The organism is Rhodanobacter denitrificans (assembly GCF_003335105.1).
GTDB classification, from domain to species: Bacteria; Pseudomonadota; Gammaproteobacteria; order Xanthomonadales; family Rhodanobacteraceae; genus Rhodanobacter; species Rhodanobacter denitrificans_A.
The window spans coordinates 335,335-389,625 of the sequence record NZ_QFWQ01000005.1; the positions used below are offsets into that span (position 1 = coordinate 335,335).

Here is a 54,291-nt window from a genome sequence, read left to right on the forward strand (position 1 = left end):
GGTCGGCTACACCAACGCCGGCAAGTCGACCCTGTTCAATGCGCTGACCACCGGCGACGTCTACGCCGCCGACCAGTTGTTCGCCACACTCGATCCCACCGTGCGCAAGCTGGAGGACCTCAGCTGCGGCCCGGCGGTGCTGGCCGACACCGTCGGTTTCATCCGCGAGCTGCCGCACGACCTGGTCGCGGCGTTCCGCGCCACCCTGGCCGAGGCGCGCGACGCCGACCTGCTGCTGCACGTCAGCGACGCCGCCGACGAGGAGCGTGAGCGGTTGCACCACATCGTGGACAACGTACTGGAAGAGATCGACGCGGGCGACGTGCCGCAGCTGCACGTGATGAACAAGATCGACCTGGCCGGCGCCGAGCCGCGCATCGAGCGCGACGGTACCGGCAAGCCGGTGCGGGTCTGGCTGTCCGCCGCCAGCGGCGCCGGGCTGGGTCTGCTGCGGCAGGCTCTGGGCGAGCTGCTTGGCGGCGAACGGGTGCAGTCGGCGCTGCAGCTGCCGCTGTCGGCCGGCCGCCTGCATGCACGGCTGAAGGCCGCCGGCGCGATCCGCAACGAGACGGTGGACGAACACGGCTGGCAATTGCACATCGACGCGCCGCGCAGCGTGATCGCTCCGATCAGCGGTGGCGACGCGGACGAGAGCCGGCTGCTGCGCCAGCTGCTGGTCGTGGCGGAATGACGCCCCGGCGCGAGCCGGGCTCTGCTAGAATCCCCGCTGTTTGCGCGGCCGCGGAAGGCGGACTGCGCGGCATCCGACAGCTTTGGCTGGATCTTGTCTACAACCCGGTGCAACGCGTGTTCCGGCCGTGGTTGCCGGCCTCCCGACGGCCCCAAGGAGACTGACTCGTGGCGTGGAATGAACCCGGCAACAACGGGCAGCGCGATCCGTGGAACAGGAATCGCCAGGGCGGCAAGTCACCGCTGGACGATCTGCTCAACCAGGCGAAGAACCGGCTTGGCAAGCTGGGGCATGGCCCCGGAAGCCTCTTTACCGGCGTGCTGGTGCTGCTGGTGGTCGGCCTGCTGTTCAGCAGCTACACCATCATCGGCGCGCGCCAGACTGGCGTGGTGCTGCGCTTCGGCGAATTCTCGCGAACGCTGCCGCCGGGCTTCCACCTGAAGCTGCCGCAGCCGATCGAATCGGTCACCAAGGTCGAGGCCACGCGGATCCGCTCGGTCACCGACAAGGTGGCAATGCTGACCAAGGATGAAAACATCATCACGATCGACTTCACCGTGCAGTACCAGGTGGCCGATTCGCGCAAGTACCTGTTCTCGCTGAACGACCCGGACGGCACCATCGGCGCCGCCGCCGAGGCCGCCGTGCGTTCGGTGATCGGCGGCAGCGACATGGACCAGATCCTCTCCGCCGCCGGCGCCAACCTGGTCGTACAGGCGCAGGAAACCCTGCAGAAGACGCTGGACACCTACGATTCCGGCCTGCGCGTCACCGAGGTCAGCTTCCAGAACGTGGCGCCGCCGAACGAAGTGAAGGACGCCTTCGACGACGTCAACAATGCACGCGAGGACAAGCAGAGCATCGAGAACACCGCCCTGGCCTACGCCAGCAAGGTGGTGCCGGTGGCACGCGGCGATGCCGCGCGCATCGCCGCCGAGGCGGCCGGCTACAAGGCCGAGCGCGTCGCCCGGGCCACCGGTGACGCCGCCCGTTTCGAATTGCTGCTGAAACAGTACAAGGCCGCGCCGGAAGTGACCCGCAAGCGGCTGTGGCTGGAAACGATGGAACAGGTGATGGCGAAGAACCCCAAGGTGATCGACGGTTCCGGCGGCCGCAACATCATCAATCTGCCGGCGTCGCAGGGCGCCTCCGCGCCGGCGCAGGCCGAGGCGGGCACCACCGGCGCGGTGGTGTCGCAGCCGACCGGCGGCACGGCCCAGAAGGGGACGCAGCCATGATGAGGATCGGTTCCGTCATCGTCGCGCTCGTGATCGTCCTGCTCGGCCTGAACAGCATGTTCGTGGTCAGTGAGGGACACAGCGCACTGCTGCTGCAGTTCGGCCGCATCGTGCGTACGGACTACCAGCCGGGCCTGCATTTCAAGCTGCCGGTGATGCAGCAGGTGATGCACTTCGACAAGCGCATCCTGTCGCTGGACGCGCCGCCGGAGCGCTATTTCACCTCCGAGAAGAAGAGCGTCAACGTCGACTTCTACGTGAAGTGGCGGGTGGCCGACAACGCTGCCTACTACCGGGCCACCGGCGGCGACCAGTTGCAGGCGGCGCAGCGGCTCACCCCGATCGTGAAGGACGCGCTGCGCTTCGAGTTCAACGCGCGGACCTTGCCCGATCTGATCTCCGGCGGGCGCAAGGACATCACCGAACGTGTGCGCGCGCAGACCGACGCCTCGGCGCGCAAGAACCTCGGCATCGCCGTGGTCGACGTGCGCATCAAGCGCATCGACCTGCCGAACGAGGTCAGCGAGTCGGTGTACAAGCGCATGCGCGCCGAGCGCCTGCAGCTGGCCAACGAACTGCGTTTCACCGGCCAGGAAGCGGCCGAGAAGATCCAGGCCGATGCCGACCGTCAGGGCCAGGTGCTGCGCGCCGACGCCCAGCGCGACGCGGCCAAGGTGAAGGGCGAGGGCGACGCGGAAGCGGCGGCCATCTACGCGCAGGCATACACCCAGGATCCGGAATTCTTCACGTTCTACCGCAGCCTGGCCGCGTACCGTACCTCGTTCGAGGACGGCAAGGGCGTGCTGATCATGAAGCCCGACGATGAGTTCCTGCGCTATTTCGGGCAGCCTGCGCCGAAGCGCTGAGCCGATGGCGATGCACCGGCTGGTCGCCGCGTTTTGCCTGATGCTGGTGCTCGAGGGGCTGCTGCTGTTCGCGGCGCCCGAAGGCTGGCGGGCGATGGTGCGCGAGGCGCTGAAACTGCCGTCGCGTACGCTGCGGCTGTTCGGCGCGGGCACGATGGCAACTGGCCTGGTGCTGTTGCAGTTTTTTCATTGATACGTGCGGTCCCGTTGCGGAACGCCACCAACCTGATCGAGAACATCTCGGAGTAATGCAGCATGGGCAAGTCGGTAGTCATTCTGGGTGCGCAGTGGGGCGACGAGGGCAAGGGCAAGATCGTCGACCTGCTGACCGAACGGGTCAGCGCGGTGGCACGTTTCCAGGGCGGCCACAACGCCGGTCACACGCTGGTGATCAAGGGCAAGAAGACCGTGCTGCACCTGATCCCCTCGGGCATCCTGCGCGACGATGCGCTGTGCCTGATCGGCAACGGCGTGGTGCTGTCGCCGGCCGCGCTGATGACCGAGATCGCCGAGCTGGAAGCGAACGGCGTCGAGGTGCGTTCGCGCGTCAAGATCAGCCCGGCCACGCCGCTGATCATGCCGTACCACATCGCGGTGGACAAAGCGCGTGAGATCGCCGCCGGCGGCAAGGCCATCGGCACCACTGGCCGCGGCATCGGTCCGGCCTACGAGGACAAGGTCGCCCGCCGCTCCATCCGCGTCGCCGACCTGATGTACCCGCACGAGCTGCCGGCGTTGCTGAAGACCGCGGTGGACTATCACAACTTCATCCTCACCCAGTGGCTGAAGTGCGAGCCGGTCGATTACCAGCAGGTGCTGGACGATGCGCTGGCCTGGGGCGAGTACATCCGCCCGATGGTCGACGATGTCGCCACCATCCTGCACGACGTGCGCCGCGACGGCGGCAACATCCTGTACGAAGGTGCCCAGGGCGCGCTGCTCGACATCGACCATGGCACTTACCCGTACGTCACCTCGTCCAACACCACCATCGGCGGCGCGCTGGCCGGCACCGGCGTGGGCGCGGGCGACATCGACTACGTGCTGGGCATCTGCAAGGCTTACGCCACCCGCGTCGGCAGCGGTCCGTTTCCCACCGAGCTCCACGACGAGATGGGCGAGCTGCTGCGCAAGAAGGGCAACGAGTTCGGCGCCAGCACCGGCCGGCCGCGCCGCTGCGGCTGGATCGACCTGGTCGCGCTGAAGCGCGCCACCCAGATCAACGGCATCAACGGCCTGGCCATCACCAAGCTCGACGTGCTCGACGGCCTGGACACGGTCAAGGTCTGCATCGCTTACGAATACCGGGGCAAGCGCCGCGAACTGGCACCGCTCGACGCGGACGGCTGGGACGAGTGCAAGCCGGTCTACCTGGAATTCCCCGGCTGGCAGGAATCCACCGCCGGCATCCGCGACTGGAACCAGCTGCCGCCCGCTGCGCGCGCCTACCTGCGTGCGGTGGAGGAACTGTCCGGCTGCAAGCTGGCCCTGGTCGCCACCGGCGCCGACCGTGACGACACCATCAGCCTGGATGACCCGTTCGCGTAAGCGATGGTGGGGCCGGATGTTGGGGTTCGCTGGTGCTCACCCCAACCTACGGATTACGACGATTTTGTAGGTTGGGGTGAGCGCCAGCGAACCCCAACATCACCCCCGACGCTCACCGTCAACCGCGACCCGCTCTGGGTCACACGCCCAATCCGCCGCAATCATCCCCTCCCGGATATATCGGTGAATGGATGAATACGGCCAATCTGCTGCCCGGCTGGCATGCCCGTGCTTCACCGGGTTGATGTGCACGTAATCGACATGCCGTGCGAGATCGCTCTCATTGCGGATCTGATGTTCCCAGAAGCGGCGTTGCCAGATGCCGCGTTCACCCTTGCGTAGCCGGGAATCGCGAATGGCTTCGCCCCGTTCAATGGTGCGGGAAAAATTGGCCTTGATCAGCAGCCAGCGGGTGGAAAAATCCGTGTCGTCCGGCGGCAGCGCCCATACGGCGTGCATATGCTCAGGCAATACGACCCACGCGACGATCTCGAACGGATGACGCTGCTTTACCGCTCGTACCGCTTGACGAAGCGCGTCGATACGCTCGATCAGCAGGCAGCTGGAACGGTCGGCCAGATTGACGGTGAAAAAGTATGTTCCGCCGGTGGCACAGGCTCTTCGATAACGCATCGAGTCATCCTTGGCGATGTGGTTGTTGGGGTTCGCTGGCGCTTACCCCAACCTACGTCGTAGTCCTAGCTTCTATCTCGCTGCCTCCGCGCGCTCGCCCACCGGCAGGCTGAGCGTTTCCTTGATCTCTTCCATCACGATGTAGCTTTTCGAATCGCGTACGTTCGGCAGGGTCAGCAGGGTGTTGCCTAGCAGCTTGCGGTACGAGGCCATGCCCGAGATGCGTGCCTTGATCAGGTAATCGAACGCGCCCGAGACGAGGTGGCATTCCAGCACGTTGGGCAGGCGCAGCGCGGCGTTGCGGAATTCCTCGAAGATGTCGCCCGACTTGTAGGCCAGGCTGATCTCCACGAACACCAGCAGGCCGGCGCCGACCGTGTGCGGGTCGAGCCGTGCGTGGTAGCCGGTGATCACGCCGTCACGCTCCAGCCGCCGTACGCGCTCGGTGCACGGCGTGGTGGACAGGCCGACCCGCTCGCCCAGCTCGGTGAACGAGATGCGCCCCTCGTCCTGCAACACCCGGAGGATTTTCCGGTCGATTTTGTCGAATTCCCGCCGTTTGACCGCCATGCGCTCACCAGGGATTGCCAATCTTGCAGTGATTTTACCCGTGAACGTCGCAAAAGACAGAAAACAAGCCTGGCCGATCGTTCCTATACTCGCCGGCGATCATTTCCTGCGGCCCGGCCCGCGGGCCAACCGGCGGAAGGGGAGCGTGATGCGGGTATTGATTCTGGGCAGCGGCGTGATCGGAACGTGCAGCGCGTGGTACCTGGCGCGCGCCGGTTTCGAGGTGACCGTGGTGGATCGCGAAAGCGCGCCGGCACGCGAAACCAGTTTCGCCAACGCGGGCCAGATCTCGCCCGGCTACGCCTCGCCGTGGGCCGCCCCCGGAGTGCCGCTGAAGGCCTTGAAGTGGCTGTTCATGCGCCACGCGCCGCTGGCGATCCGGCCCGGCCTCGACCCGCAGCAATACCTGTGGCTGTTGCAGATGCTGCGCAACTGCACCGCCAGCCGTTATGCGGTCAACAAGGCGCGCATGGTGCGCCTGTCCGAATACAGCCGCGATTGCATGGACGAGTTGCGCGCCGAGACCGGACTGGATTACGAAGGCCGCCAGCTCGGCACCGTGCAGCTGTTCCGCACCCAGGCGCAACTGGACGACGCGGCCAAGGACATCGCCGTGCTCAGGCAGTACGGCGTGCCGTACGAACTGCTCGACCGCGCCGGCATCGTGCGGGTGGAACCGGCGCTGGCCGGGGTGGTCGACCAGCTCAGCGGCGCGCTGCGCCTGCCGAACGACCAGACCGGCGACTGCGAACTGTTCACCCGCCTGCTCGCCGCGCGGGCGCAGGCGGCCGGCGTCGAATTCCGCTTCGGCGCCACCGTGGAAAAGCTCGAACACGACGGCGGTCGCCTCACCGGCGTGCGCATCGACGGCAAGCTCGAACGTGCCGACCGCTACGTGCTGGCGCTGGGCAGCTATACGCCGCAGCTGCTGGCGCCGCTGGGTATCCGCCTGCCGGTGTATCCGCTGAAGGGTTACTCGCTGACCCTGCCGATCACCGATCCGGCGCTGGCGCCCACCTCGACCATCCTCGACGAAACCTACAAGGTCGCGGTGACCCGCTTCGACCAGCGCATCCGCGTCGGCGGCATGGCCGAGGTGTCCGGCTTCGACCTGTCGCTGTCGCCGCGGCGCCGCGCCACCCTGGAAAAAGTGGTCGGCGACCTGTATCCGCGCGGTGGCGACCTGAGCCGCTCCACCTTCTGGACCGGCCTGCGCCCAGCCACTCCCGACGGCACGCCGGTGGTCGGCGCCACCCGGCTGGACAACCTCTACCTCAATACCGGCCACGGCACGCTGGGCTGGACCATGGCCTGCGGTTCCGGCCGTTACCTGGCCGACCTGATCGCGGGGCGCAAGCCGCAGATCAGCAGCGAGGGCCTGGACATCTCGCGCTACAGTAGCCGCCCCTCCGCGGGAGTCCATGCCTGATGCGACCGGCACGTGCCCTGATCGACCTGGCCGCCTTGCGCCACAACTACCGCCTGGCGCGCGAGCTGGGTGGGCGCAAGGCGCTGGCCGTGGTCAAGGCCGACGCCTACGGTCATGGTGCCGTGCGCTGCGCACAGGTGCTGGAGGCTGAGGCCGACGGTTTCGGCGTGGCCTGCATCGAGGAGGCGCTGGAACTGCGCGAGGCCGGCATCCGTGCACCGATCCTGCTGTTGGAAGGCTTCTTCGAGGCCGACGAGCTGGCGCTGATCGACGCCCACGACCTGTGGTGCGTGGTGCAGGCCGAGTGGCAGATCGACGCGATCGAGCGCTCACGCCCGACCAAGCCGTTCACGATCTGGCTGAAGCTCGATTCGGGCATGCACCGGCTCGGCCTGGCCGCAGCGGACTACCGCGCCAGCCTGCAGCGTCTGCAGGCCATGCCGCAGGTGCGCGAAGTGGTGGCGATGACCCACTTCGCCCGCGCCGACGAGCTGGACTGTGAACGCACCACCGAGCAGCAGGCGCTGTTCCACCAGGTGTGCGACGAGTTGCACCTGCCCAGCAGCCTCGGCAATTCCCCCGCGCTGCTCGGCTGGCCCGAGACGCAGGGCGAGTGGGCGCGGCCAGGCCTGATGCTGTACGGCGCCACGCCATTCGCCGGCGCGCACCCCGTTGCCGATCGCCTGCGTCCGGTGATGACGCTGGAGTCGAAGGTGATCGGCGTGCGCGAGCTTGCCACCGGCGAACCGATCGGCTACGGCGCCCGCTTCGTCACCCAGCGCCCCAGCCGCATCGGCGTCGTCGCGATGGGCTACGCCGACGGCTACCCGCAATTTGCCCCCAACGGCAGCCCGGTCAGCATCGACGGCCAGCCCGGCGAACTGGTCGGCCGCGTGTCGATGGACATGCTCACCGTCGACCTCACCGACCACCCCGCCGCCGGCCTCGGCAGCCGTGTCGAGCTGTGGGGCAAACAGGTCCCGGTCAGCGAACTGGCGCTGCACAGCGAAAGCAGCGCGTACCAGCTGCTGTGCGGGCTGAAGCGCGTGCCGCGCAACTACGTCGACGCGTGAATGCTCCGCTCCTCTCCCTGCGTGCAGGGGTGTGAGGGGGTAAAGCTTCTACTCTTCAAGCCGCCCCCCGATCTCGCCCCTTGCGACCCATCGCTGCCACCATCGCGCGATGGAACCAGCCAGGGGGAACGCCATGACCGCACTCACCGAGCGCTTCAGCCGCGCCGTCGACTACTCCCGCGTCGCCCACGCCACGCAGGTGCGCAAGGGCTCGAGCATCCCGTACCTCTACCACCTGCTCGGCGTGGCCAGCCTGGTGATCGAGTTCGGCGGCAGCGAGGACTAGGCCATCGCCGGCCTGCTGCACGACACCATCGAGGATTGCGGCGCCGAGCATGAAACAACGATCCGCGCGCAGTTCGGCGACGCCGTCGCCAACATCGTCATGGACTGCACCGACGGCACCGCTGAAGGCAAGGCCAGCCGTACCGACCCCGAGGCCAAACGCCGCGACTGGATCGAACGCAAGCTCGGCTACCTCGCGCACCTGCGCCAGGCCCCGGACGCGACCCTGCTGGTTTCCGCCTGCGACCAACTGCACTACGCCCGCGCCATTGTGCAGGACCTCGAAGACCCCGAAACTGGCATCCACGTGTTCGAACGCTTCACCGGCGGCCGCGACGGCACGCTCGGCTACTACCAGGCGCTGGCGGAAATCTTCTCGGCACGCGGAGTCAAGGCGGCCAGGGTGCTCGACAGCACGGTGGACTGGATGCACGAGCTGGCTGGGGCAGGGGAGCGCAAGGCGCTCGCGGGGTGAGTCGCTGGCTTGAACCTGAGCCTCTGCAGCACGGCTGACGGGCTACGGGTTGCGCCGCATCAACGACGAATACGCGTGGTTGTGCAAGCCCGCCGCGGGCGCGTTACTGATCGCACAGTTGCGCTGTCACTATTGAGCGGCACGCATCTGTCGCGGCATACCAGCAGCGTCGATATGTTCCGTCGACTGGTCGGGGTCGTCCCGACGCCCTATGCTCTGACGTGTTCGAGTCGGGGGAGTCGCCAGAGTCATGCTTCATGGATAAGAAAAAACTGTCCGAAGCGGACATCTGCCTGAAGTTCATCACGCCCGACCTGGTCGCCAGCGGCTGGAACGTGGATGAGCAGGTGTTTCAGGAATTCACGCTCAAGGCCGGTCGCATGGTGGTGCGTGGCCATCGTGCCGCGCGCGACAATGCCAGCATCCGCCGCGCCGACTACATGCTGTGCCACCGTGCGGATCGCCCGCTGGCGGTGATCGAGGCCAAGGACAACACCCATTCGCTCAACGCCGGCATGCCACAGGCGATTGCGTACGCCGAACTGCTGGATGTGCCATTCGCGTTTTCCAGCAACGGCGACGGCTTTCTCTTCCGCGACCGCACGCTGGGTGACGGCGTGCTGGAACGCGAAATCACGCTCGACGAATTCCCCAGCCCCGACGAACTGTGGCAATGCTACTGCGCCTGGAAAGGCTGGTCGGCAGACGTGCGTCATGTGGCGGAATCGGCCTGGTTCCCCGGCAAGCCGCCGCGCTATTACCAGATCATCGCCGTCAACCGCATCGTCGAGGCGATCGCCGCGGGTCGCGACCGCGTGTTGCTGGTCATGGCCACCGGCACCGGCAAGACCTTCACCGCCTTCCAGATCATCTGGTGGCTGTGGAAGTCCGGTGCCAGGAAACGCATCCTGTATCTGGCCGACCGCAACATCCTGATCGACCAGACCATGGTCAACGACTTCAAGCCCTTCAAGGGCGCCATGGCCAAGCTCAGCCCGAACCAGAAAGGCGTGGAGCGGGTCGATGTCGAGACGGGACAGCGCTTCATCGACCAGCTCGACCTGGCCGTGCACAAGACCACCAAGCTCGTCGACAAGTCCTACGAGATCTATCTGTCGCTGTACCAGGCCGTATCCGGCCGCGAGGACGAGGACAACATCTACAAGCAGTTCTCGCCGGATTTCTTCGACCTGATCATCGTCGACGAGTGCCACCGCGGCAGCGCCGCCGAGGATTCCGCGTGGCGCGAGATCCTCACCTATTTCAGCAGTGCCGCGCAGATCGGCCTTACCGCCACGCCAACCGAATCTTGCAGCAACAAGTGTGCAACGGTACGTATTTCCGCTTCCGCCCGTCGCCGAACAACACCGCATCGTCACCCGCGTCGAACAACTGCGTTACCGCTGCTCCGATCTGCGCGAGCGCCTGCAGCAATCTCGCGCAACCCAGTCCCGTCTTGCCGATGCACTGGTGAGCGCAGCGACCCAACCATTTGCAGTCTGAGCAAAACGGGACTTACCAAGTTGATTTCCGACAGCTTCTTCGGTCTTTGATCTGAACCAACGCAAGGAATAGCCGTGAGCACGATCCGCAAGCGAGTCGCTGACATTCTTACCGACGCCATCAAGGCCAGCCCCAGCGGCATGCGCTGGGCGGAACTTCATCGCACCGCTGAGCGGGCCTTGCCAGCAGAGAACCAAAATTCCATCCACGGATCGATTCACTACTTCGCAAGCCATCTTCCCGACGAGATCAGCAAACCCGAAAGAGGTTTGTACGTTTATGGGGCAGAAACGCCGACGGAACTGAACTCACTTGGTGAACCCGCTGTAGCATCGATCAGCAGGCTCAAGGAACACGATTTCTATCAGCCGTTCGCAGATTGGCTGAAGGACGAGGTCGAGGAAGCCACGGTCGCGGTGCCACTTGGTGGGAACTGCCTTGGAACGAAATGGGGGACGCCGGATGTCATCGCTCTGTTCCAGCCCAGGCGCACCGATCCGATCAAGTTCTCTGAAGAGGTCATCGCGGCAGAGATCAAGACCGACACCAATCAGTTGATCGTGGCATTCGGCCAGGCTTGTGCGTACAAGCTCTTCGCACACCGCGTCTATCTGGTAGTGCCATGCACGGCCCCCAAGGCAGATCTTCAACGCCTTGATGCATTGGCCGGAGTCGTTGGTATCGGCCTGGTGAAGTTCAACCCTGACGATGCGGCAAACCCGGAGTTCGACGTGATGGCTCGCGCAGCCAAGCATGAGCCAGACTATTTCTATACGAACCAGGCGATCACCAAATGCGCTGAGGCGCTTAGGCTCTAAATCCGAGTCGATGAGTTTCAGTTAAAGGGATGATTGCTGACAATGACGGACGAGATCCTTCAACTTAAACCGAACTTTCACGGTGTAGGCGTTGACCTGAAGGCGCTGTGGAGGAGATGGAGAAAGCCACCACGTAGCCCCTTCGAGATTGCAGCAACTCGATTTGTCGAACTTTTTGAGCAGCATGGCGTCGCCATAACGCAGATCCCAAGATTGCTGCCCGAGATCAATCTGTCACAGCTGGCATCCCCAGCGAACATGCTTACCGCTCTCACCGACGAAGTGTTGGAAGCGGCTTCTGCCTTATTTGGTGTTCGTCGTGAGTGGTTGGAAGGCGCGAGCGAGCGAATCTATCCACTTCGCCATTGCTACAAGTCGCCGCACAGGTTCTTCGAGGAGCTTCGTTCCCTGGCACCTCCCGCCATGATTCTCCCGGTCCGTGCATTCACCACCGACAAACACCTCGACTACCGCAAATGGGGTAGCCAGCGTCTGGAACTGGTGCTTGTTGAACGCGCTGGTTGGCTGGGGGATGACGAAGAGATTGAGCGTTACCGGCCCTTTTCGGATGGATGGGAATGGGGCTATGAGAGGACAAGACTGGAATTGAAGGCGATCGTCGCGAACTACGGGCATCCGGTGCCGCTGTTTCAGGTATCTCGGAAAGCGATGGATGCACTCTATTCGGGCGAGATCTTCCCGAGGGCTTTGCTGCAGGGCCCCTTGTGTACCGACCCCTCGCTTGAGGACTACTGCATGCCGGTGAGTCAAAACCGTCAGGCTCGCGAAACCGAAGAGTTGGAAGAGGTGGCTGTGTATCGCAAGGCTATCGATGCGGAACCCCCCAGCTTATTGAGCCGCTCGCAACTCCAAAACGGAAAGCGGACGGAAGAAGTCAAGTCAGGCTGACTTCCCCGGCCTCCTTGATCCGAATGGCCCCATCCATAGGCCGTGCATCGTGGCGGTGCATGTCGATTCAGGATTCCGGCCCAGACACGGCGTATGCACTTTCTGCCGCCCCGCATCGCTTGTACCTGGAACACCGTTCGCGCAAGCAAGACTTTGCCAGCGCTTCCATGTACGGTTTGCAGACGGCGGCGATGGACGCGCCGTACCTCGCTGCCAGGGCAGGCGTGGTATTGGGGCCAACTTGGGAGCGAAGATGAAATCGTCACACTTGCGAGCGGCAGCGCTCGCGGTTTTGCTGGTGGTGTCCGCGGGGATTGTTGCCAATGCAGCGGCCTCACTGCCGGCCGAGTTTCCGCCGGACGCCTTCCCGTCCACCTACCAGCCGCTGCCTTCGCAGACCACGCTGATCCAGCACGCGACGATCTACACCGGCACCGGCGAGCGCATCGACGATGGGTCGGTGCTGCTGCGCGACGGCAAGGTTGCGGCGGTCGGCAAGAACATCGAGGCGCCCGCCGGCGCCGTCGTGATCGACGCCAGGGGCAAATATGTCATGCCCGGACTCATCGACGTGCATTCGCATCTGGGCGTGTATCCGTCGCCCGCGGTGGAGGCCACCGCCAACGGCAACGAGATGACCAATCCGACCACGCCGCAGGTGATGGCCGAGCATTCGGTCTGGCCGCAGGACCCGGGTTTCAACACCGCGCGCGCCGGTGGCGTGACCACGCTGGAGATCCTGCCCGGTTCCGGCAACCTGATCGGCGGTCGCAGCGTGGTCTTGAAGAACGTGCCGGCCACCACCGTGCAGGGGATGAAATTTCCGGATGCGCCGTACGGCTTGAAGATGGCCTGCGGCGAGAACCCGATGCGGGTCTACGGCAGCCGCCACCAGTTTCCGTCGACGCTGATGGGCGACGTCGCCGGCTATCGGCAGGCGTTCGCCGATGCGCAGGCCTACGACCGCGAGTGGAAAGCGTGGGAAGCCAAGGTCAAGGCCAAGGGCGCCGTCGATGCCGGCCCGCCGCCCAAGCGTGATCTTGGCAAGGAAACCCTGGCCGAAGTACTCGACGGCAAGATCCGCGTGCAGATGCATTGCTATCGCGCCGACGAGATGGCCGCCTTGCTCGACGTGGCGCACGAGTTCGGCTTCGGTATCGCCGCGTTCCACCACGCCGTCGAGGCGTACAAGATTCCGCACCTGCTGGCCAAGGCCGACACCTGCGCGGCGATGTGGGCCGACTGGTGGGGCTTCAAGATGGAAGCGTGGGACGGCATCCGCGCCAACATCGCGATGGTCGATGCCGGCGGCGCCTGCGCGATGATCCACTCGGACGACCAGAACGGCATCCAGCGCCTCAACCAGGAAGTGGCCAAGGCGCTGGCGGCAGGCCGGCGCGCCGGGCTCGACATCAGCAAGGAGCACGCGGTGATGTGGATGACGCTCAACCCGGCCAAGGCGCTGGGCCTCGCCGACCGCATCGGCTCGCTGGAACCGGGCAAGGATGCCGACGTGGTGATCTGGAGCGCCGACCCGTTCAGCGTCTACGCGCGTACCGAGAAGGTGTTTCTCGACGGCGCCGTGGTGTTCGACCGCGACGATCCGAAGCGACAATCCACCTCCGACTTCATGCTGGGCAGCTCGATCGACCCGCACGCCGCCGACGCCGCCGCCGCAGGGGAGGGCGCACGATGAAATACCTGACCATGATCCTGGCGATGCTCTGCGTCGCCTGCAGCCCCGCCGACCGTTCGGCGGACCGTACCGATACCGGCGCGTCGAGTGCGAACAAGCACGCCGCCGGCGACGGCAAGACCTACGCCATAACCGGCGGCACCGTATACACGCTGGGCGCCGCCGGCAAGATCGAGCACGGCACGGTGCTGGTCAAGGATGGCAAGATCGCCGCGGTCGGCGCCAACGTCGACATTCCCGCCGATGCCGAGCGCATCGACGCCAGCGGCAAGATCGTCACGCCCGGCATCTTCGATCCGCAAAGCCAGTTCGGCATCGTCGAAGTGGGTGCGGTCAAGGAAACCCGCGATGCCTCGGCCGGTGACTCGCGCTTCAGCGCCGCGTTCGACGTGGCTGACGCGATCAACCCGCGCTCGGTGCTGATCCCGGTCAACCGCATCGCCGGCGTGACCCGCGCGATGGTCTCGCCCACCAACGGCGACAAGCACATCATCGCCGGCCGCGGCGCCATCATCGACCTGGGTTCCACCGAAGGCTTCATCCATCGCGACGCGGCAGCGATGTTTGCCGCGCTGGGCGAGACTGGCGCCGCACAGGCCGGCGGCTCGCGCGCGGCCGCGATGCTGGCCCTGCGCGAGGCGTTGCAGGATGCGAAGGACTACGCCGACAACACCAGCGCCTACGCCAGCAACCAGCGCCGCAAGTACGCGCTGACGCGGCTGGACCTGGAGGCGCTCGGCCCGGTGCTGGCGGGCCAGGAGCCGCTGGTGCTCCACGTCGAGCGCGCCAGCGACATCGAGGCTGCGCTGCGATTGGCCCGCGACTTCAAGCTGAAGCTGATCGTCTCCGGCGGCGCCGAGGCCTGGATGGTCGCCGACGAACTCGCCGCCGCCCACGTGCCGGTGCTGCTCAATCCGCTGGAAGACCTGCCGGCGCACTTCGAGACACTGGGCTCGACGCTGGAGAACGCCGCGCGCCTGCAGAAAGCCGGCGTGCTGATCGCCTTCGCCACCGGCGACACCCACAACGCGCGCAACGTCACCCAGGCCGCCGGCAACGCGGTAGCCAACGGCCTGCCGTGGCTCGATGCCTTGAAGGCGCTGATGTTGAACCCGGCGCGGATCTACGGCATGGACAAGGACGTGGGCACGCTGGAGCAGGGCAAGCTGGCCGACGTGGTGATCTGGAGCGCCGACCCGCTGGAGCTGTCCAGCTTCGCCGACCAGGTATTCATCGCCGGCCGCAAGATTCCCATGGTCAGCCGCCAGACCATGCTGCGCGACCGCTACATGCAGGCGATGCGGGAAAAGCAGGCGTTGCCGCCGGGTTACATCACGCCGACCGCACAGTAGGACATGGTGGGGAACGGGCGAGGCCTGATTGAAGCATCAGGCCTCGCTGTCCCCGGCGGGATCCGGTGCCTTCGGCCGTTCTTGGCGCGATGAGGCACTGGATTCCCGGACAACCCCGGCGTGTTGTCCCGCAATTTCAATCTGGAAGGTTATCAGCGCGGCATCGCCACGCTGGATGCGTTGCGCCCGCGCTGGTGCGGCTGGGCAGGCTGCATCAGCGCAGCAACGACACCGAGATGGCGATCGGCAGCGACCTGATGACCAACGCGCTGGAGGGCTACGCGGTGTTCAAGGTGGCCGGCAAGGGGCAGGGGCTGGACGATGCGCGCAAGGCGCTGTCCGCCCGCTTTGCCCGCGGACCACGCACACCCGCGCAGCCGACTGGTCCTGCGCCGAGCGGGCCTCCGGCGGTGTGAGTCTGGATTCGCTGTATCTCTGGTGAGACCAAAGGGGCCCCGCACCATGCGGGGCCTCTCTTTTTGCCACGAAGAAGCCCCCGCAAGCGGGGGCTTCTGGTTCTACGCTGCCGTCAACTCAGTGCTGCGCATTCGCGCTGGCACTGGCGTTGCCGTCGGCCTGCGTCGAGGCGGACACGCCGTTGCGGGCCGAGCCGTGCGCGCGGGCGTGGCCGCTGGCGTTGGCCGAGCCGCTGCCGCCTGCGCTCGAGCCGGCGTTCGCATCACTGTTGCCATGGGCCGCGCCGGAGCCCGACGCATCGACCGATTTGTTCCCGATATTGTCCGCGGCACCCGATGCGTGCGACAGCAGGCCGGGCTTCGAGGCGGTTTCGTTGCCCGACTGGGTACCCGGGCCGGCCGAGCTTGCCTGCGATGCGCTGCCGGCGGCATCCGTGCCGAGCGAGCCGGCGGCGCGGGACGACTGCGCACCGTTGGCGGTCGCCTGCTCGGCCGTGTTCAGGCCGGTACCGGCTGGAGCCTCGGCGCTCGCGGGTGCGTTCTGCACGCGGCTCATTGCATTGCGGGTGCCGCGTTCGGCCGTCGAGACGGCTGAACGCGCGTGGCTGGCGGCCTGGCCTGCGGTGCCGGCCGCGGCATCGCGCGTGCCCGTGGTATCGACGGCGCCGGTGGCGGACGAGCCCAGTTCCCCGGCGCCATCCAGCGCGGCGTTGTTGCCATTGCCATTGCCGGCGTTGGCGGCAGCCGCGCCGGTGAGGCCGCCGGCGGCGCCGGCGACTGCCTGGCCGTTCACCTGACGGGCGGCTTGTGTGGCGGTGCCGGTGGCCGAGGCAGCGGTCGAGGCGGCACGCTGGCGCAGCCGCTCCGCGCGCCGCTCGGCCGCACGCTGGTTGATGTCCGGAGTACCGATATTGCCCATGCCGCGGGCGGAGCCGTCGAGCTGGCCGCCCACCTGGCCCATCGTGGCATTGACGGGACCGCGCAAGCCGCCGGTGATGCCGCCGCCGAGTGCGCCGCCCAGCACCTGGGCGTGCAGCGGGGCCATCGTGGCCAGGGCCAGGGCCAGGGCGCTGGCGAGCAGGGCGCTGTTGAGAGTCTTGTTGCTGAGAGTCGTGTTGCGCATGTGGGGACCTCCTGCCTGCGGCCGATCCGCGGCTTCCGAGGTCCTGTACGTTCGTGCCGGAAAGATCCTTCCCTGTCGGCGGGCTGCGGTTGGGTGCTGTTCAGATTCAGGGCGACAGCAGGCCGTAGCCGCAGCGCGGGTCGCGGCCTGCGGTGCCGGGCCGGCGGGCTTCGCCGATCAGGTGCTGCTGCACCTGCGCCGCGGCCCCCTCGCGGGGTGCGTCCAGCAGTTGCGCGGCTTTCCGCGCCACGATCGGCGCCGCGAACGAGGTGCCGCGCAATGCGTCGCGGCCGCTGCCGACCACGCCGGACGCGCAGAAGTCCACCTGGTCGCCGCTGCCGGATTCGGGCAGCACGCGGTCGTGCGCGTCGACGCCGCCGACGCCGATCACATCCGGGTACGCCGCGGGATACAGCGGGGGTGCCGCCGGCCCATCGTTGCCGACCGCGCTGACCAGCACGTGGCCGCGCGCGATCATCGCCTGCACCGCGCGCGCCAGCACCGGGTTGTCCGGCCCGACCAGGCTGATGTTGACCACTGCCACGCGCTCGCGCGCCATCCATGCCAGCGCGTCCACCAGGTTCGAGGTGGCGCCGCCGACCGCATCGCCGCACCACAGGTCGGCGGCGTATAGCGTGTCCGGGTCGCCGGCGACGAGGCGGGCGGCGACCGCGGTGCCGTGCTTCGACGGGTTCGCCGTCCTGCAACCGTGCTGCTCGATGCGCGCGTGCGCCAACGCGGGATCGGCCGGATCGACGCCGCCATCGATCAGCCCCACTCGTTGCGCCGGTGCGTTGGACGACGGGGCCGCCGAGGTCGCTGCACGGGCCGGCTCGCCGGTACCGGCGGGCAGGTAGAGATGCTGATAGGTGAAGGTCGCGGCCGGAGCAGCCTGTTGCAGGGCACGCATGGCGCTGGCCGTGCGGCGGCCGCGGGTGTCACTCAGCACCACGAAGTCCAGGCCCAGCGTCGCGTCCGCCGGTGTCTCGCGATCCACCGCGAAACCCAGCGCCTGCACCGCATCGCGCTGTGCTTCCGACAGGCCCATGGCGAGGAATTCGCCGCGCAGGATCGGCGCACCGCGGGGATCGACGTCGACGCGCCGGGATTCCCTGCGCAGCAGCAACTCGACCTGCAACTTGCGCGTGATGGCCAGTGGTCCGCGAAGCAGGTCGTCGACGTTGCGCAAAGGCTGGGCCGGAACGACGCCGGGCAGGTTCGTGCCGGGCACCTGCAGGTTGGGCAGGCCCTGCACCGGCCCGAGTACCTGCGCCCGTGCAGGCGTCGCGCCGAGCACCGCAAGCGCGATGGCCAGCAGCGGGGCGAGCATGGCGGACGGGCGGTGCAGCGGCATGGCCGGGGCCTCGGGAGCGACGGGGCCGGATGCTAGCATGGGCCCGCTTTACGCCCTCGAACTGCGCCGATGCGGGCGAGGGAAGGAATCCTCCTGTTCGGACGTAATGGAAGGTGATGCGTGAATGCGAGCGACGCCGTGCGCGAAGGGTTGATCCCGCTGTTGCCGCGCCTGCGCCGCCTGGCGCGGGCGCTGGCGGGCCAGGCCGCCGATGCCGACGATCTGGTGCAGATCGTGCTGGAGCGTGCGCTGGCCCGCGCCGCGCAATGGCGGCCGGACGCCGCGCTGGATCGGTGGGTGTTCGCGATCGCGCGCAACGCCTGGCGGGACGAGCTGCGCGCGCGTGGCAGGGCGCAACACCTGTTTGCGCCCGAGGAGGCCGGTGAGATGGCCGCCGACCGCGCCAGCGCCCAGCCCGCGCAGCAGCTGGAACTGGCGATGGCGTTGGCGGCATTGCCGCCGGACCATCGCGAAGTAGTAGCCCTGGTACTGGTCGAGGGCATGTCGTACGGCGAGGCCGCCGAGCTGCTGGAAGTGCCGGTGGGCACCGTCACCAGTCGCCTGGCTCGCGCCCGCGCCACCTTGCAGGCCCATCTTGGGAAAGAAGCATGAACCCGATCGACGACGACACCTTGCAGGCTTACGTGGATGGCGAACTCGATGCGCCCGCCACCGCGCGCGTCGATGCCGCGCTGGCGCACGACGATGTGCTCGCCCGCCGCGTGCGGCAGTTGCAAGCCCTGAACGCGCAGCTGCGCGCTGCGTTCGATCCAGTGCTCGACGAGCCGGCGCCGGAGCGGTTGTCCGCCTTGCTGCAGCCGCCGGCTGCGATACCGGTCACGCCATTTGTCGTGCCTGCGGGCGGGTATCGCATGGATACCGCTCGCCGCCGTGCGCCGCGTCGCTGGTTCGTGCCGGGTGCCGCGCTGGCCGCATCGGTGGCGCTGCTCGCAGTGGCCCTGTGGTGGTGGCGACCCGGCGGCGAGCTGGTGCGCATGCAAGGCAGCCAGTCGTTTGCCGCGGGTGCCCTGGAGCGCGCGCTCGATCATGCACTGGCGAGCGAGCCGGATGCGAAGGCCCTGGTGTCGATTGGCCTGAGCTTCCGCAGCAACGACGGGCGCATTTGCCGCACCTTCGTGCTGCGCCCCGCGCCGGCACGGGCCGGCCTTGCCTGCCATGGCGATGCAGGCTGGGAGCTGCCGGTGCTCGGCGCGGCGGCTCCGCGGGAAGGCGGCGAATTGCGCCAGGCGGCGAGCAGCATGCCGCCCGCGGTGCAGGCCGCGGTCGATGCCCGCCTGCGCGGTGAGGCCTTCGATGCGCAGCAGGAGCGCGCGGCACGGGCGGCGGGCTGGCGCTGAAGGCGTTGGGCCTCGCGGCGCGCTGGTGGTCTTGCGCGTGCAGCCGGCAACAGGAAGATGAGGCAGCGAGAGAGCGCGACTCAACGCTTGCTCACGAAACCGGCTGCGCGCATGCAGCGGTCGAGCGCGACGTTGCGGAGGCCGACGCCGGTGCTGTCCAGGGCATAGGCCGGGGAAACGGCGGCGCGTACCCTGCAGCCGCGCTCGGCGTGCAGGCGTTGCGCGTCGCGGTCGATGGGTTGCGAGGCGCAGGCGGCAAGGCATAGGCCGGCCAAGCCGGCAATCGTCAGCTTCAGCATGATGGGTTTTCCGAGGCGGTCGGTTTGGGGTTGTGCGGCCCGCGTGTGACGAGCCACACGCGGGATCACATGTTGCGGAACAGCACCATGAAAGGTTGGCTCACGGTGAGGGTTTCGGGGCGTTGCTTGAGGCGCACGGTGCCCTTGCCGCTGTCGTCGCGGACGATGGAGGCGATCGCTTTCAGGTTGACGATGGTGGAACGGTGGATCTGCTTGAACACGGCCGGGTCGAGCTGCTCCAGCAGTTCGCGGATCGGCTTGCGCAGCAATGCTTCGCCGTCGGCGGTCATTGCCACGGTGTACTTGTGGTCGGCGCGGAAGTAGGCGACGTCGTCCACCATAATGAGCCGCGTCTCGCGGCCGGTGCCGGCGGTGATCCAGGTGAGCGGCGGCGCAACTCCCGTTGGCGCGGCGCCTTTCGCCAGCTCGCGCAGCAGCAGGGCGAGGTCGCCGCGCGCAGCCTGGCCTGCGGTGGCGCGGCGTTGCAGCCGTTCGACGGTGGCGGCCAGGCGCTCGGTGGCGATGGGCTTGAGCAGGTAGTCGATCGCGCCGCGCTCGAAGGCGTCGATGGCGTACTGGTCGTAGGCGGTGGTGAATACCACCTGCGTGGCGGGGCTGGCTTCGGCAGCTGCCGCGGCCACTTCCAGGCCGCTCAGACCGGGCATGCGGATATCGAGGAAGGCCACGTCCGGTTGCTGCGTGGCGATGGCGTCGAGTGCGTCGGCGCCGTTCTCGCACTCGGCGATCACGTCCAGTTCCGGCCACGCCTCACTGAGCAGGCGGCTCAGCGTGGAGCGCAGCAGAGGCTCGTCCTCGGCGATCACGGCGCGGCTCATGGGCGCGGTTCCGCTGCGATCAGTGCGGTCTGTTGCGCCGGTACGGTGAGCGTGGCGGCCACGCCTTCCGGCACGTTGGCCACCACGGCCAGCGAGGCGCGCGGGCCGTACACGAGTTGCAGACGTTCGCGCACGTTCTTCAGGCCGATGCCGGTGCCGCCGCCGGCCGCGCCGAAGCCCTGGCCGTCGTCGGCCACGGTGATCGCCACGTTGTCGCCGTCGCGGCGGGCGAGGATCCACACGCTGCCGCCGCCGGGCTTGGGTTCCAGGCCGTGCTTGATCGCGTTCTCCACCAGGGTCTGCAGCATCATCGGCGGCAGCGTGACGGCGCGCAGCGCGTCGGGTACTTCGATCTTCATCTCCAGCCGCGCGCCCATGCGGATCTTCAGGATTTCCAGATAGGCGCGGGCGCGCTCCAGTTCCTCGCCGAGCGTGGAAAGCGTTTCCTCCGCGCTGGGCAGCGAGTGGCGCAGGTACTGGATGAGGTGGCCGAGCATGCGGTCGGCCTGCGCAGGTTCGCTGCGCGTGAGGTATTGCGCGCTCGCCAGCGTGTTGTAGAGGAAGTGCGGTTCCACCTGCGCGTGCAGCAGGTTGAGCTTGGCCTGCGCCAGTTCCCTGTCGGTGGCGGCCTGGGTGGCGGCCTGCTGTTCGCGGCGACGCCGCTCGGCCACGCGGCGGGCGAGGGCGCGGGAGACCGCCTCGGCGTTGACCAGGTTGGTGCCGTCATCCACGCGGAACCAGTCGGTCCACGCGCCGCTTTCCGGTTCGCATACCAGGGTGACGCTGCCGGTGCCTTCGCCCGGCGTCACCGTGGCGAAGATCTGGTTGCGTCGGCTACCCAGCCAGCTGAAGGGGTTGAGCCAGCCGAGCACGGTGCGGCCGTAGGGATTCGGGCGGTGTACCTTGGCGCGCACCTGCAGGCTGTCGCGGGCGCTCTCGATCTCCTCGGTGTAGGGCAGTTCGCGGATCGTCGCGTCCAGCATGTCGAACGCCTCGTCGGCCTCGAACGGCAGCTCGATCTGCCGGCGTTGGCGGTTGCCCAGCGTGTCGAGGTTCACGTGCCCGGCAATCAGCCGCACGCGCCGCAGGTGCGAGAACGCGCCGGTGATCACCAGCGCCAGCACCACGGCGACGATGATTTCCGGCAGCGGCTGCATGCTGCGGAACGGGCCGCTGTTGGCGATCAGGGTGATGACGAAGGTCAGCGCCAGCAGCCAGGCGACGACCAGTCGCGCTACGAAGAAAAAGCCCTTGATCACGTCGATGTCCCCGATGGCCGAGCGATGGGAGGCGAGCATAGCTGCCAATCCTGCGCCTTTTGTCGGCCGTGCGACAAAGACGGAAGCGGAAGGCATGGAATGGCGGAAACGCCGCATGGGGCGCAGGCAGCGCACCGGTTCGACCTGATGTGCGGCCATACCGGTCACGCCACTGGCCATGCTTGCAGGTGGCGCCGCATGGGCCTCGCGTGCGAACGGGTGCGCCGGCTGCGGATGCCCCGGCGGCGATCGGTCTGGGCCGCCGCGGCAGCGAAGGGTGCATCGTCGCGCCTTCGTGCTGCACCGCGAGCCGGCCTTGCCAGGTTGGGAGTCGCCCGTGTTTGGCGCGGCGGCTCCGCCGGAAGGCGGCGGTGAACCGCGCCAGGCGGCGGACAACGAGTCCTGAGCAGGATATTGACCCGCACTTCGCATTCGCGCCGCTACCGTCGGAGCGAACGGCTCGATACGCCGTGCTTGCATGCCGCCGGCAGCCGTCGAAGGGCCGCTACATCTCGCCAGGAGGAGCCATCCCATGTCCGATGAAAATGCGAAGACGCCGGCCGACTACATCGTCGATACGGTGGCGCAGCTCAAGGAGATGCGGCATTACTCGAAGAACAATGTGGAAACGCTGACGGCGGCGTGGCTGCTGTTCGACGGCGAATTGTCCAAGCTCAAGCAGGCGGACAAGCTCGCCGACCTGATGGACCGCCAGGGGCAACTGCACGAGGCGCTGGAAGCGGTGATCGTCGATCTGGAAGAGGCGCTGGCAAAAATGCAGCCGAAGCCGGAGGAGTAATTCCCGATGCAGCAGTGGTGTCGAAGGGCTGCCTGCCATCCATCATTCTGCCGATGCCATCGAAGCTTGGGTTTAGGCGCTTTGGGATCGCGCTCCTTCAGCGTATCTGGCGTCTTCGCTCCGGCGGCCACGTCGACGGCGCAATGCTCATAGGAGCAGGCGTTGTCTTCGGGATGCTGGCACGGGCGAGGTGACGCAGCCATTGATGACACTGCCTGCTGTGAACGACAGACCCTGCGTGGCGGGACCTGTCGTGGCACAGGGCGGCTACGGCGGGTGCGCGTACGGGGACTGGCGGAACTCCATGGCGGCGAGCCGGAATGGCTCGGGTGTCACCTCGAAATACCGGTGGCCGGCGAGGCTGGGCGATTGCCGGGCGGTATCGGACGACCAGCTGTCGAAGGCGGTCAGCGCGGCGGCGTAATGCTCGTCGATCTGCTTCAACGCCCTGCTCATGTTGTCGTCGACCAGCATCACGTCGCGGTCGCGCGGCGCAAAGGCGATCATCTTGGCCGAACGGTTGACGCACTGGCCCATCGCCGTGGGCGTCTGGAACTGTTGCGGCCCCATGTTGGTCGATACCACCGGGCCCAACGCGATGGTAATGCGCAGCTTCACCGCCTCGGCGACGTCTGCCGCCAGACCTTGCCAGCGCTGGGTCTTGAAGGCCTTGAACTCGCCGAACAGATCGGCGGCGGCGCAGATCGCCCGCAAGGCCGGATTGCTCATCGGCGCATGGCCGTCGAAGCCGGCGTAATGAAAGCGGATCAGCGTGCCGTCGCCATTGAACTTTTCCATGATGCCGGAAAATGGACCAATTCGCCGGTAGATATTCTGGCTGAAGCGGTTGATCAGGCGTGCTGCATCAGTCAGCGGCAGCTCATCGAACAATGCCGACGATTGGGTCAGGTCGACATACATGATCACCGCGTTCTCGAGGTTCAGTTCGTCCTGCAGGCCGAGCACGCGCATGGCGTCGGGGCTGGACCGGAAGTAATGCAGCGTGCCCGCCATGCCGGCGTCGCTGGTTTCCTGCAGGGCTTCGAGCAGCTGCCTGCGGTCGTCGCTCTGGAAGCCATGCTCGTCGAGGTCGTAGGCGCTGCCCGGCAGGGTCTTGTTGAAGACCTGCACGACGCCGATCTGCCGCCCCTGCCAGCGTACCGGCGACACCAGCGTATGCAGCGGCACGAAACCGGACTGCTTGTCGTACGAGGCGACGTGGCGGACGTTGGCCTGTAGGTTGTTGTTGCCGATCAGGGTGGCCCTGCCCCAGCACTCGCCGACGACGGTCCAGCTCTCGACCAGTTTCATCTTGAGGATGGCCGCGGTGGCGCCAGGGTCGATGTTCCAGGCGGCGACAAAGGCGAAGCTGCGCGGTGACGCGGTCATTTCATCGCTGGCGTTGAACACCGGGATATAGAGCGACGCGGCCTGCGCGCGCAGGGTGCCGGCCAGGCGCTCGATCATTTCGGTGAGTTGCGCGCGCAGCCGGATCAGGTCTCGGTGGGCGGGGGCGCTGTCCTCCTCGGCGGTCTTCACGCGCGACTGCGCCTTCAGCAGATCAGCCTGCAGGCGGGTGATTTCGGCGTCCTTGATCTTCAGCTCGGTGTCTTTGCCGGTCACGACCCTGTCGTGATAGAGCTTGGCCAGCGTGGCGATGCCACAGGCGCCGACGAAGGCGCCTGCGATCTTGGCATATTCGATCCATTCGATCACGGTGCCTCCCGCGAAATCTTCCAGCGGCTCGCAACGGCCCCTGGGGTGCGGCCGCGCGTGCCACGGAATATAGCGCGATTGCCTGCCGTCGACCGTCAGCTGCCCACCCGGCCCGGATGCGCCATCCCGGCATGACTTCCGGCCGTGTCCGAAGGGTGGCCCGGGGCGTCGCTATCGCGTGGTGCGAGGGAGGGCCGATGGCCACCCGGCCACATCATGCTGTACCGCCGGCGTCAGCGTCGCGAACATCAAGTGTCGCATGATGATCCGCAGCGACCGGTGGCCGGCGATCGGCACCTGGCTGGCAAAAACGGCGCTTGAGCCGGCGCAGCGAGCCGCATGAATGAAAGGCCCCGCCTGGCGGGGCCTTTTCGTTGCCGGGCGGCCGGTATTGAGCGAGATGGCGGGCCTCGTGCGTCGATGCCTTGATATATTTGATCTTGCTGTCCGCCTGCGCCACGCAGGCCAGAATATTCCCGGGGATCGGCGAGATGGTGGATATCGAGAACAGGGTGGAGTCCGACGGCGCCGTCTACAAGACGCTGCTGGAATCGACCAGGGCGATCCCGTGGAAGATCGACTGGGACAGCAAGCAGTTCGCCTATATCGGGCCGCAGATCGAGGCGCTGCTGGGCTGGGCGCCGTCGAGCTGGGTGGGCGTGGCCGACTGGGCCAGCCGCATGCATCCCGAGGATCGCGATTGGGTGGTGGATTTCTGCGTCGCGCAGTCGCAGGCAGGGGTGGACCACGAGGCCGACTACCGCGCGCTGACCCGCGACGGCCATTACGTGTGGATCCGCGACGTGGTGCACGTGGTGCGCCGGCCCGACGGCTCGGTCGATGCGCTGATCGGCTTCATGTTCGACATCAGCGAGCGCAAGCGCACCGAGCAGCAGCTGATCAGCCTGCAGAAGGAGATGGAAGAGCTTTCCTTCCGCGATGGCCTGACCGGCGTCGCCAACCGCCGGCGCTTCGACGCGATCATCGAACTCGAATGGAGCAACGCGCGGCGCAACCGGCAGCCGCTGTCGCTGCTGATGATCGATATCGATTATTTCAAGCAGTACAACGATCGCTACGGCCACCTGGAAGGCGATGCCTGCCTCAAGCATGTGGCGCGGGTGCTGAATTCGGCGGCCACTCGCGCGCGCGACCTGCTGGCCCGCTTCGGCGGCGAGGAATTCGTGCTGGTGCTGCCGGAAACTGACGAAGCCGCCGCCGGCAAGCTGGCCGAACGCTGCCGCGAGCTGCTCCTGGCCGAGCAGATCCCGCACGAGTCGTCGCCGATCGGTCCCGTGCTGACGATCAGCCTCGGCGTGGGCAGCACGATTCCGGGCCACGACGACGAACTGCGGTCGTTCATCGACGCGGTGGACAAGCGGCTGTACCAGGCCAAGCAGCAGGGCCGCGACCGCATCGTGGCGGAATGAAACAAAAGGCCCCGCGAGCGGGGCCTTTTGCCGTGGTGCACGAATCGGCGAAGCGGCTTACGCCTCGGCTTCTTCCTTGTACGCATCCACCGGAATGCAGGCGCACATGATGTTCTTGTCGCCGTAGACGTTGTCGACGCGGGCCACCGGCGGCCAGTACTTCTGCAGTTTCAGGCTGGCCAGCGGGAAGGCGGCCAGTTCGCGCGGGTAGGCGTGGGTCCACTCGCTGCCGCTGACCATGGTGGCGGTATGCGGCGCGTTCTTCAGCGGGTTGTCCTCGCGGTCCAGCTTGCCTTCCTCGACCGCGCGGATCTCGTCGCGGATCTGGATCATCGCGTCGATGAAGCGATCCAGTTCGTAGCGCGATTCGCTCTCGGTCGGTTCCACCATCAGGGTGCCGGACACCGGGAAGCTCAGCGTCGGTGCGTGGAAACCGAAGTCGATCAGCCGCTTCGCCACGTCCTCGGCACCGATGCCGGTGGCGTCCTTGATCGGGCGCAGGTCCAGGATGCACTCGTGCGCCACCAGCCCGTTGCGGCCGGTGTAGAGGGTGGGGTAGTGCGCCGCCAGCCGCTTCGCGATGTAGTTGGCGTTGAGCAACGCGACTTGCGTAGCTTTCCTCAGGCCCTGCTGGCCCATCATGGTGATGTACATCCACGAGATCGGCAGGATCGAGGCGCTGCCGAAGCTGGCAGCCGACACCATACCTACGGAGCGGCTGTTGTGAGGAGTGCGGCCATGGATGGCCGCTTCTTGATCCTCGCCGACAGGGATGTCGGCATAAGTGCGCGGCAGGAACGGTGCCAGGTGCGACTTCACCGCGCACGGGCCCACGCCCGGGCCGCCGCCACCATGCGGAATGCAGAACGTCTTGTGCAGGTTGAGGTGCGACACGTCCGAGCCCCACTTGCCGGGCTTGGCCACGCCGACCAGTGCGTTCATGTTGGCGCCGTCGGTATACACCTGGCCGCCGTGCTGGTGGACGATGTCGCAGATCGCCACGATGTCTTCCTCGAACACGCCGTGGGTGGACGGGTAGGTGATCATCAGCGCGGCGAGGCGGTCGGAATATTTCTCCGCAGCGCGGCGGATGTCCTCGACGTCGACGTTGCCGTTGGCGTCGCACTTGGTCACGACAACGGTCATGCCGCACAGGTGGGCGGAAGCCGGGTTGGTGCCATGGGCGGACTCGGGGATCAGGCAGATGTCGCGCTGCGACTGGCCATTGGCGCGAAGGTAGGCGCGGATCGCCAGCAGGCCGGCGTATTCGCCCTGCGCGCCGGAGTTCGGCTGCAGGCTCACCGCATCGTAGCCGGTGCATTCGACCAGCATCGCTTCCAGGCCGTCGATCAGCTCCTTGTAGCCCTGCGCCTGTGCGGCCGGGGCCAGCGGGTGCATGTTGGCGAATTCCGGCCAGGTGATCGGGATCATCTCGGCGGTGGCGTTGAGCTTCATGGTGCACGAGCCCAGCGGGATCATCGTGCGATCCATCGCCAGGTCCTTGTCGGCCAGCGCGCGCATGTAGCGCAGCAGCTCGTGCTCGCTGTGGTGCGTATTGAACACCGGGTGGGTGAGGAACGCGCTCTTGCGCACCAGGGCAGGAGGCAGGGCGTCGGCGGTGGCGGCGTCGAGCGCATCGATGTCTGCGATGTTGCCGCCGAACAGGGCCGCCAGCGCGATCACATCGGTGCGCGTGGTGCTCTCGTCGAGGCTGATGCCGACGCTCCCGCCGTCGATGCGGCGCAGGTTGATGCGCGCCCCGGCGGCCTTGGCGTGCAGCGCGGCGGCATCCACGCCGGTGACGTGCAGGGTGTCGAAGAAATCCTTGCCCACGGCGACGCCGGCCTGGCGCAGCGCGGCGGCGAGGATCGCGGCCAGACGATGCGTGCGGCGCGCGATGCGGACGAGTCCCTTGGGGCCGTGGTAGACCGCGTACATCGAGGCCATCACCGCCAGCAGCACCTGCGCGGTGCAGATGTTGGAGGTGGCCTTCTCGCGGCGGATGTGCTGCTCGCGCGTCTGCAGGGTGAGGCGATAGGCGGCCTTGCCTTCGGTGTCGATCGACACGCCGATCAGCCGGCCCGGCATCGAGCGCTTGTACGCATCGCGGCAGGCCATGAACGCGGCGTGCGGGCCGCCGAAGCCGAACGGCACGCCGAAGCGCTGCGAGTTGCCTACCACGATGTCGGCGCCCCATTCGCCGGGAGCGGCGATCAGGGTCAGCGCGAGCAGGTCGGTGGCGACCGCGACCAGGCCGCCGCGGGCGTGCACGGCGTCGGCGATGGCCCGGTAGTCATGGATGCCGCCGAAGGTGTCCGGGTACTGCAGCAGCACGCCGAACGCTTCGGTGCCGGCGGCGTCGGCATCCGCGCCGACCACCAGCTCGATGCCCAGCGGTTCGGCGCGCGTGCGCACCACTTCCAGCGTCTGCGGGTGCACGCCGTTCGACACGAAGAACACGTTCGACTTCGACTTGCACGAGCGCTTGGCCAGGGTCATCGCCTCGGCCGCGGCGGTGGCTTCGTCCAGCAGCGAGGCGTTGGCGATCTCCATGCCGGTGAGGTCGGCGCACATCGTCTGGAAGTTGATCAGCGCCTCCATGCGGCCCTGCGAGATCTCCGCCTGATACGGCGTATAGGCGGTGTACCAGGCTGGATTCTCCAGGATGTTGCGCAGGATGACGTTCGGCGTGAGGGTGCCGTAGTAGCCTTGGCCGATGAAGCTGCGGAAGACCTGGTTGCGATCGGCGATCGCGCGGATCTTGGCCAGCGCTTCCTCTTCGGTGACCGCCTGCGGCAACGCTAGCGGGGCGGCGGACTTGATCGAGCCGGGAACGATCGCGTCGGTCATCGACTCCAGCGAATCGTGGCCGATCACGTGAAGCATCTGTGCGATCTCGGCGTCGTCCGGACCGATGTGGCGCTCGATGAAGGCGCCGTGGTGTTCGAGGTCGCGCAGGGAAGGGGAGGAGTTGTGGCTCATGGGTGGGCATCCGAAGACTCGCGTGCCGTGCCGCACGCGGGGCGCCCCTCTGTCCTTTTGCCTGAGAGTTTGGAAACGCGATGGCTGCGCTTCGTGCCCCTTCGGCGCCGGATTCAACCGGTCTCTCCAGAGTGTTTGCGCGTGGTGGTATGGGAGCCTGAGCGATTACGGGCGTTGCGTCTTCGGCAGCGGCACGTGCCCGGTCTTCGGGCCGCCCGCTTCTCCCACCATGCGTTTACCGCGCCGATTATACAGGCGGATCCGGGGCGTGTTGCAGCCCGTGGCCGCGGTTCAGGGAACCCGGTGGCCGGCCCGCGCTATGCTCGGACACTCCGTTCCCGACCCGCCCGAGCCCCATGATCCGTATCGGCGAAATCGACCACGTGGTGTTGCGCGCCATCGACCCTGCGGCCATGCAACGCTTCTACTGCGAGGTGCTCGGCTGTCGCGAGGAACGCCGGCAGGACGAGATCGGCCTGGTGCAGCTGCGCGCCGGTGCCTCGCTGATCGACCTGGTAGCCATCGACGGCAAGCTCGGCCGCCACGGTGGCGCCGCACCGGGCAGGGAAGGCCACAACATGGATCACCTGTGCCTGCGCGTGGAGGACTACGACGAAACGGCGATCCTGGCGCAGCTGAAGGCACATGGCGTGCGGATAGGCGAGCTGGGTTCGCGTTACGGCGCGCGCGGCGAAGGCCCGTCGATCTACCTGTACGACCCGCAGGGCAACATGATCGAGCTGAAGGGGCCGGCAGCTGCCTGAAAAAGCCGGCGGGAGGCTGCCTTGAAAGGCAGCCTCCCGCCTTCGATCAAACCCCTGAAAAGACGAAAGCCCGCATTTCTGCGGGCTTCGTTTACAATTGGTGCCCAGGAGAGGACTCGAACCTCCACGGAGTTGCCCCCGCTAGCACCTGAAGCTAGTGCGTCTACCAATTCCGCCACCTGGGCAGGTGTCACGTCGCTCGGTGAGCTGCGTGAGCCGCGTAATTTAGGCATCTGCCGACGGCTTGTCAACACTTTTTCACATCCGTTCATGGCGACGTGGCATTCTCCGCGGCGCAAACATCACAAGGATCCTGAGTGACCAGAAAAACTCCCCCCCGTTCCGGGAATCCCGGCGGCACGCCTTCCACGAAGAAGCCCGCCAAGCGGGCACCGCGAGCCGCCGCTGCACCGGACAAGCGCAACAAGGCCGCCGCCGCAGGCGCCGTGCGCGACCCGAATGCCGATCGCGAGGCGCAGCGTTACGCGCGCCCGATTCCCAGCCGCGAGGCGATCCTCGCCCTGCTGGAGGAACGCGGCGAACTGCTGACCGAGGCGCGCATCGCCGAAGCGCTGGATCTCCACGACGAACCCGACCTCGAGGCGCTGCGCAAGCGGCTTGCCGCGATGGTGCGCGACGGCCAGCTGCTGCTGGGCCGGCGCGGCGGCTATGCGCCGACGCAGAAACTGGACCTGATCGCCGGCGTGGTGCTGGCCAATGCCGAGGGCTATGGCTTCCTGCGCCCGGACGAGGGCGGCGACGACCTGTACCTGTCGCCGCAGCAGATGCGTGCGGTGATGCACGGCGACCGCGTGCTGGCCAGCGTGGTCGGCATCGACCGCCGCGGCCGCCGGCAGGGCGCGATCGCCGAAGTGCTGCAGCGCCGCTCGCCGCGGCTGGTCGGCCGGGTGGTGATCGACAACGGCGTGACCCTGGTGACGCCGGACGACCGCCGCCTCGTCCAGGACGTGATGATCAAGCCGGGCAAGGAGCAGGACGCCCGCTCCGGCCAGATCGTGGTGGCCGAGATCACCGACCCGCCGACGCCGCAACGCGGACCGATCGGCGAGATCCGCGCGGTGCTGGGCGAACGCCTGCAGCCGTCGCTGGTGGTGGAGATGGCGATCGCCAGCCACGACCTGCCGCACGAATGGCCGGCCGCGGTGCTGCGCGACGCGGCGCAGGTGGAGTCGGCGGTGACCGCCGCCGAGCGCGAGGGCCGCACCGACCTGCGCCAGCTGCCGCTGGTGACGATCGACGGCGCCGACGCGCGCGATTTCGACGACGCGGTATACGCCGAACCCAAACGTGGCGGCGGCTGGCGGCTGATCGTGGCGATCGCCGACGTCTCGCACTATGTGCAGGTCGGCAGCGCGCTGGACAAGGAAGCGTTCGAGCGCAGCACCTCCACCTACTTCCCCGGCTTCGTGGTGCCGATGCTGCCGGAGACGCTGTCCAACGGCATCTGCTCGCTGAACCCGAAGGTCGAACGGCTGTGCATGGTCTGCGACATGCTGGTCGACGCCGAGGGCAACGTGACCAGATCGAAGTTCTACGACGCGGTGATGCTGTCGCACGCGCGGCTTACCTACGACAAGGTGTGGCAGGCGGTGGGCTTGCGCGAGCAGGACGCGCGCCACGAGGTGGCCGACGTGCTGCCGCAGCTGGAGAACCTGCATGCGCTGTACAAGGCGATGGCGGGCCAGCGCAAGCGCCGCGGTGCGATCGACTTCGAGACGCCCGAGGTGAAGTTCCGCCTCGACCAGACCGGCGGCGTCGAATCGATGGGCGCCACCGAGCGCAACGACGCGCACAAGCTGATCGAGGAATGCATGATCGCCGCCAACGTGCAGGCGGCGCTGTTCCTGGAAAAGAAGAGGGTCCCCGCATTGTTCCGCGCGCACGAGCCGCCGCCGGCGGAGAAGTACGAGGACCTGCAGCAGTTCCTGCGCGAGTTCAAGCTGCGCATGCCGCCGGTGGACGAGGTGACGCCGGCGGATTTCGCCGAGATCCTGCGCATGGTGCAGGATCGCCCCGAGCGCGAACTGATCCAGAGCGTGCTGCTGCGCGCGCAGAGCATGGCGGCCTATCAGCCGGACAACCGCGGCCACTTCGGCCTGGCGCTGCAGGCCTATGCGCACTTCACCTCGCCGATCCGCCGCTATCCCGACCTGCTGGTGCATCGTGCGATCCGCTATGCGCTGACCGGCGGCAAGCCGGGCGACTACACCTATACGCCTGCCGGGATGGCGGCGATGGCGATCCACTGCTCGCAGCGCGAGCGCCGCGCCGAGGAGGCCGAGCGCGATGTGGACGAGCGCTTCAAGTGCGCATGGATGGAGAAACACATCGGCAGCGAGTTCGACGGCGTGGTCACCGGCGTCACCTCGTTCGGCCTGTTCGTGGAGCTGGACGAGTCGAAGGTATCCGGCCTGGTGCACATCAGCCAGCTGATGAACGACTACTACCACTTCGACGCCACCCGCAAGCTGCTCAAGGGCGAGCGCACCGGGGCGCAGTTCCGCCTGGGCGACCACGTGCGCGTCAAGGTGCTGCGCGCCAGCCTGGAGGATCGCAAGATCGACTTCCGCCTGGTCTCGCCGCGCACGCCGGCCGCGCCGCCGCCCGCAGGGGGCAAGGCCTACGACTACGCGGCCGCGGGCGAGCGTTATTCGCTGCCGAAGAAGGCTGCGGCCAAGGCGCCGGGCATGTTCGGCCGCGCCGCGAAGGCGATCGGCCGCGCATTCGGCCGCAAGGAGGCCGTGGCCGAAGCGCCCGCGCCGCGCAGGGCCGCGTCGGGAGATAATCCGCCACCGTCCCATGCCGGCACCCGCCAGCAGACCGATGCGCAGCGTCCGCGCAAGGCCGCTACCACCCGTGGGCGGGGAATGGCGCCCGCTGCACCGGAGCCCAGGAAGCACGGCGGCCGCAAACCGAAAGGCAAGTCATGAGCGAGAGCTGGATCGTCGGCATCAATCCCGTCGAGGGCGCATTGAGCAACGATGCCGAGCGCGTGCGTGAGGTACTGGTCGAGAACGGCCAGCGCAATGCGCGCGTGCTGGAGCTGGCCGAGCGCGCGAAGAAACTGGACATCCCGGTGCGGCACCGCCCGCGCGACGAACTGGACAGACTGGCCGGCGAAGCGCGCCACCAGGGCGTGGCGGCGCGTTACGAGGCGGCGCCGGCGGCGCACGAGAGCGACCTGGCCCGCCTGCTCGAGCGCGACGGCGGCGACTCGCTGGTGCTGGTGCTCGACGGCGTCACCGACCCGCACAACCTCGGGGCCTGCCTGCGCAGCGCCGCGGCGGCGAAGGTCACCGCGGTGATCGTGCCGAAGGACCGTGCGGTCGGCCTCACCCCGGTGGCTCGCCGCGCCTCGGCCGGCGGCGCCGACCGGGTGCCGCTGATCGCAGTGACCAATCTGGCACGCACGCTGCGCGAGCTGAAGGACGCCGGCGTGTGGATCACCGGCCTGGCCGGCGACACCGACACCACCATCTACGGCATCGATTTCAAGGGGCCGGTGGCACTCGTGCTGGGCAGCGAAGGCGAAGGCATCCGCCGGCTCACCCGCGAGTTGTGCGATTTCGTGGCGAAGATCCCGATGCCGGGTGCGATGGAAAGCCTCAACGTTTCCGTCGCCACCGGCGTCGTGCTGTTCGAGGCACTGCGCCAGCGGAGCGCGAAACTATGAACCTGATGTGGCATGACTGGGCCGGTTACATCGGCGTGGTGCTGGTCCTGCTGGCGTTCCTGCTGCTGCAGGCGCACAAGCTGCACGGCAACGGCCTGACCTACCAGGTGATGAACATCGTCGGCGCGCTGGGCGTGTTGCTGTCGCTGCTGTTCGGCAGCTTCAACCTGTCCGCGTTCGTGATGGAAGTGGCCTGGGCCGCGATCGGCATCTTCGGCGTGTTGCGTGGCCTGCGCCTGCGTCGCGGGAAGGATTCGCGGTTGCCTTGAATCCGGGGCGCGTCCTGCGCCGCCGACTCACTCGCCGAGCTTGGTGATTTCCGGGTTCGAGGTGAGGTCGCGCTTGCTGCGCTGCTTGTCCAGCGGCTCTCCGGTGACCTGGAACCAGATGTTCTCGGCGATGTTGGTGGCGTGGTCGCCGACGCGCTCGATGTTCTTGGCCATGAACAGCAGATGCGTGCAAGGGGTGATGTTGCGCGGATCTTCCATCATGTAGGTGAGCAGCTGGCGGAAGTAGCCGGTGTAGGCCTCATCCAGCACGGCGTCGTCCTTCCACACCTGGTAGGCGCGTTCGGCGTCGCGGTCGCGATAGGCCAGCAGCACCTCGCGCACCTCCTCTGCGGCCAGTTCGGCCAGATGGCGCAGCCCGCCGACCGGCGCCACCGGCGCCACCATCGACAGCGGGATCGAGCGCTTGGCGACGTTGGCGGCGTAGTCGCCGATGCGTTCGATGTCGGAAGCGATGCGCAGGGCGGCGTACACGTTGCGCAGGTCGCCGGCCATCGGCGCGCGCAGCGCCAGCAGGCGCACCACGTCGTGGCCGATCTCCTGCTCCATCTGGTCGATCGCGTCGTCGTTGCCGACCACGCGCTGCGCGGCGCGCTCGTCGCGCCGTTCGAGCACGTCGATGGCCGCTTCCAGCTGGGTCACCGCCAGTTCGCCCATGCGCACGATCTCGCCGGTGAGCCTGGCCAGCTCGCTGTCGTAACTCTTGATGATGTGGTCTGTGCCGGTATTCATGATGGGGTCCTGTGTGATCAGCCGAAGCGCCCGGTGATGTAATCCTCGGTCTGCTTCTTGCCCGGCTTGGTGAAGATCCTTTCGGTCCGGTCGAACTCGATCAGCTCGCCCAGGTACATGAAGGCGGTGAGGTCGGAGACGCGCGCCGCCTGCTGCATGTTGTGGGTGACAATGACGATGGTGAACTGGCTTTTCAACTCCTCCACCAATTGCTCGATGCGGCCGGTGGCGATCGGGTCGAGCGCCGAGGTCGGCTCGTCCAGCAGCAGCACCTCGGGCTTCAGCGCGATCGCGCGGGCGATGCACAGGCGCTGCTGTTGGCCGCCGGAGAGCCCGAGCGCGTTCTGTTTCAGCTTGTCCTTCACCTCGTCCCATAGCGCGGCGCTGCGCAGCGCCTGTTCCACCCGCTTCTCCATGTCCGCCTTCGACAGCTTCTCGTGGTGGCGGATGCCGTAGGCGACGTTCTCGAAGATCGTCATCGGGAACGGTACCGGCTTCTGGAACACCATGCCGACCTTGCTGCGCAGACGATTCAGCGAGTAGCCGGGGCCGAGGATGTCCTCGTCATCGAGCAGGATCCGGCCCTTCGCCTCCAGTTTCGGATAGATCGCGTAGATGCGGTTGAAGACGCGCAGCAGGGTCGACTTGCCGCAACCGGACGGACCGATGATCGCGGTGACCTGCTTTTCCGGGATATCCATGTTGATGCCTTTCAGCGCCTGGAATCCGTCGTAGTAGAAATGCAGGTCGCGTACGGCGAGCTTCGGGGCCACCGTCGCTGCAGCGGTCTCCGGCGCCGAGCTCATGGCGAGAGCGGAATCAGTCATGGGACACCTTGGTGCGGAAGAGGATCAGGCGGGAAGCCAGGCTGAGCAGCAGCACGAACATGGTGACCACGAACGCGCCGGCCCAGGCCAGCGCATGCATCGCCTCGCCCGGGTCGTTGGCGTACTGGTAGATGATCTGCGGCAGGCTGGACATCTTGTCGATCGGGTTGAGCGCCATGTAGTTGTTGCCGAATGCCGTGAACAGCAGCGGCGCGGTCTCGCCGCTGATCCTCGCCAGCGCCAGCAGCACGCCGGTGATGATGCCCGAGCGCGCGGCGCGGATCAGGATCTGCAGGGTCAGCTTCCACTGCGGCACGCCCAGCGACAGCGCCGCCTCGCGCAGGGTGGATGGCACCAGCCGCAGCATCTCGTCGGTAGTGCGCACGATCACCGGCAGCGCGATCAGCGCCAGCGCCACGCCGCCGGCGAAGCCGGAGAAGGTGGTGCTGCCGTGGGTGAGGGCAGTACTCGGCAGTACGATGATGGTGTAGACGAACAGGCCCATCACGATCGACGGCGCCGACAGCAGGATGTCGTTGAGGAAGCGGATCGATTCGCCCAGCCGGGTGCGGTCGGCGTATTCGGCCAGCCAGGTGCCGGCCAGCACGCCGATCGGGGTGGCGATGGCGATGCCGATGAAGTTGATGATCAGGCTGCCGACCATCGAGTTCAGCAGGCCGCCGTCCTCGCCGTAGGCAGTGACCTTGGTGAACAGTTTCAGGTCCAGTGCGCCGATGCCCTGGCGCAGCGTTTCCCACAGGATCCAGGCCAGGAAGGCCAGGCCGACCAGGGTGGCCAGCATGCTCAGCGTCATCGCGGCCGCGTTGGTGATGCGGCGGCGCAGGTACAGCGCGCTCATCAGCGACCCTCCTTGCTGGCCAGCCGGCGCAGCATCAGCCGGGCGATCAGCAGCACGACGAAGGTGACCACGAACAGCAGGAAGGCCAGCGCCATCAGCGCGGACTTCTGCAGGCCCGCCGCCTCGCTGAACTGGTTGGCGATGGTCGAGGCGATCGAGGCGCCGGGGTCGAGCAGCGAGGCCGACAGGTGCATGGCGTTGCCCAGCACGAAGGTCACCGCCATGGTCTCGCCCAGCGCACGGCCGAGGCCGAGGAAGATGCCGCCGATCACCGCCGAGCGGGTATACGGCAGCACGATGTCCCAGGACACCTCCCAGGTGCTGGAGCCGAGCGCGTAGGCCGATTCCTTCAGCCGGGTCGGCACGGTCTGGAACACCTCGCGCATCACCGAGGAGATGAACGGGATGATCATGATCGCCAGTACGATGCCGGCGACCAGGATGCTGGCGCCGAACGGATAGTCGCTGCCGAACAGCTTGCCGACGAACGGCACATGCCCGGCGACCCACGACAGCTTGCCGTCGTCGGGCTTGTTGCCGAGGTTGCTGGTCAGCCACGGTTTGACATGGTCGGCGAAGAACGGGGCGAAGATGAACAGGCCCCACATGCCGTAGATGATCGAGGGGATGCCCGCTAGCAGCTCGATGGCCGAGGCGACCGGGGTGCGCATCCAGGCGGGCGCGACCTCGGAGAGGTAGACGGCGATGCCGAAGCTGATCGGCACCGCGATCAGCAGCGCAATGAACGAGGTGGCGATGGTGCCGTAGACCGGCACCAGCGCGCCATAGACATCGTTGCCCGGATCCCATTCCGAACTGACCAGGAAGTGCCAGCCGAAGGTGCCGAACGCATCACGGCCGCCCCACAGCGTGGCGCCGGCGGCACCAAGCAGCGAGGCCAGCACGATCAGTGCGCAACCCTTCAGCAGCCAGCGGAACAGCCGTTCGTTGCGGGCATCGCGGCGACTGCGCTGTTCCAGGATGTCGGTGGACATGATGGATGCTTCGATGGCTGGCATGGTGATCCAGTAGGAGGGTTGAAAAATCCGACGCCCCCGACGGCAGGGCCGGCGGGGGCGTCGGCTTTCTTGCTTTACGTTATCAGTGCTTGAACTCGGACGCCCAGTACGCCTCGATCTGGCTGACCAGGGTCGCCGGCAGCGGCACATAGTCCAGCGCGCTCGCGGCCGCCTGGCCGTGCTCCAGGGCGGACTTGAAGAAGTCGAAGGCGACCTTGCTGTTGGCGGCGTTCTTCGGCGACTTGTACATGATCACCCAGGTGGTGGCGGTGATCGGCCAGGCCTGTTTGCCCGGGGCGTTGGTCATGATCAGGTTGAAATCCTTCGCATGGGCCCAGTCGGCGGTGGCAGCCGCGGCGGCGAAGCTTTCGGCGTTCGGCGAGAGCACCTTGCCGGCGGCGTTCTTCATGTTGACCCAGCTGATCTTGTTCTTCACCGCGTAGGCGTACTCGACGTAGCCGATCGAGCCCTTGATCTGGCGCACGTACTGCGACACGCCCTCGTTGCCCTTGCCGCCCACGCCGGTCGGCCATTCCACGGCCGTGCCGAACTTCACCTTCTCGGCCCATTCCGGACTGACCTTGGACAGGTAGTTGGTGAAGTTGAAGGTGGTGCCCGAACCATCCGAGCGATGCACCACGGTGATCTTGCCGGCCGGCAGGCTCAGGCCGGCGTTCAGCGCGGCGATCTTCGGGTCGTTCCAGTTGTTGATCTTGCCCTGGAAGATGTCAGCCAGGGTGGCGCCGTCGAGCTTGATCTGGCCGGCCTGCACGCCGGCGATGTTGACCACCGGCACGATGCCGCCGACCACGACCGGGAACTGGCCCAGGCCGAACTTCTTCAGGTCCTCGGCTTTCAGCGGCGCGTCGGAGGCGCCGAAGTCGATGGTGCCTTCCTTGATCTGCGCGATGCCGGCGCCGGAGCCGACCGACTGGTAATTGAGGTGGTTGCCGGTCTTCTCGGCATACGCAGCCGACCACTTGGACATGACCGGGTAGACGAAGCTGGAACCGGCACCGGTGATGTCGGTGGCGTTTGCAGCGGCGCCGAACGTCGAAGCCACCGCCAGTGCGGCAACGGCAGCGAAGCGAAGCGGGGATTTATGGTTGATCGACACGGTGGCTCCTTGGGTGAGGTCGGATGCGACCCGGCCATTTCAGGCTCTGCGTGTTGCCATTGAATGAAATGAATGTTGCAGTCAAATGACAAACTGTCATCTTTCCGGTCGCCCGGCCGTGTTCAGGCCGCGTCGAGGCCGGCGTGGAGCTGCTCGATCGATTCCAGCTGGCGCCAGCGGTTGACCACGCTGCAGAACAGGTCGGCAGTGCGCTCGGCGTCGTAGACCGCCGAATGCGCCTCGCTGCTGTCGAAGGCATGGCCTGCGGCCAGCACGGCCTTGCTCAATACGGTCTGGCCGTACGCAAGGCCGCCGAAGCTGACCGTGTCGAAGCAGCTGAACGGGTGGAACGGGTTGCGCTTGTGCCCGGTACGGCGCACTGCCTGGTTCAGGAAGCCAAGGTCGAACGCGGCGTTGTGGCCGACCAGGATCGCCCGCTGGCAGCCGGCTTCGCGCACCGCCTCGCGTACCACCTTGAAGATCAGGTCCAGCGCCAACTGTTCGGCCAGGGCGCCGCGCAGCGGGTTGTCCGGGTCGATGCCGGTGATCTCCAGCGAGCGCGGATCCAGATTCGCCCCCGGAAACGGCTCCACATGGGTGGACACGGTGGGTTGCCGGTGCAGGTAGCCGCCGGCATCCATGGCCAGCGGCACTGCGGCGATCTCGAGCAGGGCATCGTGCTCGGCGTCGAAACCGCCGGTTTCCACGTCGACCACCACCGGCAGGAAACCGCGAAACCGGTCGGCCATGCGCGGGATGTTGTTGTTTTCGGGCGTTTCCATCCATGAAGCATATCAGCCGGTGCACGGGGCGTAAGCCGCATGCCTGCCGGGGATATCGAGGTGTTGTCTTGAATCTGTCATCAAAGCAGCATCCAACCGTAAAGAAGCCTAGGCAAACTTTTAACGAATCGCTGGCCAACCGTCAGGTCGAAGGGGCGATCGAGATGTTTTCCACCAAACTTGCGGAGAATGACATGCGTTCCAAACTGATTGCGGTAGCGATTGCCGCCGGCCTCGGCGTCACCAGCTTCACCGTCGCCGCGGCGCCGGCACAGAAGTCGCACAAGTCGCACACCACCACGGCCCCGGCTGCCAGCAATGCCGAAGTCGAGGCGCTGAAGGCGCAGCTCGCCGCGCTGCAGTCCAAGGTAGATGAGCTGGAACAGCGCACCGATGCGCAGTCCGACATCAACGTCAGCACCGGCCAGGCAGTGGAGAAGGCCTCCAACGTGACCGCGTCCAGCGACAAGAAGCTGGCCGCGCTGGAGAAGGCGATCAACAACACCTCCATCTCGGGCAAGATGTTCTTCGACTTCACCAACATCAGCGACAAGAACAGCGACAAGGGCAAGACCGACAAGTCGGGCACCGGCATCGACGTCAAGCGCTTCTACTTCGGCGTCACCCACAAGTTCAACGACGTGTGGTCGGCCAACCTGACCACCGATTTCAACTACGCCAGCGCCATCGGCCAGACCAGCCTATTCGTCAAGAAGGCCTACGTGCAGGGCAAGTTTGACGACGCCGCCGTGCTGCGCATCGGTTCGGCCGACATGCCGTGGATTCCGTTCGCCGAGAACTACTACGGCTTCCGCTACGTCGAGAACACCCTGGTGGACCGCCTGAAGTACGGCGCCTCGGCCGACTGGGGCCTGCACATGGGCGGCGACGTGGGCGCCAGCAAGTCGCTCAACTACGCAGTGTCCGTGGTGAACGGCGCAGGCTACAAGAATCCGGGCCGCAGCAAGGGCGTGGACGTCGAAGGCCGTGTCGGCTTCGTGCCGTTCGACAACATGATCGTGGCAGTGGGCGGCTACAGCGGCCACCTGGGCAAGGAAACGCAGAACATCAGCGCGGCGCATACCGCCCAGCGCGGCGACTTCATGGTGGCCTACGCCGACAAGTCGTTCCGCCTCGGCGCCGAGTACTTCACCGCCAAGAACTGGAACAACGTGCTGAGCCCCCTGGCGGACAAGGCCAATGGCTACTCGGTGTGGGGCAGCGTGCTGGTCGCCGACGGCCTGACCCTGTTCACCCGCTACGACAACGCCAAGCTCAGCAAGGACCTGGACCGCAACGCCAAGGACGTCTACTACAACCTCGGCCTGGAGTACCAGGTGACCAAGGGCTTCAAGCTGGCCGGCGTGTGGAAGCACGAGAAGGCCGACAAGTCGGTCACCACCCCGGTGCCGCCGCACGTGCAGAACGTGAAGACCAACGAGATCGGCGTGTTCGGCGAGGTTTCGTTCTAAAACTGTCACATTGCCGCGGCATACTGCCTCCAGCCGGACGGCAGCCGGCTACGGTTATCGCAACGGAGTTCTACCCATGGACGGAAAACGGCGGGCATTGCCCGCCGTTTGCTTTTCCGTGGTTCGAACCGTCTGCTGTCAGCGCTGATCCAGCGTCGCCCCGGTCAACAGGCCGCGCGCCAGCATGCTGCACTGGCGCCGGTGCAGCAGCAGTTGCCACTGGCGTCCGCCGACCTGCCGCCACAGCACCGCCGAGCGCACCGCCGCCAGCAGGCTGGTGCGCACCTTTTCCACCACGGCGGGCTGCTGCAGCTGCAGCGGGTTGCCGCTGACCATGACGCGCGGCTTGAGGATCGACAGGGTGGATGCGTACACCTCGGCCAGTCGGCTGCAGACCTGGCCGGAATCCACGCCGAAATGGTCGACCTGGCGCTGCGCGGCGAGAATGCCTTGCTGGAGCTTGTCGCGCAGGTCCGCCCGGGCTGACAGGCTGCGTTCCAGCCGCATCACGGTCACCGCCATGCGGGTTATTGCCATGTCGCGGTCGCTTTCGTCGAGCTGGGCGATCAGGCTGCGCAGGCCGAGCCGGACGTTGGAGATGCTGCCATATACGCCGACCACCGAAGGTGCGTCGATGCGGAACACGCTGGCCACACTGGCCTCCATCGCGCCTTCGTCGCAACGGCCGTCATTGGCCAGCTGCTGCGCCAGCGCGCAGGCCTGGAACAGGCCGGCCAGGGCGAGCACGCGTTCTTCGGTCATGGAAAAGGTTTCAAACACGGGGCGATGATTCTCTTGCAGGATGCGTGGGGGAAGGGATGAATGCCGGCAGCGGGCCGCCGTAGGGCGCGTCGGTGGCGGCGATCACCGCGCCGCCCAGGCAGACCTCGCCATCGTAGAGCACCACCGACTGCCCCGGCGTCACCGCGCGCTGCGGTTCGTCGAAGCGGATCTCGAGGCCGCAGGGTTGCACGTCGACCGTGCAGGCCTGGTCGGACTGGCGGTAGCGGGTGCGGGCGGTGCAGCGGAAATGGGCGGATGGCGCCGCGCCATCGATCCAGCTCGGCGTCTCCGAATGCAGCCGCTGCGAATACAGCCAGCGGTTCTCGCCGCCCTGGGCCACGTACAGCACGTTCGCCGCCACGTCCTTGCCCACCACGTACCACGCCTCGCCGCCGGCGCCGTGACGGCCGCCGATGCCCAGCCCGTTGCGCTGGCCCAGGGTGTAGTACATCGCGCCCTGGTGTTCGCCGACCAGTTCGCCGCCGGGGGTACGCATCTCGCCGGGACGGGCCGGGATGTAATGGGAGAGGAAGTCGCGGAAATCGCGCTCGCCGATGAAGCAGATGCCGGTGGAGTCCTTCTTCGCGTGGGTCGGCAGGGCTGCCGCGCGGGCCAGTTCGCGCACGCGCGATTTCTCGAGGCCGCCCAGCGGGAACAAGGTGGCGGCCAGCTGCCGCTGGCCCAGCGCGTGCAGGAAATAGCTCTGGTCCTTCGCCGCGTCCACCGCGCGCAGCAGGCGGTAGCGGCCGTCCACGCAGTCGACGCGGGCGTAATGGCCGGTGGCGATCCTGTCGGCACCAAGTGCGTGGGCCTCGTCGAGGAAGGTCTTGAACTTGATCTCGCGGTTGCACAGCACGTCGGGGTTCGGCGTACGGCCGGCGCGGTACTCGGCGAGGAAGTGTTCGAACACGCCGTCCCAGTACTCGGCGGCGAAGTTGCGCGCGTGGAACGGGATGCCGAGCCGCCCGCACACCGCCACGGCGTCCTTGCGGTCGGCATCGGTGGTGCAGGGACCGGAGCGGTCGTCCTCCTCCCAGTTCTGCATGAACAGGCCTTCCACCTCGTAACCGGCCCGCTGCAGCAGCAGCCCGGCTACCGAAGAATCGACGCCGCCGGAGATGCCGAGCATCACCTTCACGATGCGCCGCCTTCGGGAAGGTGCCCCAGTACGTCCAGCGGCAGCCGCCGACCGGCCAGCCACTGATCGATGCTCTGCAGGATCATCGGGCTGCGCAGGCGGTCGCCCAGGGCAGCGATCTCGGTTCGTGTGAGCCAGCTGGCACGGCAAATATCGGCATCCAGCGGGCGCGCCGGGTCGTGACCGATCGGGCGGGCGGCGAAGCTGAAGCGGATCACCGCATCCCCGTGCTCGGTGCTGCGCCACTGGTGCACGCCGATCAGATGCTGCAGCTGCACGGTCCAGCCGGTTTCCTCCAGCGTTTCGCGCAAGGCGGCCGCCAGCAGCGTTTCGCCATCTTCCAGGTGGCCGGCCGGCTGATTCCAGGCGAGCCGGCCGTTGACCCGCTCCTCGACCATCAGGTAGCGGTCGCCGTCGGCCACCACGCAGGCGACGGTGACGTGCGGTCGCCAGATCTCGGCGGGGGCAGGGAAGTCGGCCATGTAGGGAAACGCCGGGGCTGGAAAAAGTGTCATTGTGCCATCACCTTCCATGCCGCACCGTCGCGGGTGGATCCGGCGCCGCGGCGTATACTTTCAACCCAGAGCTCATACCACGACCCACGATGGCCCACGAACCCGAACATGAGCACGACAGCGGCCGCGGCCTGGTGCTGGAAACCGCGAAACCGGAGGTGGCGCGGCCGCCGCTGTTCCAGGTGCTGCTGCTGAACGACGATTTCACCCCGATGGATTTCGTAGTCGACGTGCTGCGCACCTTCTTCAACCTGGACCAGGAGCAGGCGGTGCAGGTGATGCTGCACGTGCATACCCGCGGGCGGGGCGTGTGCGGCGTATTCACCCGCGAGGTGGCGGAGACCAAGGTAACCCACGTCAACGAATATTCACGTTCCCATCAGCACCCGTTGCTGTGCACTATGGAAAAGCTCTGAGCACCCCCATTTTGTGCTGATCGCGGCGCCGCAGGCCGCTCAACCATTGCAAGCGGAGACGATCCGAATGTTCAGCAAGGATCTGGAAGTCACCATCGGCCAGTGCTACAAGCAGGCCCGCGAACAGCGCCATGAATTCATGACGGTGGAGCACCTGCTGCTGGCGTTGACCGAGAACCAGTCGGCGCTCGGCGCCCTGCGCGCCTGTGGCGTGGACCTGCCACGGCTGTCGGCCGACCTGGTGCGCATCATCAACGAAACCGTGCCGGTGCTGCCGTCCGGCGACGAGCGCGATACGCAGCCCACGCTGGGCTTCCAGCGCGTGTTGCAGCGCGCCGTCTATCACGTGCAATCCTCCGGTCGCAAGGAAGTCACCGGTGCCAACGTGCTGGTGGCGATCTTCGGCGAAAAGGATTCGCACGCGGTGTATTTCATGCACCAGCAGGAGATCACCCGGCTCGACGTGGTCAACTACATCTCGCACGGCATCGCCAAGATCGGCGACGAGCCGGCCGCCGGGGTCTCCGGCGGCGAGCGCGAGGGCGAGGAGGGCGGCGAGCCGAAGGGCAACCCGCTGCACGAGTTCGCCAGCAACCTCAACGAACTGGCGCTGGAAGGCAAGATCGACCCGCTGATCGGCCGCGCCGACGAGATCGAGCGCACCATCCAGGTGCTGTGCCGCCGGCGCAAAAACAACCCGCTGTACGTGGGCGAGGCCGGCGTGGGCAAGACCGCGCTGGCCGAAGGCCTGGCCAAGCGCATCGTCGACGGCGAGGTGCCCGAGGTGCTGGAAAGCGCCACGATCTGGTCGCTCGACCTGGGCGCGCTGGTGGCCGGCACCAAGTACCGCGGCGACTTCGAGAAGCGCCTGAAGAGCGTGATCGCGCAACTGAAGAAGCAGCCGGGCGCGATCCTGTTCATCGACGAGATCCATACCATCATCGGCGCCGGCTCGGCGTCGGGCGGCACCATGGACGCGTCGAACCTGATCAAGCCGATGCTGGCTTCCGGCGAACTGCGCTGCATCGGCTCGACCACGTTCCAGGAATACCGCGGCGTGTTCGAGAAGGACCGCGCGCTGGCCCGCCGCTTCCAGAAGATCGACGTGGTCGAGCCGACCGTGGCCGACAGCATCGAGATCCTCAAGGGCCTGCGCTCGCGCTTCGAGGAGCACCACCACGTGGCGTATACCAACGAGGCGCTGAAGGCGGCGGTGGACCTGTCGGTGAAGCACATCCCCGACCGGCTGCTGCCGGACAAGGCGATCGACGTGATCGACGAGGCCGGCGCGCGCCAGCGGCTGCTGCCTGAAGAGCAGCGCACCGGCCGGGTCGACGTCGGCGAGGTCGAGTACATCGTGGCCAAGATGGCGCGGATTCCGGCCAAGCAGGTGTCCGCCTCGGATCGCGACGTGCTGAAGAACCTCGAGCGCAACCTCAAGATGGTGGTGTTCGGCCAGGATCCGGCGATCGAGGCACTGGCCGCCTCGATCAAGATGGCCCGTTCCGGCCTGGCCGATCCGTCCAAGCCGATCGGCTGCTTCCTGCTCGCCGGCCCGACCGGTGTGGGCAAGACCGAGGTCACCCGGCAACTCGCCATGCAGCTGGGCATCGAGATGATCCGCTTCGACATGTCCGAGTACATGGAGGCGCATTCGGTGTCGCGGCTGGTCGGTGCACCCCCGGGCTACGTCGGCTTCGACCAGGGCGGCCTGCTGACCGAGGCGATCACCAAGCACCCGCACGCCGTGCTGCTGCTGGACGAGATCGAGAAGGCGCACCCGGACGTGTTCAACATCCTGCTGCAGGTGATGGACCGCGGCGTGCTGACCGACACCAACGGCCGCGAGGCGAACTTCAAGAACGTGGTGGTGGTGATGACCACCAACGCCGGCGCGGCCATTGCCGCACGGCGCAGCATGGGCTTCATCGAGCAGAAGCACGAGTCGGACGCGATGGAAGTGATCCGCCGGATCTTCACGCCGGAGTTCCGCAACCGGCTGGACGCGATCATCCAGTTCGGCGCGCTCGACTTCGAGCACATCCTGCGCGTCGTCGACAAGTTCCTGATCGAGCTGGAGAGCCAGCTCGGCGAGAAGCGCGTGAGCCTGGACGTGGACGCCGACGCCCGCCGCTGGCTGGCCGAGCACGGCTTCGACCCACAGATGGGTGCGCGGCCGATGGCGCGGGTGATCCAGGAAAAGGTGAAGCGTGCGCTGGCCGACGAACTGCTGTTCGGCAAGCTGGTCGATGGCGGCGTGGTGCACCTGAGCGTGGCCGACGGCGAGCTGAAGGTCGATTGCAAGGCGGCCGGGAAGCTTCCGGCGGTGGTCTAATAGCCGCCGCGGGAAAAATGACGAGGCAAAGCAAAGGCGGCGCATTGCGCCGCCTTTGCTTGTCCGACACCGCCGCCCCGTTGCCGCATCGCCGCGCGCAGGCGCGGCCGAGCTACTTCATGCGGTAGGTGATGCGTCCCTTGCTCAGGTCGTACGGGGTCATCTCGATCTTGACCTTGTCGCCGGTAAGGATGCGGATGTAGTGCTTGCGCATGCGGCCGGAGATGTGGGCGATGATGACGTGCCCGTTCTCCAGCTGTACACGAAACATGGTGTTGGGCAGGGTCTCCTGGACCGTGCCTTCCATTTCGATGACGTCGTCTTTGGCCATGTGTTCCGGGGTTCACGCGCAGCCGTCATGGCCGCGTAAGCCGTCGATTATGCCACGGATGTACGCCTGGTCAAAGAATCGTCAGCACGGATCGCCGGATCGAGCCGGATCGGCGTCAGGCGAAATGCTCATCCAGCTTGCGCCGGATTTCCTGCTCGATGGTGTTCTTCAGCGGCGCCAGCAGCAGGCCCAGCTCGGCCCTGACCTGGATCGCGTCGCTGCCGACGGCGATCGAGCCGCTGACGCCGGGACGGGAAAACAGCAGGGTATCGCCCTGCCAGCGATCGTCCGTGCCGAACTTTTCGCGCATGCGTGCGGCCACCCGGTCGACCACGGCGCGGGCCTCGGCAACCGGTAATTGGTGCGGGTGGTGGATATCGATCCTGGGCATGACGGACTCCGCGGGAAACGACGCATCTTAATGCCTGGAGCGCGACGGACCGCATGCTAGAGTTTCGCTGTCCATCGACCGGCTCATCCATGCGTATCGAATTTCCCAATGCGGCCCGTGAGGATTTCCATTGGGCGCAGGCGCAGCTGCGCATCGGCAGCGCGCCCGACAACGACCTGGTGCTGGCGGCCGGCCAGGCGGCGCCGCAACACCTGCGGATCCAGCAGGATCGCCGCGGCTGGGTGCTGCAGGTGCTGCCGTCGGCCGATCGCATCTACGTCAACGCCCGACCGGTGCGCGAGCGCGCCCTGCTGCGCGCCGGCGACGTGGTCAGCGTCGGCGATTGCCGCATGCTGCTGCGTGCCGACGAGGACCCGGCCCGGCGACCACCGCTGAGCGTGCCCGAACAGGGGCACTGCACGGTGGCGCTGCGCGCCGTGGCCGGCCCGCTGTCCGGACGGGTGCTGCCGCTGCGGGACAGCCTGGAGTTCGGTTCCCACGGCGATTGCCCGCTCGAGTTGCCGCAGGGCGATGCCATTGCCTTGCGCATTTCCTGGCACGAGGGCCAGTTGCTGCTCGAAGTCACCCAGCCGTCCGCGCACCACTTGCTGCGGGTCAACGGCGTCGCCGTGCAGCAACTGCCCCTGCAGCCCGGCGACCAGCTTGGCGTGGCGATGCACCGCTTCGTGGTGGATGGACCGGGCATGGAACCCGAGCCGGAAATCACGCTGCCCGAACCGCCGCCGCAACACCTGCCCGAAGAGGCCGCCGGGCCCAGCGGCGAGGTATGGTGGCTGATCGTCACCGCCGCCGTGCTGGCACTGGGCATCGCCCTGGTCCTGCTGATCCGCTTCTGAGAGCCTGCGCCAAGGGTTGACCTTGCCATGCTGCGCCGCGCCATAATGCGCGAACACCCTCGACAGGACGCAGGCGCACGTGAGCAGAGTCTGGAATTTCAGCGCCGGCCCGGCGGCGCTGCCGCTGGCGGTACTCGAACGCGCCCAGCGCGACATGCTGGACTGGAACGGCAGCGGTGCCTCGGTGATGGAGCAGTCCCACCGCGGCAAGCGCTTCATCGCGATGGCCGCGCAGGCCGAGGCCGACCTGCGCGAGTTGATGCAGATACCGGCCGACTACGCCGTGCTGTTCCTGCAGGGCGGCGCCACCCAGCACTTCGCGCAGATCCCGATGAACCTGGCCGGCGAGGGCGACAGCGCCGATTACGTCGTCAGCGGGCACTGGAGCGCAAAGGCGGTCAGCGAAGCCAGACCCTACGTGCGAGTGAACGTGGCGGCCAGCAACGAGCCGCACGACTTCCTGCAGCTGCCGCCGCGCGACAGCTGGCGGCTCGACCCGGGTGCCGCCTACGTGCACTACACGCCGAACGAGACCATCCACGGCGTCGAGTTCCACGACATCCCCGACGTCGGCGGCACGGTGCCGCTGGTGGCGGACCTGTCCTCGAACATCCTGTCCGAGCCGCTGGAGGTGAGCCGCTTCGGGCTGATCTACGCCGGCGCGCAGAAGAACATCGGCCCGTCCGGGCTGGTGCTGATGATCATCCGCCGCGACCTGCTGCAGCGGGCTGGCCGGCCGATGGCGCGGATCTTCCGCTATGCCGAGCACGCCGCCGCCGATTCGATGCTCAACACGCCGAACACCTGGGGCTGGTATGTGGCCGGGCTGACCTTCCAGTGGCTCAAGGAACAGGGCGGGCTCGGCACGATGGCTGCACGCAACCGGGCCAAGGCCGAACTGCTGTACCGCGCCATCGACGGTTCCGGCGGCTACTACCGCAACCCGATCGAGCTGTCCGCGCGCTCGCGCATGAACGTGCGTTTCACCCTGCACGACGGTGCGCTGGACGCGGCGTTCCTGCAGGAGTCGGAGGCGGCGGGCCTGCTCGCGCTGAAGGGCCACAAGGCGCTCGGCGGGATGCGCGCATCGCTGTACAACGCTGTGCCGCTGGAAGCGGTCGAGGCGCTCGTGGCGTTCATGCGGGATTTCTCGCAGCGGCATGGCTGAGAGGTTGTGAGTTTTTCAACCTCTCAGACCGGCCACGGCGAGGGCATGGATGCCCGAGTTGAGGCAACGCAGGGAGCAGTTGCCCGAGGGCCGGGCATGAAACAGTCACGCAGTGACTGTTTCATGTGAGCGAGTCCGGGCGTGTACCGTACTCGCGACAGAAGAAAACCACAGGAAGTGGTTTTCTCCACAAGCTCTGATCGCACGAAAGCGGGATTTTCAGGCAAGATGCCGCTTCATCATTTGGACTTCCATCCATCCAGGCGGCTGTACGCATGACCGACCCGAAGACCCCGTTGAGCGAGATGCGCGAGCGCATCGACAGCATCGACCGGCAGATCCAGCAGCTGATATCCGAGCGCGCCCGGCACGCGCAGACCGTGGCCAAGGTGAAGGGGGAGGGGCTTTCCGCGATCGACTACTACCGCCCCGAGCGCGAGGCGCACGTGCTGCGCATGGTGGTGGACCGCAACCAGGGCCCGCTGTCCGACGCCGAGATGGTGCGGCTGTTCCGCGAAATCATGTCGTCCTGCCTGGCCCAGGAAGACCCGCTGAAGATCGGCTTCCTCGGCCCGGAGGGCACCTTCAGCGAGCAGGCCGTGCGCAAGCACTTCGGCCACGCCGCCTATGGCCTGCCGCTGGGCAGCATCGAGGAGGTGTTCCAGGAAGTCGCCGCCGGGCACGCCGACTTCGGCGTGGTGCCGGTGGAGAATTCGGGGCAAGGCATGATCCAGGTCACGCTGGACATGTTCCTTACCTCCGAAGCCACCATCTGCGGCGAGATCGAGCTGCGCGTGCACCAGTGCCTGCACTCGCTGAGCGGCCGCCTGGAGGACGTGCGCCGGGTCTACGCCCACGCGCAGTCGTTGCAGCAGTGCAAGACCTGGCTGCGCATCAACCTGCCCGAGGTCGAGTGCATCGCGGTGTCGAGCAATGCCGAGGCCGCACGACTGGCCCTGCATGCCGATGACGCGGCCGCGATCGCCGGCGAGACGGCGGGCAAGGTGTATCGCCTGAAGACCGTGGCCCAGGGCATCGAGGACCGCGCCGACAACACCACGCGATTCCTGGTGATCGGCCGCTCGCTGTTCCCGCCGTCCGGCAACGACCGCACCTCGCTGCTGATCACGGTCAACGACAAGCCGGGCGCGCTGTACGACGTGCTCAGCCCGTTCGCGAAGCACGGCGTCAGCCTGAACCGGATCGAGTCGCGGCCGGCGCATACCGGCAAGTGGCAGTACGCGTTCTTCATCGACGTCTCCGGCCACATCGACAGTCCCGCGCTGCAGGCGGCGGTGCAGGAGATCGGCACATCGGCGGCGACCATCCGCGTACTCGGCTCCTACCCGGTGGCCCTGCCTTGAGCGGCCGCATGGACTGGAGCAGCCGGGCGAACGGTCCGCTGCACGGCAGCGTGAGGGTGCCCGGCGACAAGTCGGTGTCGCACCGCGCGCTGATGCTGGCGGCGATCGCCGAGGGCGACTCGCACATCCGCGGCTTCCTCGAAGGCGAGGACACCCGCGCCACCGCCGCCGTGCTGGCGCAGCTCGGCGTGCGCATCGACACGCCGTCTTCCGGCGAGCGCGTGGTGCACGGCGCGGGCCTGCACGGCCTGCGCGGCACGACGCAAGCGCTGGACTGCGGCAACGCCGGCACCGGCATGCGCCTGCTGGCCGGACTGCTGGCGGGACAGGCGTTCGACAGCACCCTGGTCGGTGACGCCTCGCTGTCGAAGCGGCCGATGCGCCGGGTCACCGGGCCGCTGGCCCTGATGGGGGCGCGCATCGACACGCACGACGGCCTGCCGCCGCTGCACGTGCATGGCGGCCAGCCGTTGCAGGGCATCCGCTACGAGCTGCCGGTGGCCAGCGCGCAGGTGAAGTCCGCGCTGCTGCTGGCCGGCCTGTACGCCGCCGGCGACACCGAGATCATCGAGCCGCACCCGACCCGCGACTACACCGAGCGGATGCTGGCCGCATTCGGCTGGCCGATCGCGTTCGCACCGGGGCGGGCGAAACTCTCCGGCGGCCACGTGCTGCGCGCCACCGACGTGGAGGTGCCGGCGGATTTTTCCTCGGCCGCGTTCTTCCTGGTCGCCGCGAGCATCGTGCCCGGCTCCGTGTTGCGCCTGCCGGCGGTGGGCCTGAATCCACGCCGCACCGGCCTGCTGCAGGCGCTGCAGCTGATGGGTGCGGACATTGCGGTCGAGCACCGGCGCGAAGCCGGCGGCGAGCCGGTGGGCGATCTGGTGGTACGCCACGCGCCGCTGCATGGCGTCGAGCTGCCCGAGGCGCTGGTGCCGGACATGATCGACGAGTTTCCCGCGCTGTTCGTCGCCGCCGCGGTGGCCAGCGGCACGACGGTGATCCGTGGCGCCGCCGAACTGCGGGTCAAGGAATCCGACCGCATTGCCACGATGGCCGCGGGCCTGCGCGCGCTCGGCGCGACGATCGAGGAAACCCCGGACGGCGCGATCATCCACGGCGGCCGGCTCGGCGGCGGCACGGTGGAGAGCCACCTCGACCATCGCATCGCGATGAGCTTCGCGGTAGCCGGCCTGGTCGCCGCGGGAGCGGTGCGGATCGGCGACTGCAGCCACGTCGCCACCTCGTTCCCCGGCTTCCTCGAGTTGGCCAACGGCTGCGGCTTCGCGCTGCAGGTTGCGCCGTGAATCGGCCGCGCGCCACGTTGCGCTAGGCTTGCCGCCTGACCAAGGATCGTCCATGTCGAACGCGGTGCCACCGTTCATCGTCGCCATTCCCGCCCGCTACGGCTCGACCCGCCTGCCGGCCAAGCCGCTGCGCGAGATCGACGGGGTGCCGATGGTGGTGCGGGTGGCGCAACGCGCCCTGCAGGCCGGCGCCAGCCAGGTGGTGGTGGCGGTGGACGACCCGCGCATCGCCGACGCGCTGGCCGGGCAGGACGGCGTGGACATCTGCATGACCCGCAGCGACCACGCCTCGGGCAGTGACCGGCTGGCCGAGTGCGCGCAACACTACGGCTGGGCCGACGACAGCATCGTGGTGAACCTGCAGGGCGACGAGCCGTTCGCGCCGGCCGCCGGCATCCGTGCGGTGGCGCAGGCGCTGGCCGGCGACGACGCGCCGATGGCGACTCTGGCCACGCCGATCATCGACGCCGAGGAACTGTTCGATCCGAACGTGGTGAAGCTGGTGCGCGCCGCCAACGGCCGGGCGCTGTACTTCAGCCGCGCGCCGCTGCCGTGGGCGCGCGATGCGTTCGCCGTCGACCGCAACGCGCTGCCGTCCGGCTCGCCGTTCCTGCGGCATATCGGCATCTACGCCTACCGCGCCGGCTTCCTGGACCGCTACAGCCGCCTGCCGCGCACGCCGCTGGAACAGACCGAATCGCTGGAGCAGCTGCGCGTGCTGGAGCATGGCCATGCGATCGCGGTGCGGCTCACCCCCGAGCCGTTCCCGCCGGGTATCGACACGGAAGCGGACCTGCTGCGCGCGGAACAGTGGTTGCGCACGCAGCACTGAGCCACCATCTGCAGGGGTCATCGCCACTAGAATGGTCCCATGCAGTCCGCGCAACCGCCCCCTTTCGACGGCAAGGCCTTCGTCCGCACACTGACCTCCTCGCCCGGCGTCTACCGCCACTTCGACGCGGCCGGCGAGCTGCTCTATGTGGGCAAGGCGGGCAACCTCAGGAAGCGCGTCGGCAGCTATTTCCTGAAGCCACGGATGGAACCGCGCATCGCGGCGATGGTGGCGCAGATCGCCCGCGTCGAGATCACCGTCACGCGCACCGAGGGCGAGGCGCTGCTGCTGGAATCGCAGCTGATCAAGTCGCTGAAACCGCGCTACAACATCCTGCTGCGCGACGACAAGAGCTACCCATACATCTATCTGTCCAGCGGCGAGGACTACCCGCGGCTGGCCTTCCACCGCGGCGCGAAGAACCTGCCGGGGCGCTACTTCGGGCCCTACCCGAGCACCTACGCGGTGCGCGAGAGCCTCAGCCTGATGCAGAAGCTGTTCAAGGTGCGCCAATGCGAGGACAGCTACTTCCGCAACCGCACGCGGCCCTGCCTGCAGTACCAGATCGGCCGTTGCAGCGCGCCCTGCGTGGGGCTGATCAGCGTGGAGGACTACCGCAACGACGTGCGCCACGCCGAGATGTTCCTGGAAGGGCGCAGCAACGCGGTGATCGACGAACTGGCCGAGGCGATGGAGCAGGCCAGCAAGGCGCTGCAGTTCGAGCGCGCGGCGAAACTGCGCGACCAGGTGGCAGCATTGCGCCAGCTGCAGGCGCAGCATCACGTGCAGGGCGCCAGCGCCGACATGGACGTGATCGCCTGCCGCATCGAGGCGGGCCTGGCCTGCGTCAGCGTGCTGTTCTTTCGCAACGGCATCAGCCTGGGCACGCGCGATTTCTTTCCGCGCCTGCCGCTCGACGCCGAGCCGGCCGATGTGCTGGCGCAGTTCATCGCGCAGTACTACCTGGACCGACCGGTGCCGCGCGAGCTTATCCTGGGCGAGCCGCTGGCCGACCAGGAGATCCTCGCCGAGCTGCTCGGCCAGCAGGCCGGCCATGCGGTGGAGCTGAAGTCCAGCGTGCGCGGCGAGCGCGCGCAGTTCCTGCAGATGGCCGAGCGCAACGCGCAGGCTTCGCTGACCGCGCGGCTGGCCAGCCGGCAGACCCTGGGCACGCGCTTCGACGACCTGCAGAAGGTGCTCGGACTGGCGGCGTCGCCGCGGCGCATCGAGTGCTTCGACATCAGCCACACCATGGGTGAGCTGACCGTCGCCTCGTGCGTGGTGTTCGGCCCGGAGGGACCGGAGAAATCGCACTATCGTCGATTCAACATCGCCGGCATCACGCCGGGCGACGACTACGCGGCGATGCACCAGGCGCTGACCCGCCGCTTCCGCAAGGTGGCCGAAGGCGAGGGCGCGCGTCCTGACGTTCTGCTGATCGACGGTGGTAGCGGGCAGGTGGCGCAGGCGCTGGATGTGCTGAAGGAACTCGGCGTCGACGGCATCGAGGTGGTGGGCGTGGCGAAGGGGCCGGGGCGGCGCGCCGGCGAGGAGACGCTGGTGCTCGCGCGGCTTGAATCGGGAAGTCCCGGCCGCGAGCTGCATCCGGGCAGCGCATCGCCCGCGCTGCACCTGGTCGCGGCGGTGCGCGACGAGGCACACCGCTTTGCCATCAGCGGCCACCGCAAGCGGCGCGAGAAGGCGCGCGAGCGCAGCGTGCTGGAAGACGTGCCGGGCATCGGCGCACGCCGGCGTTCCGCCCTGTTGAAGGCGTTCGGCGGCATGCAGGGGCTGGAGCGCGCCGGCGTCGAGGAACTGATGCAGGTGAAAGGCATCGACCGGGGTCTGGCCCAACGCATCTACGCCAGCCTGCATGGCTGAACCTCGGCGCACGCCTTCACTCGGCACTGGCGGGCCATCGTGCGAGACTGCCTCAAATCCCTGGAACGAATCATGCGCATCAACCTGCCGACCTGGCTGACCCTCTTCCGCATTGCGCTGCTGCCGGTCATGGTGGCGGTGTTCTACCTGCCGTTCCCCGGCCACAACATCACGGCGGCGATCGTGTTCCTGCTGGCTGCGGTCACCGACTGGCTGGACGGCTACCTGGCCCGGCGAATGAACCTGACTTCGGCGTTCGGTGCGTTTCTCGACCCGGTTGCCGACAAGCTGATGGTGGCGGTGACCTTGTTCCTGCTGGTCGAATCCCATCGCGGCGGCTGGTCCGGCATCCTGATGGCGGTAACCGCGGCGATAATCGTGGGGCGCGAGATCAGCGTGTCGGCGCTGCGCGAATGGATGGCCGAGATCGGCATGCGCGCGACCGTCAAGGTCGCCTTCATCGGCAAGCTGAAGACGGTGATGCAGATGGTCGCGCTGGTGGTGCTGATCGTGCAGCACGAGAAGGCGGCCGAGGCGCTGCGGCTTTACCACATCGGCGAGGGTCTGCTGGTGATCGCCGGCGTGCTCACGATCTGGTCGGGCCTGCATTACCTGCGGGCTGCGTGGCCGAGCCTCAGCGCTGACGGGGCATCGCGCAACGGCAGTGCCTGAGGTCGGCAACCACGACATGGCGGCGCGGGCTTGACGATCCGCATCCACGTATTAGAATGCGCGGCTCCAATGCGGGAATAGCTCAGTTGG

50 protein-coding genes, 1 tRNA gene, 2 pseudogenes and 1 riboswitch (1 of these 54 only partly in view) are annotated in these 54,291 nt (G+C 67.2%); of the genes and pseudogenes, 32 read left to right on the forward strand and 21 right to left on the reverse strand.

Annotated features, from left to right (window positions below):
* From hflX to DEO45_RS08830, 5 genes are all read left to right on the forward strand, one after another.
* Window positions 1–691, forward strand: the 3' portion of a protein-coding gene (gene hflX / locus DEO45_RS08810) for a ribosome rescue GTPase HflX (protein ID WP_114342647.1). The gene continues 611 nt to the left of window position 1, outside the view; 691 of the gene's 1,302 nt are visible here — the last part of the coding sequence; the start codon falls outside the window, past its left edge; its stop codon occupies window positions 689–691.
* Between the two features lie 167 nt (window positions 692–858).
* Window positions 859–1,929, forward strand: a complete 1,071-nt coding sequence (gene hflK / locus DEO45_RS08815; protein ID WP_114342650.1) for an FtsH protease activity modulator HflK — start codon at window positions 859–861, stop codon at window positions 1,927–1,929.
* Complete coding sequence (gene hflC / locus DEO45_RS08820; protein ID WP_189339716.1) at window positions 1,929–2,795, forward strand: protease modulator HflC; 867 nt, start codon at window positions 1,929–1,931, stop codon at window positions 2,793–2,795. Before hflK ends, hflC begins: the two co-directional genes overlap by 1 nt.
* Window positions 2,796–2,805: 10 nt before the next feature.
* On the forward strand, window positions 2,806–2,988 hold the full coding sequence (locus DEO45_RS08825) for a DUF2065 domain-containing protein (RefSeq protein WP_114342929.1): 183 nt from the start codon (window positions 2,806–2,808) through the stop codon (window positions 2,986–2,988).
* Window positions 2,989–3,050: 62 nt separating this feature from the next.
* On the forward strand, window positions 3,051–4,343 hold the full coding sequence (locus DEO45_RS08830; RefSeq protein ID WP_114342655.1) for an adenylosuccinate synthase: 1,293 nt from the start codon (window positions 3,051–3,053) through the stop codon (window positions 4,341–4,343).
* Window positions 4,344–4,442: 99 nt separating this feature from the next.
* Here DEO45_RS08830 and DEO45_RS08835 read toward each other — a convergent pair whose 3' ends face one another.
* Window positions 4,443–4,976 (reverse strand): REP-associated tyrosine transposase, encoded by a 534-nt coding sequence (locus DEO45_RS08835; RefSeq protein ID WP_114342657.1) that lies wholly within the window; start codon window positions 4,974–4,976, stop codon window positions 4,443–4,445.
* 72 nt (window positions 4,977–5,048) lie between these two features.
* Entirely contained in the window at window positions 5,049–5,546 is a 498-nt protein-coding gene (locus DEO45_RS08840; protein ID WP_114342660.1) for a winged helix-turn-helix transcriptional regulator, read from the reverse strand.
* A 148-nt stretch (window positions 5,547–5,694) separates the two neighbouring features.
* On the opposite strand from DEO45_RS08840, the gene DEO45_RS08845 reads away from it, so the two are divergent.
* From DEO45_RS08845 to DEO45_RS16595, 9 genes and pseudogenes are all read left to right on the forward strand, one after another.
* Window positions 5,695–6,975, forward strand: a complete 1,281-nt coding sequence (locus DEO45_RS08845; protein WP_114342662.1) for a D-amino acid dehydrogenase — start codon at window positions 5,695–5,697, stop codon at window positions 6,973–6,975.
* On the forward strand, window positions 6,975–8,048 hold the full coding sequence (gene alr / locus DEO45_RS08850) for an alanine racemase (protein WP_114342664.1): 1,074 nt from the start codon (window positions 6,975–6,977) through the stop codon (window positions 8,046–8,048). The genes DEO45_RS08845 and alr overlap by 1 nt, the downstream gene beginning before the upstream one ends.
* 133 nt (window positions 8,049–8,181) lie before the next feature.
* Window positions 8,182–8,808: pseudogene (locus DEO45_RS08855) on the forward strand (HD domain-containing protein).
* A gap of 257 nt (window positions 8,809–9,065) precedes the next feature.
* Window positions 9,066–10,118: pseudogene (locus DEO45_RS08865) on the forward strand (DEAD/DEAH box helicase family protein); the annotation flags it as partial.
* 267 nt (window positions 10,119–10,385) lie between these two features.
* Window positions 10,386–11,129, forward strand: coding sequence for a hypothetical protein (locus DEO45_RS08870; RefSeq protein WP_114342668.1), 744 nt, complete (start codon window positions 10,386–10,388; stop codon window positions 11,127–11,129).
* 42 nt (window positions 11,130–11,171) lie between these two features.
* Window positions 11,172–12,038: a hypothetical protein gene (locus DEO45_RS08875; RefSeq protein ID WP_147269692.1), complete on the forward strand. Its 867-nt coding sequence runs from the start codon at window positions 11,172–11,174 to the stop codon at window positions 12,036–12,038.
* A 253-nt stretch (window positions 12,039–12,291) separates the two neighbouring features.
* The gene (locus DEO45_RS08880; RefSeq protein WP_114342674.1) at window positions 12,292–13,734 is read left to right on the forward strand and encodes an amidohydrolase; all 1,443 of its coding nucleotides are present in this window, start codon (window positions 12,292–12,294) and stop codon (window positions 13,732–13,734) included.
* Window positions 13,731–15,086, forward strand: coding sequence for an amidohydrolase family protein (locus tag DEO45_RS08885; RefSeq protein WP_114342676.1), 1,356 nt, complete (start codon window positions 13,731–13,733; stop codon window positions 15,084–15,086). Before DEO45_RS08880 ends, DEO45_RS08885 begins: the two co-directional genes overlap by 4 nt.
* Window positions 15,087–15,322: 236 nt before the next feature.
* Window positions 15,323–15,502: a hypothetical protein gene (locus DEO45_RS16595; protein ID WP_189339707.1), complete on the forward strand. Its 180-nt coding sequence runs from the start codon at window positions 15,323–15,325 to the stop codon at window positions 15,500–15,502.
* A gap of 118 nt (window positions 15,503–15,620) precedes the next feature.
* Here the strand turns inward: DEO45_RS16595 and DEO45_RS08895 are convergent, their stop codons facing one another.
* A complete protein-coding gene (locus tag DEO45_RS08895) occupies window positions 15,621–16,625 on the reverse strand; it encodes a hypothetical protein (RefSeq protein ID WP_114342678.1) in 1,005 nt (334 codons plus the stop codon).
* Window positions 16,626–16,731: 106 nt separating this feature from the next.
* Window positions 16,732–17,979 (reverse strand): S8 family serine peptidase, encoded by a 1,248-nt coding sequence (locus tag DEO45_RS08900; RefSeq protein ID WP_114342681.1) that lies wholly within the window; start codon window positions 17,977–17,979, stop codon window positions 16,732–16,734.
* 120 nt (window positions 17,980–18,099) lie between these two features.
* Between DEO45_RS08900 and DEO45_RS08905 the strand changes: the two genes are divergently transcribed.
* Both DEO45_RS08905 and DEO45_RS08910 read left to right on the forward strand, forming a co-directional pair.
* Window positions 18,100–18,591, forward strand: a complete 492-nt coding sequence (locus tag DEO45_RS08905) for an RNA polymerase sigma factor (protein ID WP_114342683.1) — start codon at window positions 18,100–18,102, stop codon at window positions 18,589–18,591.
* The gene (locus DEO45_RS08910) at window positions 18,588–19,337 is read left to right on the forward strand and encodes an anti-sigma factor family protein (RefSeq protein WP_114342685.1); all 750 of its coding nucleotides are present in this window, start codon (window positions 18,588–18,590) and stop codon (window positions 19,335–19,337) included. Before DEO45_RS08905 ends, DEO45_RS08910 begins: the two co-directional genes overlap by 4 nt.
* A gap of 80 nt (window positions 19,338–19,417) precedes the next feature.
* On the opposite strand, the gene DEO45_RS08915 is transcribed toward DEO45_RS08910, so the two are convergent.
* From DEO45_RS08915 to DEO45_RS08925, 3 genes are all read right to left on the reverse strand, one after another.
* Complete coding sequence (locus tag DEO45_RS08915; RefSeq protein WP_114342687.1) at window positions 19,418–19,636, reverse strand: hypothetical protein; 219 nt, start codon at window positions 19,634–19,636, stop codon at window positions 19,418–19,420.
* Window positions 19,637–19,701: 65 nt separating this feature from the next.
* Window positions 19,702–20,472: a LytR/AlgR family response regulator transcription factor gene (locus DEO45_RS08920; protein ID WP_114342689.1), complete on the reverse strand. Its 771-nt coding sequence runs from the start codon at window positions 20,470–20,472 to the stop codon at window positions 19,702–19,704.
* Window positions 20,469–21,770: a histidine kinase gene (locus DEO45_RS08925; RefSeq protein WP_114342691.1), complete on the reverse strand. Its 1,302-nt coding sequence runs from the start codon at window positions 21,768–21,770 to the stop codon at window positions 20,469–20,471. The genes DEO45_RS08920 and DEO45_RS08925 overlap by 4 nt, the downstream gene beginning before the upstream one ends.
* A 493-nt stretch (window positions 21,771–22,263) precedes the next feature.
* On the opposite strand from DEO45_RS08925, the gene DEO45_RS08930 reads away from it, so the two are divergent.
* On the forward strand, window positions 22,264–22,530 hold the full coding sequence (locus tag DEO45_RS08930; protein ID WP_114342694.1) for a hypothetical protein: 267 nt from the start codon (window positions 22,264–22,266) through the stop codon (window positions 22,528–22,530).
* A gap of 267 nt (window positions 22,531–22,797) precedes the next feature.
* Here DEO45_RS08930 and DEO45_RS08935 read toward each other — a convergent pair whose 3' ends face one another.
* Complete coding sequence (locus tag DEO45_RS08935) at window positions 22,798–24,246, reverse strand: adenylate/guanylate cyclase domain-containing protein (RefSeq protein ID WP_114342696.1); 1,449 nt, start codon at window positions 24,244–24,246, stop codon at window positions 22,798–22,800.
* Window positions 24,247–24,737: 491 nt separating this feature from the next.
* Here DEO45_RS08935 and DEO45_RS08940 point away from each other — a divergent pair, with 491 nt between their 5' ends.
* Window positions 24,738–25,676, forward strand: a complete 939-nt coding sequence (locus DEO45_RS08940; protein WP_114342699.1) for a GGDEF domain-containing protein — start codon at window positions 24,738–24,740, stop codon at window positions 25,674–25,676.
* 57 nt (window positions 25,677–25,733) lie between these two features.
* On the opposite strand, the gene gcvP is transcribed toward DEO45_RS08940, so the two are convergent.
* Entirely contained in the window at window positions 25,734–28,658 is a 2,925-nt protein-coding gene (gene gcvP, locus DEO45_RS08945; protein WP_114342701.1) for an aminomethyl-transferring glycine dehydrogenase, read from the reverse strand.
* A gap of 39 nt (window positions 28,659–28,697) precedes the next feature.
* Window positions 28,698–28,798, reverse strand: a riboswitch (glycine riboswitch).
* Between the two features lie 216 nt (window positions 28,799–29,014).
* Here gcvP and DEO45_RS08950 point away from each other — a divergent pair.
* Window positions 29,015–29,422, forward strand: coding sequence for a VOC family protein (locus tag DEO45_RS08950; protein ID WP_114342703.1), 408 nt, complete (start codon window positions 29,015–29,017; stop codon window positions 29,420–29,422).
* 98 nt (window positions 29,423–29,520) lie between these two features.
* Here the strand turns inward: DEO45_RS08950 and DEO45_RS08955 are convergent.
* Window positions 29,521–29,607: transfer RNA gene (locus DEO45_RS08955), tRNA-Leu, on the reverse strand.
* 132 nt (window positions 29,608–29,739) lie between these two features.
* On the opposite strand from DEO45_RS08955, the gene rnr reads away from it, so the two are divergent.
* Genes rnr through DEO45_RS08970 form a run of 3 tightly spaced genes read left to right on the forward strand, consistent with a single transcriptional unit; the run spans window position 29,740 to window position 33,385 of the window.
* Window positions 29,740–32,373, forward strand: coding sequence for a ribonuclease R (gene rnr, locus DEO45_RS08960; protein WP_428992433.1), 2,634 nt, complete (start codon window positions 29,740–29,742; stop codon window positions 32,371–32,373).
* Complete coding sequence (rlmB, locus tag DEO45_RS08965) at window positions 32,370–33,116, forward strand: 23S rRNA (guanosine(2251)-2'-O)-methyltransferase RlmB (RefSeq protein WP_114342708.1); 747 nt, start codon at window positions 32,370–32,372, stop codon at window positions 33,114–33,116. Before rnr ends, rlmB begins: the two co-directional genes overlap by 4 nt.
* Entirely contained in the window at window positions 33,113–33,385 is a 273-nt protein-coding gene (locus tag DEO45_RS08970; RefSeq protein WP_114342710.1) for a CBU_0592 family membrane protein, read from the forward strand. The genes rlmB and DEO45_RS08970 overlap by 4 nt, the downstream gene beginning before the upstream one ends.
* A 27-nt stretch (window positions 33,386–33,412) precedes the next feature.
* Here the strand turns inward: DEO45_RS08970 and phoU are convergent, their stop codons facing one another.
* The 6 genes from phoU to rnt form a co-directional block, all read right to left on the reverse strand.
* Complete coding sequence (gene phoU, locus DEO45_RS08975; RefSeq protein ID WP_114342713.1) at window positions 33,413–34,135, reverse strand: phosphate signaling complex protein PhoU; 723 nt, start codon at window positions 34,133–34,135, stop codon at window positions 33,413–33,415.
* A 17-nt stretch (window positions 34,136–34,152) separates the two neighbouring features.
* Window positions 34,153–34,962, reverse strand: coding sequence for a phosphate ABC transporter ATP-binding protein PstB (gene pstB / locus DEO45_RS08980; RefSeq protein WP_114342716.1), 810 nt, complete (start codon window positions 34,960–34,962; stop codon window positions 34,153–34,155).
* On the reverse strand, window positions 34,955–35,821 hold the full coding sequence (gene pstA, locus DEO45_RS08985) for a phosphate ABC transporter permease PstA (RefSeq protein WP_114342718.1): 867 nt from the start codon (window positions 35,819–35,821) through the stop codon (window positions 34,955–34,957). The genes pstB and pstA overlap by 8 nt, the downstream gene beginning before the upstream one ends.
* On the reverse strand, window positions 35,821–36,816 hold the full coding sequence (gene pstC, locus DEO45_RS08990) for a phosphate ABC transporter permease subunit PstC (protein ID WP_428992434.1): 996 nt from the start codon (window positions 36,814–36,816) through the stop codon (window positions 35,821–35,823). The genes pstA and pstC overlap by 1 nt, the downstream gene beginning before the upstream one ends.
* Window positions 36,817–36,922: 106 nt before the next feature.
* Window positions 36,923–37,957 carry a phosphate ABC transporter substrate-binding protein PstS gene (pstS, locus tag DEO45_RS08995; protein WP_114342723.1) on the reverse strand — a complete coding sequence of 345 codons (1,035 nt, stop codon included), beginning with the start codon at window positions 37,955–37,957 and terminating at the stop codon, window positions 36,923–36,925.
* Window positions 37,958–38,079: 122 nt separating this feature from the next.
* Window positions 38,080–38,739 carry a ribonuclease T gene (gene rnt, locus DEO45_RS09000; protein WP_114342726.1) on the reverse strand — a complete coding sequence of 220 codons (660 nt, stop codon included), beginning with the start codon at window positions 38,737–38,739 and terminating at the stop codon, window positions 38,080–38,082.
* A 194-nt stretch (window positions 38,740–38,933) separates the two neighbouring features.
* Here rnt and DEO45_RS09005 point away from each other — a divergent pair, with 194 nt between their 5' ends.
* Window positions 38,934–40,211, forward strand: a complete 1,278-nt coding sequence (locus DEO45_RS09005) for a porin (protein ID WP_114342931.1) — start codon at window positions 38,934–38,936, stop codon at window positions 40,209–40,211.
* A 138-nt stretch (window positions 40,212–40,349) separates the two neighbouring features.
* On the opposite strand, the gene hflD is transcribed toward DEO45_RS09005, so the two are convergent.
* From hflD to DEO45_RS09020, 3 genes are read right to left on the reverse strand one after another with little or no spacing between them, the layout of a single operon-like run.
* The gene (gene hflD / locus DEO45_RS09010) at window positions 40,350–40,973 is read right to left on the reverse strand and encodes a high frequency lysogenization protein HflD (RefSeq protein ID WP_114342729.1); all 624 of its coding nucleotides are present in this window, start codon (window positions 40,971–40,973) and stop codon (window positions 40,350–40,352) included.
* Between the two features lie 10 nt (window positions 40,974–40,983).
* Window positions 40,984–42,132, reverse strand: a complete 1,149-nt coding sequence (mnmA, locus tag DEO45_RS09015; protein ID WP_114342731.1) for a tRNA 2-thiouridine(34) synthase MnmA — start codon at window positions 42,130–42,132, stop codon at window positions 40,984–40,986.
* The gene (locus DEO45_RS09020) at window positions 42,129–42,614 is read right to left on the reverse strand and encodes an NUDIX hydrolase (RefSeq protein WP_114342734.1); all 486 of its coding nucleotides are present in this window, start codon (window positions 42,612–42,614) and stop codon (window positions 42,129–42,131) included. The genes mnmA and DEO45_RS09020 overlap by 4 nt, the downstream gene beginning before the upstream one ends.
* A 122-nt stretch (window positions 42,615–42,736) precedes the next feature.
* On the opposite strand from DEO45_RS09020, the gene clpS reads away from it, so the two are divergent.
* The gene (gene clpS / locus DEO45_RS09025) at window positions 42,737–43,063 is read left to right on the forward strand and encodes an ATP-dependent Clp protease adapter ClpS (protein WP_114342737.1); all 327 of its coding nucleotides are present in this window, start codon (window positions 42,737–42,739) and stop codon (window positions 43,061–43,063) included.
* 67 nt (window positions 43,064–43,130) lie between these two features.
* Entirely contained in the window at window positions 43,131–45,398 is a 2,268-nt protein-coding gene (gene clpA / locus DEO45_RS09030) for an ATP-dependent Clp protease ATP-binding subunit ClpA (RefSeq protein ID WP_114342739.1), read from the forward strand.
* Window positions 45,399–45,510: 112 nt separating this feature from the next.
* On the opposite strand, the gene infA is transcribed toward clpA, so the two are convergent.
* Complete coding sequence (gene infA, locus DEO45_RS09035; protein ID WP_007508585.1) at window positions 45,511–45,729, reverse strand: translation initiation factor IF-1; 219 nt, start codon at window positions 45,727–45,729, stop codon at window positions 45,511–45,513.
* 115 nt (window positions 45,730–45,844) lie between these two features.
* Window positions 45,845–46,120 (reverse strand): polyhydroxyalkanoic acid system family protein, encoded by a 276-nt coding sequence (locus DEO45_RS09040; RefSeq protein ID WP_114342741.1) that lies wholly within the window; start codon window positions 46,118–46,120, stop codon window positions 45,845–45,847.
* Between the two features lie 89 nt (window positions 46,121–46,209).
* Between DEO45_RS09040 and DEO45_RS09045 the strand changes: the two genes are divergently transcribed.
* The 7 genes from DEO45_RS09045 to pgsA all read left to right on the forward strand — a co-directional run bounded on the left by DEO45_RS09045 (window position 46,210) and on the right by pgsA (window position 54,201).
* Window positions 46,210–46,977 carry an FHA domain-containing protein gene (locus DEO45_RS09045; protein ID WP_114342744.1) on the forward strand — a complete coding sequence of 256 codons (768 nt, stop codon included), beginning with the start codon at window positions 46,210–46,212 and terminating at the stop codon, window positions 46,975–46,977.
* A 79-nt stretch (window positions 46,978–47,056) separates the two neighbouring features.
* Window positions 47,057–48,145, forward strand: coding sequence for a 3-phosphoserine/phosphohydroxythreonine transaminase (gene serC, locus DEO45_RS09050; protein WP_114342747.1), 1,089 nt, complete (start codon window positions 47,057–47,059; stop codon window positions 48,143–48,145).
* A gap of 275 nt (window positions 48,146–48,420) precedes the next feature.
* A complete protein-coding gene (pheA, locus tag DEO45_RS09055) occupies window positions 48,421–49,509 on the forward strand; it encodes a prephenate dehydratase (RefSeq protein WP_114342749.1) in 1,089 nt (362 codons plus the stop codon).
* An 8-nt stretch (window positions 49,510–49,517) separates the two neighbouring features.
* Entirely contained in the window at window positions 49,518–50,816 is a 1,299-nt protein-coding gene (gene aroA / locus DEO45_RS09060; RefSeq protein ID WP_189339708.1) for a 3-phosphoshikimate 1-carboxyvinyltransferase, read from the forward strand.
* Window positions 50,817–50,868: 52 nt separating this feature from the next.
* Window positions 50,869–51,648, forward strand: coding sequence for a 3-deoxy-manno-octulosonate cytidylyltransferase (gene kdsB / locus DEO45_RS09065; protein ID WP_114342753.1), 780 nt, complete (start codon window positions 50,869–50,871; stop codon window positions 51,646–51,648).
* Window positions 51,649–51,687: 39 nt separating this feature from the next.
* On the forward strand, window positions 51,688–53,529 hold the full coding sequence (gene uvrC / locus DEO45_RS09070) for an excinuclease ABC subunit UvrC (protein WP_114342756.1): 1,842 nt from the start codon (window positions 51,688–51,690) through the stop codon (window positions 53,527–53,529).
* A gap of 72 nt (window positions 53,530–53,601) precedes the next feature.
* Window positions 53,602–54,201, forward strand: a complete 600-nt coding sequence (gene pgsA, locus DEO45_RS09075) for a CDP-diacylglycerol--glycerol-3-phosphate 3-phosphatidyltransferase (RefSeq protein ID WP_114342758.1) — start codon at window positions 53,602–53,604, stop codon at window positions 54,199–54,201.
* Window positions 54,202–54,291 lie beyond the last annotated feature (90 nt).

Excerpts from the sequence above, each read along its gene's own strand:
- hflD (WP_114342729.1), bottom strand. The coding sequence starts at position 40,973 with ATGACCGAAGAACGCGTGCTCGCCCTGGCCGGCCTGTTCCAGGCCTGC.
- DEO45_RS09005 (WP_114342931.1), top strand. The coding sequence starts at position 38,934 with ATGCGTTCCAAACTGATTGCGGTAGCGATTGCCGCCGGCCTCGGCGTC.
- DEO45_RS08910 (WP_114342685.1), top strand. The coding sequence starts at position 18,588 with ATGAACCCGATCGACGACGACACCTTGCAGGCTTACGTGGATGGCGAA.
- DEO45_RS08830 (WP_114342655.1), top strand. The coding sequence starts at position 3,051 with ATGGGCAAGTCGGTAGTCATTCTGGGTGCGCAGTGGGGCGACGAGGGC.
- DEO45_RS08920 (WP_114342689.1), bottom strand. The coding sequence starts at position 20,472 with ATGAGCCGCGCCGTGATCGCCGAGGACGAGCCTCTGCTGCGCTCCACG.
- DEO45_RS08950 (WP_114342703.1), top strand. The coding sequence starts at position 29,015 with ATGATCCGTATCGGCGAAATCGACCACGTGGTGTTGCGCGCCATCGAC.
- rlmB (WP_114342708.1), top strand. The coding sequence starts at position 32,370 with ATGAGCGAGAGCTGGATCGTCGGCATCAATCCCGTCGAGGGCGCATTG.
- DEO45_RS09045 (WP_114342744.1), top strand. The coding sequence starts at position 46,210 with ATGCGTATCGAATTTCCCAATGCGGCCCGTGAGGATTTCCATTGGGCG.
- DEO45_RS08840 (WP_114342660.1), bottom strand. The coding sequence starts at position 5,546 with ATGGCGGTCAAACGGCGGGAATTCGACAAAATCGACCGGAAAATCCTC.
- DEO45_RS08940 (WP_114342699.1), top strand. The coding sequence starts at position 24,738 with ATGGTGGATATCGAGAACAGGGTGGAGTCCGACGGCGCCGTCTACAAG.
- DEO45_RS08930 (WP_114342694.1), top strand. The coding sequence starts at position 22,264 with ATGTCCGATGAAAATGCGAAGACGCCGGCCGACTACATCGTCGATACG.
- gcvP (WP_114342701.1), bottom strand. The coding sequence starts at position 28,658 with ATGAGCCACAACTCCTCCCCTTCCCTGCGCGACCTCGAACACCACGGC.
- DEO45_RS08880 (WP_114342674.1), top strand. The coding sequence starts at position 12,292 with ATGAAATCGTCACACTTGCGAGCGGCAGCGCTCGCGGTTTTGCTGGTG.
- pstA (WP_114342718.1), bottom strand. The coding sequence starts at position 35,821 with ATGAGCGCGCTGTACCTGCGCCGCCGCATCACCAACGCGGCCGCGATG.
- hflC (WP_189339716.1), top strand. The coding sequence starts at position 1,929 with ATGAGGATCGGTTCCGTCATCGTCGCGCTCGTGATCGTCCTGCTCGGC.
- DEO45_RS08875 (WP_147269692.1), top strand. The coding sequence starts at position 11,172 with ATGACGGACGAGATCCTTCAACTTAAACCGAACTTTCACGGTGTAGGC.
- pstB (WP_114342716.1), bottom strand. The coding sequence starts at position 34,962 with ATGACTGATTCCGCTCTCGCCATGAGCTCGGCGCCGGAGACCGCTGCA.
- DEO45_RS09040 (WP_114342741.1), bottom strand. The coding sequence starts at position 46,120 with ATGCCCAGGATCGATATCCACCACCCGCACCAATTACCGGTTGCCGAG.
- alr (WP_114342664.1), top strand. The coding sequence starts at position 6,975 with ATGCGACCGGCACGTGCCCTGATCGACCTGGCCGCCTTGCGCCACAAC.
- DEO45_RS08900 (WP_114342681.1), bottom strand. The coding sequence starts at position 17,979 with ATGCCGCTGCACCGCCCGTCCGCCATGCTCGCCCCGCTGCTGGCCATC.
- pheA (WP_114342749.1), top strand. The coding sequence starts at position 48,421 with ATGACCGACCCGAAGACCCCGTTGAGCGAGATGCGCGAGCGCATCGAC.
- kdsB (WP_114342753.1), top strand. The coding sequence starts at position 50,869 with ATGTCGAACGCGGTGCCACCGTTCATCGTCGCCATTCCCGCCCGCTAC.
- pgsA (WP_114342758.1), top strand. The coding sequence starts at position 53,602 with ATGCGCATCAACCTGCCGACCTGGCTGACCCTCTTCCGCATTGCGCTG.
- DEO45_RS08845 (WP_114342662.1), top strand. The coding sequence starts at position 5,695 with ATGCGGGTATTGATTCTGGGCAGCGGCGTGATCGGAACGTGCAGCGCG.
- infA (WP_007508585.1), bottom strand. The coding sequence starts at position 45,729 with ATGGCCAAAGACGACGTCATCGAAATGGAAGGCACGGTCCAGGAGACC.
- DEO45_RS08925 (WP_114342691.1), bottom strand. The coding sequence starts at position 21,770 with ATGCTCGCCTCCCATCGCTCGGCCATCGGGGACATCGACGTGATCAAG.
- pstC (WP_428992434.1), bottom strand. The coding sequence starts at position 36,816 with ATGTCCACCGACATCCTGGAACAGCGCAGTCGCCGCGATGCCCGCAAC.
- rnt (WP_114342726.1), bottom strand. The coding sequence starts at position 38,739 with ATGGAAACGCCCGAAAACAACAACATCCCGCGCATGGCCGACCGGTTT.
- DEO45_RS16595 (WP_189339707.1), top strand. The coding sequence starts at position 15,323 with ATGGCGATCGGCAGCGACCTGATGACCAACGCGCTGGAGGGCTACGCG.
- DEO45_RS08970 (WP_114342710.1), top strand. The coding sequence starts at position 33,113 with ATGAACCTGATGTGGCATGACTGGGCCGGTTACATCGGCGTGGTGCTG.
- DEO45_RS08825 (WP_114342929.1), top strand. The coding sequence starts at position 2,806 with ATGCACCGGCTGGTCGCCGCGTTTTGCCTGATGCTGGTGCTCGAGGGG.
- DEO45_RS08915 (WP_114342687.1), bottom strand. The coding sequence starts at position 19,636 with ATGCTGAAGCTGACGATTGCCGGCTTGGCCGGCCTATGCCTTGCCGCC.
- clpA (WP_114342739.1), top strand. The coding sequence starts at position 43,131 with ATGTTCAGCAAGGATCTGGAAGTCACCATCGGCCAGTGCTACAAGCAG.
- aroA (WP_189339708.1), top strand. The coding sequence starts at position 49,518 with ATGGACTGGAGCAGCCGGGCGAACGGTCCGCTGCACGGCAGCGTGAGG.
- clpS (WP_114342737.1), top strand. The coding sequence starts at position 42,737 with ATGGCCCACGAACCCGAACATGAGCACGACAGCGGCCGCGGCCTGGTG.
- DEO45_RS08835 (WP_114342657.1), bottom strand. The coding sequence starts at position 4,976 with ATGCGTTATCGAAGAGCCTGTGCCACCGGCGGAACATACTTTTTCACC.
- DEO45_RS09020 (WP_114342734.1), bottom strand. The coding sequence starts at position 42,614 with ATGGCCGACTTCCCTGCCCCCGCCGAGATCTGGCGACCGCACGTCACC.
- uvrC (WP_114342756.1), top strand. The coding sequence starts at position 51,688 with ATGCAGTCCGCGCAACCGCCCCCTTTCGACGGCAAGGCCTTCGTCCGC.
- phoU (WP_114342713.1), bottom strand. The coding sequence starts at position 34,135 with ATGAATACCGGCACAGACCACATCATCAAGAGTTACGACAGCGAGCTG.
- DEO45_RS08895 (WP_114342678.1), bottom strand. The coding sequence starts at position 16,625 with ATGCGCAACACGACTCTCAGCAACAAGACTCTCAACAGCGCCCTGCTC.
- DEO45_RS08885 (WP_114342676.1), top strand. The coding sequence starts at position 13,731 with ATGAAATACCTGACCATGATCCTGGCGATGCTCTGCGTCGCCTGCAGC.